Below are 56593 nucleotides of genomic sequence, written 5' to 3'. Positions count from 1 at the left end.
GCCTACCTCGTCGGCAACCACTTCGTCATCCTCAAGCTCGGCCAGGCCGTGCTCGACAAGAAGCGCGCCGACGTGGGTCTCGACGAGCTCACGCGCCAGATGGCCGGCGGCGACGAGCTCACCGAGCTCTCGCACGAGCTGCAGAAGTGAGCGGGGTGGCGTCATGAGCGTCGCCGTCGCCCACCACACCCGCAGCTCGAGCGCGCTCGCGCTCCAGGAGGGCGCCCGCCAGGCGGCATACCGCGGGACCCATCTCCTCGTCGTCCACGTCGTCGAGTCGCTCGACAACGACATCGCGGAGGCGAACAAGGCCGGCATCTCCGATGCCGTCGAGAACGCCCTCGAGGCGGCGTGCCTGCCCGACCTCCAGTGGGACGTGCGCCTCGTCCCCGGCGGCCGGGACATCGCGGACGTGTCGGAGGCGATCCTCGCCACCGTGCGCGAGCTCGGTCCGGACCTGCTCGTCATCGGGGCCCGCCGTCGTTCGCCGATGGGCAAGGCCTTCCTCGGCAGCGTGGCCCAGAACATCATCCTCGACGCCGACGTCCCCGTGCTCGTCGTCAAGAGCCCGAGGGGAGGACACGAGGGTGTGCTGACATGAACATGTGCGTGCATGGCCGGACCCTCTCGCTAGTCTGCGGCCATGCCCAAGCCCGTTGACGTCCGCATCGACCGCGAGACGCCGGTCCCGCTCTACCACCAGCTGGCCGAGCAGCTGAGCGCGGCGATCGCGAACGGCGACCTCCAGCCGGGCGACTCGTTCGAGAACGAGGTCGCGATGGCCGACCGGCTCGGCCTCTCGCGACCGACGGTGCGACGGGCCATCCAGGAGCTCGTCGGGCAGGGCCTGCTGCTCCGCCGACGGGGTCTCGGCACGACGGTGGCGGGCCGCCAGATCCACCGGCGGGCCGAGCTGACGAGCCTCTACGACGACCTGCGGCGCGAGGGCTCGGGGGACCCTCGCACCCAGGTGCTGACGCACGAGATGACGACCGACGAGGTCGCGGCCGCCGCCCTCGGCCTGCCGGTCGACACCCCGATGCTGCGCCTCGTCCGGCTGCGGCTCGACGGGGACCGACCGCTCGCGATCCTGCGCAACTGGCTGCCCCCCGCCTACTCCGACATCAGCCGGGAGGACCTCGAGCGCGACGGGCTCTACGCCCTCCTCCGCGCGCGAGGGGGCAAGCCCGTCGTCGCGCACCAGCGCATCGGTGCGCGACAGCCGTCGACATCCGAGCGCAAGCACCTGAACCTCACGCCGTCCCAGCCGGTCCTGACGATGTCGCGCACCGCGTTCGACGCCGTCGGCGGCCCGGTCGAGTACGGCGACCACTGCTACCGCGCCCAGGACTACTCCATCGAGGTCATGCTCGACGAGCGCTGACCGCGCCGGGGTCCGTCGCGGCGCCCGACGACCGAGAAGGTATGCCGTGTCGACCCTTTCGCTGCCCAGCGCCCTCCCTGCCCCACGCCGTCCGTCGCCCGATAGCGTGCCCGTCCTCCGCTGGGGCGTCCTCGGCACGGGCTGGATCGCGTCGCGCTTCGTCGCGTCCCTCCGCGCCTCGACGACGCAGCAGGTCGTGGCCGTGGGGTCACGGTCGCAGGCCTCGGCCGACGCCTTCGCCCGGAGAAAGGGCGGACTGCGGGCGCATCCGAGCCACGAGGCGCTGGTGAGCGACCCGGACGTCGACGTCGTGTACGTCGCGACGCCGCACCATGCGCATCTCGCGAGCGCGCTCCTGGCCGTCGGGGCCGGCAAACACGTCCTCGTCGAGAAGCCACTGGGTCTCGATGCGACTGAGGCACGGTCGATCTCGGCCGCTGCCAGGTCCGCCGGCGTCTTCTGCATGGAGGCGATGTGGACGCTCTTCCTGCCGCGGTTCGACGTCGTGCGGCAGGTCCTCGAGGCCGGGTTGCTCGGCGACGTGCGTACCGTCATCGCCGACCACGGGGAGCACTTCGACCCGCCGCACCGCATCCTCGACCCGGCCATGGCCGGCGGCTCGCTGCTCGACCTCGGCACCTACGTCACGACGCTCGCGACGTGGGCGCTCGGGCCGGCGCTGCGCGTCCTGGCGACCGGCGAGACGACGGCGTCCGGCGTCAACGGGCAGGCCGCGATGCTCCTGACCCATGCCAACGACGCGACGAGCGTGCTGCACTCGACGCTGCTCACGCGTACGCCCACGTCCGCGACCATCGCCGGCACGGAGGCCACGCTGACCCTGCCCGGGCCCTTCTTCATGCCCGGCGACGTCGTCGTCACCTCCGCCGACGGGTCCCGGGCGGTGACGTGGACCGACCCCGAGCCGTTCGGTCACGGCGCGCTCTTCCACTCCGCCCTCGAGGTGGCCCGCTGCATCGGCGACGGCCTGCTCGGGTCTCCCCTGCACACGGCAGAGTCGGTCCAGGCCAACATGAGAGCGCTGGACGAGGTCACGAGACAGCTCGGCATCGCCACCGCACCCGGGTGAGGTACGTGCGTGCTCGTTCCTGCGGCGTGCCCACCTCGACCGGGTGATCAGGAGAGCGGGGCCAGGACGTCCATGCCGATGAAGGGGCGCAGCGCCTCGGGCACGCGGACCGAGCCGTCGGCCTGCTGGTGGTTCTCGAGGATCGCGACGAGCCAGCGCGTCGTGCCGAGCGTGCCGTTGAGCGTCGCGACGGCGCGGGTGCCCGAGCCGTTCGGGTCGCGCTCGCGGGTGTTGAGCCGGCGCGCCTGGTAGGTCGTGCAGTTCGACGTCGACGACAGCTCGCGGAACTTGCCCTGTGTCGGCACCCACGCCTCGCAGTCGAACTTGCGGGCCGCGGGGCCACCGAGATCGCCGGCCGCCGTGTCGATGATCCGGTAGGGCACCTCGATCTTGGCGAGCATCTCGCGCTCCCACGCGAGCAGGCGCTGGTGCTCGGCCTCGGCGTCCTCGGGACGGCAGTAGCTGAACATCTCGACCTTGTGGAACTGGTGCACGCGGATGATGCCGCGGGTGTCCTTGCCGTGCGACCCGGCCTCGCGGCGGTAGCAGGCCGACCACCCGGCATACCTCCTGGGGCCCGACGACAGGTCGATGATCTCGTCGGAGTGGTAGCCCGCGAGGGCGACCTCCGACGTGCCGGTGAGATAGAGGTCGTCAGCCTCGAGGTGGTAGACCTCGTCGGCGTGCGCGTCCATGAAGCCGGCGCCGACCATGACCTCGGGGCGCGCGAGCGTCGGCGTGATCATCGGCGTGAAGCCGGCCGCGGTCGCCTGGGCCATCGCCATGTTGAGCAGCGCCAGCTCGAGCAGGGCGCCGACGCCCGTGAGGTAGTAGAAGCGAGCACCGCCGACCTTGGCCCCGCGTTCCATGTCGATGGCGCCGAGCCTCTCGCCGAGCGCGAGGTGGTCGAGCGGCTCGAAGCCCTCGGCCGCGAAATCCCTTGGCGTTCCGACGGTCTCGAGCACGACGTAGTCGTCCTCTCCTCCGACGGGCACACCGTCGATGATGACGTTGCCGACCCGGCGGAGCAGGCGCTCGAGCTCGGCCCCGGCCTCGTCGGCGTCGCTCTCGAGCGCCTTGACCTGCTCGCTCAGCGTGCCGGCGTGCGCCCGCGCCTCGTGCGCCACCTTCTCCAGGTGCGCGGCATCGTCGGCGCCCGACTTCTTCGCCTTCTGGAAGGCACCCATGGCCGCGCCGACCGACTTGCTGACGGTCTTCTGCTCGGCGCGCAGCTTCTCGAACTCGCCGAGGGACGATCGACGCCGCTCGTCGGCAGCGAGGATCGCGTCCACGATCCCCGGGTCCTCACCACGGGCCTGTTGCGAGGCGCGGACCCGGTCGGGTTCGTCGCGCACGAGCTTGATGTCGATCACGCGGGCCAGCCTATCCGCGCGCTGCGCAGACCCACGACCGAGATCCCGCCACCCCGGTCCGCCCTCCCACCTCGAGTGGCATCGGCGTGGACGGGGTGGGCTACGAGGTCAGTCGACTACTCGGGGCGGATGAGGGCGTATGCCGTCACGGCGTCGGACGGGAGGCCGCGGACGTCGATCTGGACGCGTCCCGACGGCAGCCCGAGGTGCACGGTCCGCTGGACGGCGCCGTCGCACGCGAAGGGGCGGGAGTAGAGCGGCTCGCCGTGGCCCCACGTGCCGGGCGCGGCGTCGTAGACGGCGTAGCTCGAGCCCCCCGTGGCCCGACCGGCGGCGCAGGCGACCTCGACCGTGTAGGTGCGACCCTCGGCGACCGGCACTCCGGGGACGTTGCGGAACGCCTTGCCCGGGCCCTGCCTGGTCACGACGACCCGCGCCACCTCACCGGCCACCGGCGGAGGCACCGTCACGACGGGAGGCGGTCCGGGGTCCACGGGGGTCAGGGAGACCTCGGGCGTCGCGGTCCCCGCGGACACGCCGACGGTGGGCGACACGCGAACGTCCCCGGTCGTGCACCCGGCCGCCAGCACCACCCAGGTCACCACGAGCAGCACCGGCGCTGCCTCGACGACACGGCGCAGCCTCATGACCCGACTCTAGGACCGACCGAGCCGACTGGGTATGGCACCCGTACAGACGTCGAAGGAGCAGACATGAGTGAGAGCACGAAGTCCCGCGAGTCGATCGAGACGGCACCGAGCGAGGAGGCGCGGCTCGGGTCGCACACCGAGACGGGGGCGCCGGCGCCGAGTGACCGCAACTCGCTCACCGTCGGCCCGGACGGCCCGATCCTGCTGCACGACCACCACTTCCTCAACCAGATGGCGCACTTCAACCGCGAGCGGATCCCGGAGCGCAACGTCCACGCGAAGGGCTCCGGCGCGTTCGGCACCTTCGAGACGACCGAGGACGTGTCGGCCTACACCAAGGCCGCGCTCTTCCAGAAGGGCGCCAGCACCGAGATGCTCGCGCGCTTCTCGACGGTCGCCGGCGAGCAGGGCAGCCCCGACACGTGGCGCGACCCTCGCGGCTTCGCGCTGAAGTTCTACACGACCGAGGGCAACTACGACCTCGTCGGCAACAACACCCCGGTCTTCTTCATCCGCGACACGATGAAGTTCCCGCACTTCATCCGCAGCCAGAAGCGCCGCGGCGGCTCGGGCCTGCGCGACAACCACATGCAGTGGGACTTCTGGAGCCTCAACCCCGAGTCGGCGCACCAGGTCACCTACCTCATGGGCGACCGCGGCATCCCGAAGACGTTCCGCCACATGAACGGCTACGGCAGCCACACCTTCCTCTGGATCAACGAGGCCGGTGAGAAGCACTGGGTCAAGTACCACTTCCACAGCAACCAGGGTGTCGAGGGCCTGACCGGGGCCGAGGCCGAGCGCATCGCCGGCCAGGACGCCGACCATCACCGGCGTGACCTCCACGACGCGATCGAGGCGGGCGACTTCCCGAGCTGGACGCTGTCGGTCCAGGCGATGCCCTACGAGGACGCGAAGACCTACCACCTCAACCCGTTCGACCTGACGAAGGTGTGGCCGCACAGCGACTACCCGCTCATCAAGGTCGGCACGATGACGCTGCACCGCAACCCGGACAACTTCTTCGCGCAGATCGAGCAGGCCGCCTTCGAGCCGTCGGCGGTCGTACCGGGGATCGGCTTCTCCCCCGACAAGATGCTGCTCGGCCGCGTCTTCGCCTACAGCGACACGCACCGCTACCGCATCGGCCCGAACTACCTCCAGCTGCCCGTCAACCGTCCCCGCGTCGAGGGCCTCAACACGTACACCCAGGACGGCCCGATGGCCTACGACCACCACGGCGACCTGCCCGTCTACGCCCCCAACAGCGAGGGCCGCGGCTACGCCGACGAGGTGGGTGAGGCCGAGGAGGGCTGGGAGACCGACGGCGCGATGGTGCGCCAGGCCTACACGCTGCGCGAGGACGACGACGACTTCGGCCAGGCGGGCCTGCTCGTTCGCGAGGTCTGGGACGACGCCCAGCGCCAGATGTTCACCGAGACGGTCGCCGGCCACCTGCTCGGCGGCGTGAAGTCGCCGGTGCTCGAGCGCGCCTTCGACTACTGGAAGAGCGTGGACGCCGAGACCGGCAAGCAGATCGAGGAGCTCGTCCGCGCCGGTCTCGGGGGCGCCAACCCGGGCGGCGATGCCGACGACGCCAAGGTCGTCAACGACCCGATCGTCGAGACGGACACGAACGCCGCCCACTGACCGTCCCGCCCTCTCCTGGGTTCGAGAGGCCACGACGGGCGATGCAGCACCGGTCGAGTGGCCGCGGTTCGCGAGGCGAACTGCGGCCACCCGACCATGCCGGCCGGCGACTCAGAGGTCGATCTTCACGACCGATCCCGCATTGGCCTCCGTGCTGTGGGTCGTGACGTAGGCGTGGTGCCCGCGGATGGCGAGCCCGTACGGGGCGAACAGACCACCCGTGACGACCTCGGGGGAGGTGGCGCCGGCACGGACCCGCACCAGCGCCCCGATGGGACCGGACAGCAACCCGTCGGCGGCGATCTCCACGGCGTACAGGTGGCCGCGGGGGTCGAAGGCCAGTGAGGTGACGTTGGTGAACCCGGTCGCGTATGCCGTCGGCGCGTGACCTGGAACGATCCGCCAGATCGTCGATGATCCCTTCTCGAACGGGAAACCGACGAGCTGTGAGACGTACCAAGCCCCGTCGGGGCCCTTGACGACGTCGGTGGGGACGGAGTCGGCCGGGAAGCCCGCCGGCGGACCGTGTGGCGTGTCCTGCATCGTGGGCACGGCGGGGAGCACGGCGATCGTCGAGCCTCCGTGCCGGGTCGAGTTGACGGCGTTCCCGCCTGCATCGGCGTAGACGAAGCCTCGCCCCGAACGGGCCAGGCCCGTGGGGTCACTGTCGATGTCGGTCGGCTCCGGGTTGACGCGGGCCTCGTAGCCCGCGAGGTCGGCGATCTCCGTCACGCGTGGCGAACGGTGGTGGCCCCGTAGGTTCACCTGCACGAGCGTGCCGAGACGAGCGCCCTCAGGACCGAATCCGGTCCGGTAGGCCACAGACCCACCGAGACCGATGGTCAGCGCGAAGGTGTGGTCACCGGTGAAGACGAGGTCGGCGGGGCCGAGCGGTTCATCCGGCGTCCCGGCGGAGGGGAGCCCGGTGACCACGCGCGTGACGTGACCTTCCTCCCCGATGCGGGACACGGAGCCGGTGAGGCCGACGCAGGCCTGCACCGTGGGGTCGAGCGGGCTGGGTTGGCAGCCGCTCGTTCCCGTCGTGCCCGCTTCGGCGACGTAGAGCGAGCCACCCGGGCTGAAGTTCAGCTGTCGGGGGCTGTTGAGACCGGAGGCAACGACCTTCGGTGCGTGCGGCGAATACGAACTCGTCTGTGCAGCAACGGCATTCACCCCAGACAAGCTGGCGGCAACCGTCACGGCACCGACTCCGGCAAGACAACGGATAAGGGATTTCGTGATCATGGACTTCCCTGTTCGGTCATCCCCTGACCCCGCCACGCTAGGACCACCGGGGCGCCCGGTCAGCAGAACCACTGAAGTGGTCGGAGTGTCCCGTTTTGCGCCCGGCCAACCGCAGGCGGACCCATCTGACGCCGTCGAGTGGCCACGTTGTGCGGCCCCAGGTCGAGTGGCCGCGGTTCGCACAGCGATCCGCGGCCACTCGACCGGCACCAGCGGTGAAGCTGGGACTCCCGACGTTACTTGACCTCGGCCCGGGTCAGGCGCCAGATGCCGACGGCAAGAGGTGCGACGACCCATACGGCGACCGAGGTGGCGAGGTGAGCCCACTGAGCACCCGTCAGGGAGCCTTCGAAGAGCGGCTGCATCGTCTGGTTCATGTCGAGCCACGTCGCGGCGTCGGACAGCCAGGAGACCATGGAGCCGAGGATCGACCACGCGGTCGGCAGGACGAAGAAGACGACCACTGCGGCCGGGGTGTTCTTGAAGAGCATGCCGAACCCGACACCCTGGGCGATGCCGAGCAGCACGTAGCCCCCGGCGCCGAGGAGCACGAGGGCGTCCGTGGACCAGTCGCCGGTGATGCCACGGAAGGTGATCGCGGCCTGGTGCGCGAGGGCAGCGAGGACGAGGGCCAACGCGAAGGCACAGACGCCGACGAAGAGGGCCGAGAGGAGCTTGGCCCACGCGACCCGGATGCGACGCGGCTCGAGACCGAAGGTGACGAGCCCGGTGCGCTGGCTCCACTCGGACGTCACGGCGAGGATGCCGACGACCGGGAGGATGAGCGCCATCGGCATCGTCGTGGCCTGGAGGTACTCGCCGAAGGCGTGCTGGCCGCCCTCGTTGAAGAACATGATCGTCAGCGCGATCGCGATGATGGCGCCGATGCCGATGAGGAGCCAGCGGCCGGCGCGGGTGTCGAGCATCTTGCGCAGCTCGACGTGGACAAGACGGCCGAAAGGCACCCCGGTCGTGGGACGCGGGCCGGCGATGCGGCTCGGCACCTTGGCGTGCGTCGGCAGCGCCGACTCGGCGTTCTTGGAGACGGGCGCCCCGCCGGGCACCTGGGTCGTGGTCGTGGCGGTCATGCCGCCACCTCCTCTCGGGCGGCACCGGCCGTGAGGTCGAGGAACATCTCCTCGAGCCCCCGGCTGTCGGCGCCGCGCAGCTCGGTCAGGACGATCTGGTGGGCAAGCGCGACGCGGCCGACGGCGATCGGCTCGGCCTCCACCTGCAGGCCTCCGGTCGGGGTGCGCTGGGCGACGATCGAGGCCTCGGCGAGCGCGGCCATGAGCGCCTCGTCGTCGGTGGAGCGCGTGTACGTGCCGGCCCCGGCGAGGAGCTCGTCCTTGGTGCCCTGGGCGACGATCTTGCCGTGGCCGATGACGATGATCTCGTCGGCGACGCGCTCGATCTCGTTGAGCAGGTGCGAGCTGAGCAGCACGGTGCCGCCCTCGTTGGCGTAGCCACGGAGCAGGTCACGCATCCAGCGGATCCCGGCGGGGTCGAGCCCGTTGGCGGGCTCGTCGAGGATGAGCACCTCGGGGTCACCGAGCAGCGCGTGGGCGATGCCGAGCCGCTGGCGCATGCCGAGGGAGTAGTTGCGCACCCGGCGGTTCGCCTCCTTCTCGGTGAGGCCGACGAGCTCGACCATCTCGTCGACGCGGTGCTTCCCGACACCCATGAGGATCGCGCCGAGCGTCAGAACCTCGCGGCCGGTGCGGCCGGCGTGCTGCGCGGAGGCGTCGAGCAGGAGGCCGACGTGGCGGCCCGGGTTCGGCAGGGCGGCATACGGCTTGCCGAGCACCGTGGCCCGCCCCGAGGTGGCGGGGGTGAGGCCGGCCATGACGCGCATCGCGGTCGTCTTGCCGGCACCGTTCGGCCCGAGGAAGCCGGTGACGAGGCCCGGCTTGACCTCGAACGAGACGTCGTCGACGGCCGTGAACGGGCCGTAGCGCTTGGTGAGTCGTTCCACTGTGATCATGGGCTCCACCCTGCCGGGTCACGAGGGGCCCGCACATCCGTCACAAGCCTGATTCCGACCCCTACCTAGGTCGCACCCGACCCTGACCGGAGTCAGGGTCCGTCCTCGGGGTCGGACCACGTCGGCGGTCGCGGACGAGACCTTGGTCGGATGCCGTCACGCCCGGTCCGCGCCTACGCTGGCCGGGTGCCGCTGCCCCGGATCGCCCGCACCCGACGGGGCCACGTGTGGGGCGAGACGTGGCGGCTCGGGGTCGCCTTCCTCTTCGGGCTCGCGATCTGGGGCGCCGTCCAGGCGCAGCTCGACCACCGCCACGTGGAACCGGCGTTCGGCAAGGACTGGCTCCTCGCCGACCTCGCGATCGGGCTCGGCTCGACGGTGCTGCTGCTGTGGAGGCGCCGGTGGCCGCTGGGCGTCGCCCTCGTGACGGCCGTACTCTCCGGCGTCTCCTCGGTCGCGATCGGGGCCTCGGTCGTGGCGCTCGTGTCCCTCTCGACCCGGCGGCGGTGGCGCGAGATCGCCGTCGTCCTCGTGCCGTGGATGGTGGCGGGTTGGTCGCACTCCATGCTCTACCCGACCGAGGACCAGGTCGTCACCCTGCCGAACGTCATCATCGGCCTGCTCAGCTATGCCGTCAGCGTCGCCATCGGGTGGGCCGTCGGCGAGCGTCGGGCGTTCGTCGCGTCCCTCCACGAACGGGCCCTGACGGCCGAGCGCGAGCAGGCAATGCGCGTCGTCCAGGCGCAGGTGGCCGAGCGGGCCAGGATCGCGCGCGAGATGCACGACGTCCTGGCGCACCGGATCTCCCTCGTGGCCATGCACTCCGGCGCCCTGGCCTACCGCACCGACCTGACACCCGAGCAGGTCTCCGAGACGGCCGAGGTGGTCCGCGCGAGTGCGAACGAGGCCCTGACCGAGCTGCGCGCCGTGCTCGGGGTGCTGCGCGACGTGCCCGGATCAGGGGCTCCGGCCGACGGCACGCCGCAGCCCCCTCAGCCGACGCTCGCCGACCTCGACGCGCTCGTCACCGAGGCACGCTCGGGCGGGACGACCGTCCGGCTCGACCGGTCGGGTGACCTCGAGCGCGTGCCCGAGCAGGTGTCGCGCGGCGCCTACCGGATCGTGCAGGAGGGGCTGACGAATGCCCGCAAGCACGCGTCGGGCGCGACCGTCCGGGTCATCGTCTCCACCACCCCGGAGGGCTCCCTCGACGACGAGGCGGTCCGCGTGACGGTGCGCAACACGGTCCCGCGCGCGGGCAGCGGCACGGCGGACGGCATACGCCCGGACGTCACGGTGGGAGCCGGCCTGGGACTGCTCGGGCTCACGGAACGGGCCGTCCTCGCCGGTGGCGAGCTGACCTACGGCCCCGACCGCGCGGGCGACTTCGTCCTCACGGCCCGGCTACCGTGGTCGCGATGACCGGGGACACAGGGCGTACGCGTGTCGTGATCGTCGACGACGACGCGCTCGTGCGTGCCGGGCTGAGGATGATCCTCGGTGGGGCACCCGACCTCGACGTCGTCGCGGAGGCGGGTGACGGCATCGAGGGTGAGCGGGTCGTCGACGAGCACCGGCCCGACGTCGTCCTCATGGACATCCGGATGCCGCGCCGGGACGGGCTCGAGACGACGACATCGCTGCTGTCCGAAGGCGCCCGGGCCGTCCGTGGTGCCCGCGGCGACGACCTCAAGGTCATCGTCCTGACGACCTTCGACGCCGACGACATGGTCGTGCAGGCGCTGCGGGCCGGCGCGCACGGCTTCCTGCTCAAGGACACCGAGCCGCGCCGGCTCGTCGAGGCGGTGCGGCTCGTCGCCGCCGGCGAGCCGATCCTCTCGCCGAGCGTCACCGCGACCCTCATGGCCCACGTCGCGACCGGCCGCGCAGGCTCCGACGCGGGCGACCGTCGCCGCTCCGACGCCGAGGACCGTCTGGCGAGGCTCACCGACCGTGAGCGCGAGGTGGCGCTCGCCATCGGCCGCGGACTGTCCAACGCCGACATCTCGCGCGAGCTCTACCTCTCCGTCCCGACCGTCAAGGCCCACGTGTCGCGCGTCCTCGACAAGCTCGGCGCCGACAACCGCGTCCAGATCGCCATCGTCGTCCACGACGCCGCCCTCACCTGAGTCTCATCCGGCGCGCACGTGCGCACAGAACGACCACAGCGCGTCGACCACCAGCTCGAACCGCAGCGAGTGGAGCAGGTCGAACGTGTGCTGCGCTCCGGGCAGCTCCGCATAGACGACCGGGCTCGCCGAGACGGCCCCCAGCGCTGCGGCGAGGTGTCGCGCGGGGCCGGCGGGCAGGAGCGTGTCCTGTCCGCCGTGCACGATCATGAGCGGCGGCGCGTCGGGACGCGCGTAGGCCACTGGTCGCGACGCTCGCCCGCCCCGGTCGACCGGGCCGTAGTAGCCGTAGAGACCGATGGCCGCCGTGACGCTCGTGTCGGCCCCTTCGAAGCCGGGCTGGAGAGCCGGGTCGTCCGCGGTGAGGGCCGCGGTGATCGCCAGGTGGGCGCCGGCGGAGCTGCCGGACAGCACGATGCACGAAGGGTCCGCGCCGTGGTCGGGCGCGTGCTCCCGCGCCCACGCGACGACGCGCTTCACGTCGGTGAGGATGTCGTCGTAGGTCGCCCCCGGACGCAGGCGGTAGCCCGCGCTGATGCAGACCCAGCCGTGCCGGGCGAAGGCGTGGAGCAGGGGCCGAGCGTAGAGGCTCTTGCGTCCGGTGCGGAAGGCGCCGCCGTGGAGGTGGATGAGGATGGGGCGTCCGCGGGCCCCACTCCTGACGTCGCCTCGCCCTTGGCCGCTCCCCCCGTAGAGGTCGAGGCGCTGGCGACGCGCAGAGCCGTATCTCAGTCCGCGCCTGGCTCGCACCCCGAGCGGCAGGACGGGGACCGGCAGCAGCACGATACGCAGCCACGGCAGGCGCGTCCGCCAAACCGGTCCTGGGTCGGGTGGCGCCTGCCGTGCACTGCCGAAGCCGTCCTCGAGCGCGCGGTCCAGCACGACACCGGCCCGGGCGCTGCGGCGCAGCAGCACCGGAGTGACCAGCAGACTGGCGCACCCGAGCGAGAACCAGGCGCCTACCTCGGGCCCCACCGGCTCGTCCGAGAGCAGCGCGGGCGCGGTGGCGAGGAAGAGGTAGCCGGCTGCGAGGAACGGGGACTCGTTGAACAGCTCGCTCAGCAGCCAGCTCGTGGTGCCCCAGATACCCGACCGGGCCAGCGGGACGAGCGACAGCAGCATCCCCGAGGTGACGATCAGGACGGAGATGACGTATCCGACCATGCCTTCCCTCCTGTAACCATACGGCGTACAGGTCCGATCACCATACGGCGTACAGTGACCGATGTGAACCCATCCGGACCAGTCGGCGGACCAGTCGGCGGACCAGCCGGCGGACCAGCCGGCCGACCAGCCGGCCGACCAGCCGGGAGGCTGTCACCGGAGCGCATTCTTCGCGTGGCCGTGACCCTCGCCGACGCGGGAGGCGAGGCCGCGGTGTCGATGCGCCGCATCGCCCGCGAGCTCGGCGTCACCCCCATGGCGCTCTACTGGCACTTCGCCGACAAGCGCGCCCTGCTCGGCGCCATGGCCGAGCAGGTCATCCTCGAGACCCACTTCGACGACGACCCCACCGCGGACTGGCGCGACCGCTACCGCAACGTGCTCGCCGCACTCGTCGACCTGCTGCATGCTCACTCGTGGATGGGCCGCCTCGTCATCGAGCGCGTCGTGCTGCTGCCCAGCTACCTCGCCGCGCTGGAGACGATGCTCGACAGCCTGAGGGTCGCCGGGCTGGCACCGGACCTCGCCGCCATGGTGGTTCAGCAGTCGGTGCAGACCGTCGTCGGCCTCGTCGACCACGAGCCGCCGAAGGTCGTCCCCGAAACGGAGGCCATCGAGCGTGCCGTGGTGGAGGCGTCATTGCGCGACCTCGACCCGACCGAGTTTCCCAACGTCCGCGCTGCCGCTGCCAGCCTCGTGAGGGAGCCACACGTGGACGACTACTACCGGACAGGCCTCGACACTCTCGTCGGCGGCATCGAGGTCGTCGCGGCGGCCCCGGCCACCGCGAGGGTCGTCGCAGCCGGGGACTGCCGGCCCCACGAGCGCGACAAAAGCGGTGGACGTCGCCCGGCCACACCGCATACGGTCTGACCCGTGTGGATCTCCTGATGCCTCGTGCCCGCCCGCCGCTGACCTGTCGACGACCGTCTGACGTCACCCGCGGGGCCCTGCCGACCATCAAGGACCCCCCATGTCATCCACCCTCACCATCTCGGGCCTCGACGTCGCCTTCGGGGCGCGCACCCTCTTCTCCGGTCTCGACCTGACCCTGGCCGACGGCGACGTGACCGCCGTCGTCGGCCCCAACGGGTCCGGCAAGTCGACCCTGATGCGCATCATCGTCGGCGAGCTGCCCGTCGAGGCCGGGACGATCCGTCTCGCCCCGCGCGACGCCACCATCGGCTGGCTCCCCCAGGTCGTGCCCGACCCGTCGGAGACCCTCCTGACGTATGCCCGTCGCCGGACCGGCGTCACGGCCGCCGAGCTCGAGCTGGAGACCGCGTCCGCCGCGCTCGCCGCGGGGGACGACGGCAGCGAGGACCGTTACGCCGAGGCGCTCGAGCGCTGGCTGGCCCTCGGTGCCGCCGACCTCGACGAGCGGCTGCCCGAGGTCGCAGCCCGCGTCGGGCTCGACATCGCGTCGGATCGTCCGCTCGGCACCCTGTCCGGGGGGCAGGCCGCGCGAGCCTGCCTCGTCGCCGTCCTGCTCAGCCAGTACGACGTGCTCCTCCTCGACGAGCCGACCAACGACCTCGACGCCCGCGGACTGACCCTGATGGCCGACTTCGTCGCTGCGCACGAGGGCCCGATCCTCGTGGCCAGCCACGACCGGGCCTTCCTCGACGCCGTCGCGACGAGCGTCGTCGAGCTCGACGTCAAGCAGCGGCGGATCGGCCACTACGCCGGCGGCTGGAGCAGCTTCGTCTCGCAGCGCGAGCTCGCCCGCGCGCACGCGTGGGAGGCGTACGAGGGGTATGCCGCCGAGCGGGACTCGCTGCTCGCGCAGTCCCGGCAGCGGCACGACTGGGCCGACCGGGGGCGGCGCAACGTCGCCCTCGGCAAGGAGCCCGACAAACACATCCGCGAGAAGCACAAGGCCCGGGCCGACCGCCAGGCGGCGAAGGGCGGCCGGCTCGAACGGGCCGCCGACCGCCTCGACGCGGTGGAGCAGCCCCGCAAGGAGTGGCAGCTGCGCTATGCGATCACCGAGGGCCGACCCTCCGCCGACGTCGTCGCCACCCTGTCCGACGCGGTCGTCGAGCGCCACGGCTTCCGGCTCGGCCCGGTCAGTCTCGTCGTCGGTCGGGGTGACCGGATCGCGCTCGTCGGCGACAACGGCTCGGGCAAGACGACGCTCCTCGGTGCCCTGCTCGGAGACCTGCCGCTCGCATCCGGTCGCCAGAGCCTCGGCACGCGGGTGGCCGTCGGCACCATCGACCAGCGTCGGCACCTGCTCGACGACGATGCCTCGGTGCTCGACGTCGTGCGGCGCGAGCTCGGGACCCACCCGAGGTCGGGGAGCGAGTGGCCGGTCGCCGAGGTGCGCACCCTCCTCGCGAAGTTCGGGCTCGGGTCCGAGCACGTGTCACGTCCGGCGCGGAGCCTGTCGATGGGCGAGCGGACGCGGGCGCTCATGGCCCTCTTCCAGGGCCGCGAGGTCAACGTCCTCGTGCTCGACGAGCCGACGAACCACCTCGATGTCGACGCGATCGAGCAGCTCCAGGCCGCCGTGGCGGCGTTCGGGGGGACGGTGCTCGTCGTCAGTCACGACGAGAGCCTGCTCGACGGCATACGCCTCACCCACCGGTGGGTCGTCGGGCAGGGTCGCGTCCGGGTGGAGGCGCTCTGAGCCCGCGTGGGGTCAGCGGGTGACGCTGCGGGTGCGGCTCCAACGCCACACGGCCGTCACGATGACCGCGCCGACGATCGAGCCGAGGATGCCGCTCGGGCGCAGTGTGAGGCCGTCGCCTGCGAGGAGGCTCGCGAGGAGACCACCGACGAAGGAACCGACGAGTCCCGCGACGATGGCCATCGTCCAGTCGACGCTCTTGCCCTCGCGTCCCAGGATGAGCTGGGCGGCGGCGCCGACGAGCATGCCGAAGAGGATCATGCCGATGATGAGCATGGGCCGAGCATAGGCCCACCGAGCCGGCTCAGGCGCGGTTGTCGCCCGAATCCTCCGCGGACGGAACCCCGGCCGGGTCGGCCGTCACACGCACGGACGGTGCCGCGGCCTGCTCGAACTGCTCGACCCGCTCGATGAACAGCATCAGCGACGCGTCGAAGTCCGGGTCGAAGGTCGGGTCCTGGTGGCGCAGCCACACCCGGTTGAGGACAGCGCAGCCCACGATGAGGTGGCCGGCGACGAGGAGCCAGACGAGGACGGCGCCGGCGACGCCGAGAGAGCCGTAGAGCGCCGAGGAGTGCTCGATCTTGGCCGGCAGGTAGACGCGGCTGACGACGTGCAGCGTGGCGAGACCCACTCCGAACAACAGTCCCCCGGGCAGCAGGTCCGTCCACGACCGACGCCGGTCGGGCAGGTGCAGGGTGATGAGCACCCAGCCTGCGCCGGAGATCGCCGCCTGGCTGACGAACGACAGCAGGACGCCGCCCGGCAGGAAGTTGTCCAGCCTCACGACGAGCGCCGCACCGAGGAAGATGCCCAGCCACGCCGCACCGAAGACCAACGTCGCGCCGAGCAGCTCGCGCTGCGTGCGACGGGGCACCTGGGCGTCCCAGACGTGCGCGTTGACGATGACGAGGTTGCGCATGAGGGTGCGTGTCGTCCACAGCGACAGGACGAGCCCGACCAAGACCGCCACCAGCCATGACCCACGAGACTGGTCGAGGGCCCCCGCGATCTCGTGGCGCACCGCGCCGGTCACGCCGGCGAGGTCGACGGTGTCGTCCGCAGCGCCGGGCATCAGGGTGCTGAGCCCGGACACGAGGCCGGCGGCGAGCAGTGCCAGGGGGAGCAGCCACAGGAAGGTGCGGAACGCGACGGCACTCGCGAGCAGCATCCCCTGACGGGCGACGTAGAGGGCCGCCATCTCGAGCGGGACCTTGACCGCGGGAAGGCGACGGGACAGCTCCATGTACTTCCGGGCATACCGGGTGGCGGTGTCCTCGCCGCGCGACCGCAGACGTGCCAGGCGCCCCGACGACAGCTCCGCCGTCCCCCTGTCGGCGGGCAGGTCTGCGTCGTGCCCGGCCCCATGTGCCATGGCTGAGGTTCCCACGGCTGATGCCTCCGTGGTAAGGCTTCGCACGTTCGGACCGGACCGCACCTCCCGCTGGCGGCGGATCTGCGCCACGCTGGACCCATGCCAGCCACCACGGTCGTCCTCTTCGGCGCCACGGGAGACCTGTCCAAGCGCAAGCTGCTCCCGGGGATGTTGCACCTGCACCAGTCCCAGCTCCTCGAGGGGTTGCGCGTCGTTGCGACCTCGCTCGACGAGCTGACCCGTGACGAGTTCCTCGACCTCGTGTTCGCCTCGATCCGCGAGCACTCGAGCCACGACGTCACCGACGAGGACCTGCGCGAGTTCGCCGACCGGATCCACTGGGTGCCGGGCAGCGCCGGGCCGCAAGGCATCCGGGATGCCGTCGACGAGTCCGAGGCGATCCTCGGGCCCGAGGCGTGGCGCCTGCACTACCTGTCGGTGCCGCCCAAGGCGGCGCTCGCCGTCGTGCATCAGCTCGAGCAGGCCAAGCTCGTCGAGCGCAGCCGGATCATCATGGAGAAACCCTTCGGCACCGACCTCGAGAGCGCCCGCGCCCTCAATGCCGAGCTGCACCAGGTGTTCCGGGAGGAGCAGATCTTCCGCATCGACCACTTCCTCGGCAAGGAGGCTGCCCAGAACATCCTCGCCTTCCGCTTCGCCAACGGGCTCTTCGAGCCGATCTGGCACCGCAACCACATCGACCACGTCCAGATCGACGTGCCCGAGACGCTGGGCCTCGCGCAGCGGGCCGACTTCTACGAGAGCACCGGCGCGTACCGCGACATGGTCGTCACGCACCTCTTCCAGGTGCTGGCCTTCACGGCGATGGAGCCGCCGACCGCTCTCGAGCCGCACGCCATCAGCGAGGAGAAGAACAAGGTCTTCCGGTCGATGTCGCCGATCGAGCCGCACGACGTCGTGCGCGGGCAGTACGTCGGCTACCGCGCCGAGCCGGGTGTCGCGCCCGAGAGCCAGACCGAGACGTTCATCGCCCTCAAGTGCTACGTCGACAACTGGCGATGGGCGGGCGTCCCCTTCTACCTGCGCACCGGCAAGCGCCTGGCCGACAGCGCACGGATCATCTCGATCGCGTTCAAGGAGCCGCCCCGCTCGATGTTCCCGCCGGGCTCGGGCGTCGGTGACAACGGGCCCGACCACCTGACCTTCGACCTCGCCGACAAGGCGCGCATGTCGCTGTCCTTCTACGGCAAGCGACCGGGTCCGGGGATGAAGCTCGACAAGCTGTCGATGCAGTTCTCCATGGGCGAGACGAGCTGGGCGGGTGCCGTGCTCGAGGCCTATGAGCGGCTCATCTACGACGCGGCGCGTGGCGACCGCACCCTCTTCACGTCGGCCGAGGGCATCGAGCGCCTCTGGGAGATCAGCCAGCCCCTCCTCGACAGCCCGCCGATCGTGCGCCCGTACGACCCCGGTACGTGGGGCCCGAACCAGATCCACCAGCTCGTCGCGCCCTTCACGTGGCGGCTCCCCTTCGAGCGACGCTGGCGCGACCCCAACACGACCGGAGCCTGAGCCACACCGCGAGGCGTATGCGTCGGGCTACGCTCGCGCACCACGTCTGGTCCCGCCGATGATCCTCGTTCGGTCGCCGCACACGCACGGCTTCACGGATACTGGGCTGTGGCTCCGCGAGGGCCGCCTGCCCGGCCAGGCATGGCGCCGTCCGGCGCGAGGGCCCCCTTCCAGAGGAGGCGGGAGATGTCGGGGTCGGAGACCGTCGGGCGGGACGGGGAGCGCGCGTCTGTCTCCGCGTTCGTCGCTGGGGTGCCCGACTCACCGTCCGCGTTGGTGCTGGAGGGCGAAGCGGGCATCGGCAAGTCGACGCTCTGGCTCGAGGGCGTGGCCCTGGCTCGCGCTCGTGGGCTCAGGGTGCTCTCGTCGCGGCCGGCCGAGGCGGAGCGGGCTCTCGTCCACGTCGGCCTCGGCGACCTGCTCGAAGAGGTCCTCGACGAGGCCCTTCCGACCTTGGCGTCCCCCCGACGGAGTGCGCTCGGTGTCGCGATGCTCCGCGACCCGGCCTCCGGCGCCCCGGTGGACCACCGTGCCGTCGCCCTCGCGGTGCGCGATGTGCTCCAGCAGCTCGGCGAGCACGCACCGATCCTGGTTGCCGTCGATGACGTCCAGTGGCTGGATGCGTCCTCAGGCGCCGCGCTCGCCTTTGCGTTCCGCAGGCTCCCGACCAGTCCCGTTCTGGTGCTGCTCGCTCGGCGACCGCTCGACGGACCGCAGCCCCACACTGTTGAGGGGGCACTCCCCCCAGATCACCTGCTGCGTGTGCCGGTCGGGCCGCTGAGTGCCGGAGCCCTGCACCGTCTGCTCCTCGACCGACTCGGAACGAGCTTCGGCCGGCAGACCTTGCTGCGGATCCGGGAGCAGTCGCGCGGGAACCCGTTCTTCGCGATGGAGCTGGCGCGCATCCTGGGTACGGACCGCACACCATCAGAACCGTTCCCGGTTCCGAAGACGCTCGAGGACCTGCTCGGTGCCAGGATCGCCGGGCTGCCCGGCCCCACCTTGCAGGCCTTGTCCTTCGTGGCGGCTTTCGGCTCGCTCACGGAGTCGATGCTGCGGGGGACGGGGATCGAGCCCGGCGTGGTCCAGCCAGCCGTCGCAGCGCACGTCATCGAGCTGATCGACGGGACGATCCGGTTCACCCATCCGCTTCTGGCATCGGTCGTGTACCGCGACCTCGGCGAAACCCGGTGGCGCGTTCACGCGACGGTCGCTCGGCTGTCCGAGGATCCTCTGGTCCGGGCCCGTCACCTCGCCCTGTCAAAGGACCACGCGAACGCCGAGGTGGCGGCCGTGCTCGACGAAGCGGTGGTGCTGGCGCGCGAGCGCGGGGCCGTGGCGGCCGCGGCAGAGCTCGCCGAGCATGCCCTGAGGCTGACCCCGTCGGACCAGTCCGAGGCGCGATGTCGCCGAACACTGACATCGGCTCGTACCCATCAGGTCGCCGGCGAGTGGACGCGGGCCAGGACCATGGCCACCGACCTCATGAAGCAGACGGAACTTGGCTCCTGGCGCGCGGAGGCCCTGGTTCTCCTGGCCGAGCTGAGCGTCGACAGGGTCGCCGAGTTCCTCCTCGCGGCGTTGAGGGAGACGAGCTCACCCGCGCTCCAGTCGATGATCCATTGCCGGCTGGCCTGGGCGATGCGCTTTCAGCCGGGATTCGACCATGCTGCTGCGGCCCTCGAGCTCGCCGAGGGGTTGGGCGACGCCGAGCTTCGAGCGCGCGCCCGTGCCGTCCAGGCAATCCTCGACTGGTTCGCCGGCACGGCTCCCACCCCGGGCGATCTGGAGGCCCTGGTCGAGCACCTGCCCAGCGCCCTGGGAGGGGAACGGCTGGTGCAGGAGGCGACGCTGGCGATCGTGCACACCCTGGCGCCGGTCTCCAGAAGGGGACTGGCCCGCAGCCTGCTCGAACGCGAACATGCCGAATGGTCCGAGCGGGACGAGCCGCGCAGCGCCCGCGCACTGTGGGGCCTCGCCTGGGTCGAGTTCTGGTCCGGGCACTGGGAGCTCGCTGGGCAGCATGCCGCCCACGCGCACGAGATCGCCAGCCAGTACGGCCACGAGGTGCCGCAGGACCACCTGCCGATCGCCGTCATCGCCGTGCATCGAGGTGAGCTGGAGCTGGCCCGCGAGCACACCGAGCGGGCGATGGTCCTGGCCGACGAGCAGTTCGGCTTCCACCCGCCCCAGCATGTGGCGGTGCTGGGCATCGCGGCCCGGTGGAGTGGGGATCCTTCCGCCGCTCTCGGCCATCTCGCCCAGGCCGATCGGACGGCAGCCATGCTGGGCTGGGGCGAGCCGAGCGTGCGGTGGTGGACGCCGGACCACGTCGAGCTCCTCCTGGAGCACGGCCGCGTCGACGACGCCGTCGACCTCCTCGACCTCTGGGCCACGGACGCAACCCGGACCGCCCGTGAGTGGACGCTCGCTCACGTGACCCGGTGTCGCGGATTCGTCGCGGCGGCCATGGGGGAGGTCGAGACTGCCTTGGCGCTGCTGGGGCAGGCCGTCACCGCTCATGGTGATGTCGGCGATCCCTTCGGCCGCGCCCGTGCGCAGCTGATGCTCGGCACGGTCAGGCGGCGCGCCCGGCAGAAGAGCCCGGCCCGAGCGGCGACCGCGGCCGCTCTCGAGACCTTCGAGGCGCTCGGCGCCGGGTGCTGGGCCGACACGGCGCGCGCCGAGCTCGGCCACATCGGTGGGCGCACGCGCGCGGACGGACTGTCACCGGCCGAGCAGCGCGTCGCCTCGCTCGTGGCTGAGGGTCGGACCAACCGCGAGATCGCAGCCGCCCTGTTCCTCGCGGAGCGCACCGTGGCGAGCCACCTGACCCACATCTACCTCAAGCTCGGCGTGCGGTCGCGCACGGAGCTCGCCGGCCGGTTCCACACCGCTGACCAGCCATAGAGCGCAATGTCGAGGGGTTCTGGCGATTCCTCCTGACCGGCCGCGGCCCTACCGTCAGGCATGCCGAACTACGTCGTCGAGACCTATCTCTCCCGGGAGCAGACGCGAGAGCGCTCTGCCCACGAGGACCGGGTCCGCGCGGCTGCGGCGAAGCTGACGCGGGAGGGCACGACCGTCCGATTCGAGTTCGTGATCCACGTACCCGAGGACGAGACCTCCTTCTACGTCTTCCACGCGCCGTCGGCACACCACTCTGCGCTCGCCGCGCAGGATGCCGGGCTCGTCGCGATCCGCGTGGTCGAGGCCCTCACGTCGAAAGGGACGGAACAATGAGACGGAAACTGATCGTGGCGGCTGTTCTGGGGCTCTCGGGCGCCGCCCTCTACGGCGGGGCCGCCAGCGCGACCCCACCCTCGGGCATCAGCAACCCACCGTGGTCGCCGGTCGTCGGCCGCTTCCAGGGCGGGATCGATGCCAAGGCCAAGACAGATGTCGACGCCGGCACCGCCACAGCCTTCTGGAAGGTGAGCATCTCTGCCAAGGGAGCCACCGACGTCCACATCCTCGAGAACATCATCGCGCCGGGGGGCACCTTCGGATGGCACAGCCATCCGGGTCCCAGCCTGGTCATCGTCAAGTCAGGCACCCTGAGCGTCTACCACGCACCCGACTGCACGCCCCAGGAGTACGGGCCTGGTTCACCCCTCGGCTCGACCTTCGTCGACGAAGGTGGCGATCTGCACGTGGTGCGCAACAACACCACGGTGGTCGACGACGTCTACGTGGTTTCGTTCGTGCCGGCTGGGTTCGCTCGACGTATCGACAAGCCGAATCCCAACCCGGCCATCTGCCCCAGCTGAGGCCGAGGTCTGGCCCGGCACCGCACGGATGCACCCCGGCGATCGACCGACTGAGGCCGGTTCGCCGGGGCCACCGTTCCGCGGACGCGCACGACCGGTCAGGGATGGCGCGCCGGCCTCGCCGGCCCGCCACTGCGAGACGCCCGTGATGGTCTCGGCCTAGCGAGCGTCCTTCTTGGCCTGTCGGCGGGCGCCCTGCGACTGCGACGAGGCGTCCCGCTTGAGGCCGCCCGTCGTCTTCGTCGCGCGCCGCTTGCCGGAGGGCAGCGACGCGGCGCCGGTCGACGACGCCGCTGATCCAGGGCCCGTCCCGGCCTTCACCTCGCGTGCGGCGGCGAGGCGCTCGGCCTTGAGGTCGGCTGCGGCAGCCCGCGCGACGACGCCGAGTCGCGCGCTGACTCGCGCTAGCGCCAGCTCGAACACCTCGGCCCGGTCGGCGTTGAGCCGGTTGGCCGGCCGGGCGGCGCCGCGGGCCCCCTTGGCCGCGACTCGCGCGCTGGCCTGACGCCGGTAGAGACCGACGTGCTTGGTGCGGGCCCGACGCACTCTCTGGTGCAGCTCGATGAGCTCGTCCTCGGAGAGCTGGGCGAGGCGGGCCGGCTCGGTCTCGCGGACGAGGTCGGCCTGGTCCGCCGTGAGCGATGTCGTCGTCGTCATGGCACTCGATCCTCGTCGCGCCGACGTCGGTGGGCATCACCTGTTGGGGGTGATGCCCACCCCCACCTCACTCGCCGGGGTAGACGACCCCGACCTGACGGCGTACGGCATCCATCGTCTCCATGACGCGCAGCGTCGTGGCGTGCGGCATGAGCGGCGACTCGGTCTCGCCGGCGACGAGGCAGCGGGCGAACTCGGCCGCCTCGTAGGAGAAGCCGCGCACGTCCTCGGTGAGGCCACCGGGCCGCTCGTCGATGACCTCGTTGTCGGGGCCGACGAGCCGGATCGTCGAGCCCGGACCGTAGAAGGCGCCGGACAGCTCGAGGCGGGCCAGCGTGCCGGCGACCACCGCGGCGACCGGTGTGACGGCGGCCATCGTGCACGAGAGCACGCCATGGGCTCCCCCGGCGCCCGTGACGGTGATCGTCGTCGTCGCGTCGACGCCGAGGTCGGTCAGCGTGCCTGTGGCCGCGACGGAGGACGGTGCGCCGAGCACGAGGTCGGCGAACGACACGGGGTAGACCCCGAGGTCGAGCAGGGAACCGCCCGCGAGCTCGGGCTGCGAGAGGCGCGCCGGGCCGCCGGGGTAGAGGCGCTGCCCGTGGTCCGCGAAGACGGCGACGAGCTCGCCCATGAGACCCGTCTCGACGACGCGCCGCACGACGTCGTAATGCGGCAGGAAGCGGCTCCACATCGCCTCGACGACGAGCAGGTTCCGTGCCTCGGCGGCCGCGAACACCTCGCGGCCTTCGGCGGCACTGCGGGTGAAGGCCTTCTCGACGAGGACCGGCTTGCCGGCCTCGAGAGCGAGCAGCGCGTGGTCGCGGTGCTCGGAGTGAGGCGACGCCACGTAGATCGCGTCCACCTCCGGGTCGGCGACGAGCTCCTCGTAGGAGCCGTGGGCCCGCGGGACCGAGAACTCGTCGGCGAAGTCCTGAGCCCGCTCGCGGCTGCGCGAGCCGACGGCGACGACCGACGACGACGTCCCGACCGCCACGGCGTCGGCGAAGGCGTGCGCGATACCGCCCGGCGCGAGGACGCCCCACCGGATGGCGGGGGCGTCGTGCGGGTCGGGCGTGCGCGGCTCGGGCAGCTGGAGGGGCACGTCGATGGGCAGGGTCATGCGTTCACATCCCAGAGGTGGTGGCGTATGTCGTGGGTGAAGTAGAGCGCGAGGGTGCGGGCCGTGAACTCCGAGCCGTTGCTGCGCAGGGCCGGCCACTCCCACTGCGTACCCGCAGGGAGGGCGTATGCCGTCGCCGCCGCCTCGAACGCCGCCGCGACCTCGCGTGCCACGACGTCGGGGTCGGACCGCCAGTACTGCCGCTCGACGGCGGTCTCGTCCTGGTCCCAGTCGGCGAAACGGACGACCGCGCCGCCACTGGCCACGATCTGCTCGAGCCGGCCCCGCATGACGTCGCAGACGTCGCGGACGTGGCAGGTGTACTCGAGCGGCGACCAGACGCCGTCGGCCGGGCGCTGGCGCACGTCGTCGCGACCCAGCGCGGCGGCATACCGCTGCCCCGCGTCGCGGAGCAGAGCCGGCACGTCGGCGGGCTCGACGGCCGCGGCGTCGAAGCCGCAGTCGGGGCACGGTCGGCTCAGGACCCACGTCCAGTCCGCGTCGTCCGGCGTCGACGGCCCGGGGTCGGTGAGGGGCTCGCTCATGGCGCCCAGCCTAGGGCCGTGACGCCCAGTGGCGAGCGGCAGTTCGGGGAGTCCACCGTGCGGGGGATACCGTATGTCTTCGTGCTCAAGGACTACCTGCCGTGGATCATCGCCGGCCTCGTCGTGCTGGCGCTGGTCATCGGAGGAGTCGTCCTGACCCGCGTCGCTCCTGAGGCGACCGCGACCCTGCGCCGTCGTCCCCGCCCGCCGCGCGACCACTTCCGTAGCGGCGACGAGAGCCCAGCGCCGCTCAAGCGGGCCGGGATCGTCATCAATCCGACGAAGTTCACCGACCTGCCCGCGGTGCGCGGGCGGATCACCGCCACGTGCCTCGCGAACGGCTGGGGCGAGCCGCACTTCTACGAGACGACCGTCGAGGACCCCGGTCAGGGGCAGGCCGCGCAGGCCGTCCGGGACGGCGTCGACCTCGTGTGCACGCTCGGCGGCGACGGCACCGTGCGCAACGTCGCGACCGCCCTCGTCGGCACCGAGACGGCCCTCGGCATCCTGCCGGCCGGCACCGGCAACCTGCTCGCGCGCAACCTCGACCTGCCCGTCTCCCTCGAGACGGCCGTGGCGGTCGCGCTGACGGGCCGCAACCGGCGCATCGACGTCGGCGAGCTCGTCCTGGGTGCGGCCGCGGGCGACGCCGCCGACGCCGACGCCGATGCCGACGAGGCGGTCGAGCCGGCCGAGCCGGTCGAGCCCGAGACGCACTACTTCCTCGTCATGAGCGGCGTCGGCATGGACGCGCAGATCATGGCCGGCACCAACGAGAACCTCAAGGCCAAGGTCGGCTGGCCCGCCTACATGGTCTCGGGCCTCAAGCACCTCGTCTCCCCCGAGTTCCGCATCTCCGTCAAGGTCGACGACGACCTCGAGTTCCGCCGTCGCGCAAGGATGGTCGTCATCGGCAACTGCGGGCGCCTCCTCGGCGGCCTCGTGCTCATGCCGAACGCCCGCGTCGACGACGGACAGCTCGACGCCGTCATCGCGTCCCCGCGCGGGGTCGTCGGCTGGGTGCCCGTGGCGACGCGGGTCGCGACCCGGCAGCGCAAGGGTCACCCGACCCTGGACCACAAGGCGTGCAAGGAGATCCGCGTGCGCACCGACCGGCCCGTGCCCGTCCAGATCGACGGTGACGTCATCGGCGAGGCCACCGAGGTCAGCGCTACCGTGCGCCCCGGCTGCCTCACGGTGCGGGTCAGCCAGTAGGGATCCGCGGCCGAGTCAGGCGAAGAGCGTCTGGCCCCAGTGCTGCCCGTCCTGCAGACCGGGTGGGCAGGCGAAGACGGCAGAGCCGTTGTGCTCGATGTACTCGTTGAGCACGTCGGCCTTGGCCAGCGCCCGCTGCATCGGCACGAACTGCCTCTCCGGGTCGCGCATGTAGGCGAGGAAGAAGAGGCCCGCGTCGAGGTGGCCGACGCCGTCGGAGCCGTCGGTGAAGTTGTAGCCGCGCCGCAGGATGCGTATGCCGCCGAGCTGGCTCTCGTGGGCGAGGCGCACGTGGGCGTGGACGGGGATCGCCGGCTGGCCGTCGGGGCCCTTCTTCGCGAAGTCGAGCGTGTCGAACTCCTTCGCCTGACCGAGCGGCGCCCCCTCCTTCTTGTCGCGACCGATGATGTCCTCCTGCTCCTGCAGGCTCGTCCGGTCCCAGACCTCGATGTGCATGCGGATGCGGCGCGCGACGAGGTAGGAGCCGCCGGCCATCCACGCGCCGCCGCCGGTCTCGTCGTCGGGCGAGACCCACACGTGCTGGGCGAGGCCCTCGGGCTCCTCGGCCTTGACGTTGTTGGTGCCGTCCTTGAAGCCGAACATGTTGCGCGGCGTGGCCTGCGCGGTCGACGTCGAGGACGTGCGGCCGAAGCCGAGCTGCGACCAGCGCACGGCGACGACACCGAAGCCGATGCGCACGAGGTTGCGCACGGCGTGGACCGCGACCTGCGGGTCGTTGGCGCACGCCTGGATGCAGAGGTCGCCGCCGGTTCGACGCGGGTCGAGCTGGTCGCCGGTGAAGGCGGGGAGGTCCTGGAGCGCGGCCGGGCGCTTCGGGGCGAGGCCGAACCGGTCATCGAAGAGGGACGGACCGTAGCCGATCGTGATCGTCAGCCCGGAGGCCGGCAGGCCGTATGCCTCGCCCGTGTCCTCGGGGGGCCGGTTGGGGCCGCCACCGACGAGTCCGCCGGGCGCCGCCTCGGCTCCGGCGGTCATGCGCTCGGCCGCACGGGTCCAGTCCTCCAGGAGCTGGCGCAGCTGCCCGCGGTCCTTCGTCACGACGTCGAGCGCGACGAAGTGGAGCCGGTCCTGGGCGGGCGTGACGATGCCGGCCTGGTGTTCGCCACGGAACGGGATGGCGGCGTCGAGCGCGAGGGCGGGTGCCGCGTTGGACGTCGGGGCACCTGCGGCACTGGCGTCGTCACCGCGCGAGACGGCATACACGGTCCCGGCGCCGGCCACGACGCCCGCGACGGCAGCCGTGCCCGAGGCACCGAGGAGCCGACGGCGGCTGAGTCCCTCGTGGCTCACTTGGCCTCCACGACCCCGGGGACCTTGGAGACCTGCTCGGAGAGCGCGTCGAGCGAGACGGTCAGCTCCTTGATGTCGGCCTGGGTGAGCGCGGTGTAGCTCGTGTAGTCGGCACCGGTCTTGTGCTTGGCGAGCAGGCTCGACAGCTCCTCGAAGTCGGCGTCGAGGGCCTTCTGCAGGGCGGGGTCACGCTCGACGATGACGGGACGCAGCACGGCGAGCGCCTGGCGCGAGCCCTCGAGGTTGCCGTCGAAGTCCCAGAGGTCGGTGTGCGAGTAGCGCTCCTCCTCGCCCGTGATCTTGCCCGTCGCGACCTCGTCGAGCAGTGCCTTGGCGCCGCCCGCGATCGACAGCGCGGTCGGCTCGACGGTCTTGCTCTTCGCGGCGATCTCGGTGACGTCGGCGAGCAGCTGGTCGGCGATCGCGCCGGAGTCCTTCTGGAGGCCGTCCTTCCACAGGTCCTTCTCGAGGCGGTGGTAGCCGGTGAACGCCATGCCGTCGGCGAGGACGTCCTCGCGGCCGTCGATCTTCGGGTCGAGGTCGCCGAAGCTCTCGGCGACCGGCTCGATGGCCTCCCACGGGTGGCGAGCCTGGGCGTAGAGCGACTTGGCCTTCGCGACGTCACCGGCCTTGACCGCCGCGACGAACTCCTTGGTGCCGGCGACGAACTCGTCGGCCTCGGAGGCGACGAAGGCCCTGTAGTCGGTGATCGCCTGGGCCACCTTGGAGTCGGCGCTACCCTTCGCCGCCGTGCCCGTCACGGTGAACGCGCCGCGGATGCCGTCGCCGACCATGCCGGGCTTGCACGAGGTCGTGAACGTGCCGGGCTCGGTGATCTCGACCTTGAGCTCGCGGCTCAGGCCGGGCGTGATGTTCTCGACCTCGGAGACGATGCGGTCGCCCTCGGCGTAGAGGTAGAACTCGTTGACCTTGCTGCCCGAGTTCGTGACCTGGAAGGTCAGGGTGCCGGCCTTGGCCGTCGTGGCACTGAGCGTGCACGCCGTGTCGGTGGCGCTGACGGTGATCGGCCCGCCGGCACCACCGGCCGCGGTGGATCCGGCCGTGGCGGCAGGCTTGTCGGCGCAGCCGGCCAGGGCGAGGGCCGCGGCGAGCGACACGGCGACGGGCACGGCGGCGCGCACGGCGCGGGCCGCAGGACGCAGGGCAGGGCGGAACATGGTGGTTCTCCTGGAGGGCTTCGGTGTGAGTGCGAAGGGGGGCCGGACGGACGAGTCGGGAGCCGACGGCTCAGGCGGCGACCGTGGGACGTGCGTCGCTCGTCGGGCTCGCGGCCGGAGCCTGCTGGCTCGGGTGGGCCGGGCGGGCCGGGCGGGCCGGGCGCAGGAAGAGGGTGAGGACGACGCCGACGTAGAGCACCCAGGCGATGGCCTGGAGCACGGTCGTCGCGGGCGTGAAGTTGAAGATGCCCTTGAGCAGCGTGGCGTACCAGCTGCCCGGGTCGACGGTGGCGCTGACGTCGAAGGCGAGCGCCGTCAGACCGGGCAGGAAGCCGGCCTCCTGGAGGTCGTGGATGCCGTAGGCGAGGATGCCGGCCGCGACGAGGACGAGCAGGATGCCGGTGTAACGGAAGAACCTCGCGAGGTTGATCTTGACCGCGCCCCGGTAGATGAGCCAGCCGAGGACGACAGCGCCACCGAGACCGATGACCCAGCCGATGAGCGGCTGGTTGTTGCCCTGGCCGGCAGCTTCGGTCGTGGCGTAGAAGAAGATCGCCGTCTCGAGGCCCTCGCGCCCGACGCCGAGGAAGGCGACGAGGGCGATCGCGAGCGGGCCCATGTCCAGCGCCCGGTCGAGCTTGCCCTTGAGCTCGCCCGAGATGGTCCGCGAGGCGGTCTTCATCCAGAAGACCATGAAGGTCACGAAGACGACCGCGAGGATCGAGGCACTGCCGCCGATGAGCTCCTGGGCCTCGAAGGTCAGCTGCTTCGTGCCGTAGGTCAGCAGGGCGCCGAGGGCGACCGACAGTGCGACGGCGACGCCGACCCCGGTCCAGACGTGACGCAGGGCCCAGCGGCGGTCGGTCTTGACGAGGAAGGCCACGAGGATGACGACCACGAGGGCCGCCTCGAGTCCTTCTCGGAGTCCGATGAGCGCGTTGCTCGCGAGCACGGGTGCCTTCTCTCAGGTTGTTCTCAGCATTTACGCCACGGCGACGTGACGGAATTCAGGAAAGCACAGGTAAGCCTTGCCTAACAACCCGGCCCCGGTGTCAGAGTCGCCACATGAGCACGCCTGAGCCCTCGCCGTCCTTCTCCGGCTTCCCTCCCGGCGCCCTGTCCTTCTACGCCGAGCTCGAGGACGTGAACTCACGGGACTGGTGGATCGCCCACAAGGAGGTCTACGAGCGCGACGTGCGCGAACCGATGCTCGCCCTGCTCGACGGCCTCGAGGACGAGTTCGGCCCGGCCAAGCTGTTCCGACCGAACCGCGATGTGCGCTTCAGCGCCGACAAGTCCCCCTACAAGACGCACCAGGGCGCGCTCGTGGGCTCCGGCACGGTGCTCGGCTACTACGTGCAGGTCAGCGCCGACGGCCTGCGCGCGGGCGGGGGCTTCCGGGCGGTGAGCCCGGCGCAGACCGCCCGCTTCCGGGCAGCCGTCGACGCCCCGTCCAGTGGTATCGGGCTCGAAGCCATCCTCGAGACGTTGCGCGGCAAGGACTTCGAGCTGATGGGCGAGCAGGTCAAGACCACTCCGAGGGGGTATGCCGCCGACCACCCCCGCATCGCCACGCTGCGTCACAAGGAGCTGATGGTCTCCCGCGACTTCGGCGCGCCGGCGTGGCTGTCGACGACGCGGACCCTGACCGAGGTCCGGGACACGTGGCGGGCCGTGCGACCGCTGACGGCCTGGCTCGCGGAGCACGTCGGCGACGAGGAGCCCGCGTCCCGGCGGTGACGGGCCGGGACCCACGGCCGACACCGGTCAGCCGGGCTTGCGACCGATGACCCCGAACATCGTCACGGAGATGAAGGCCGTGCCGCCCCGCGCCGCGGCCATGAGGTCGGCGAGGAGCCGGTCGGCCTCATCGCGGGTCAGCGCGCCCTCCTGCACCGCGGCGTCGGCGTTCCGGTGGACCACACCGCTGCCGAGCAGCGCGCGCGGCGGCATGACCAGCGCGGCCGAGCCGATGTCGTGATCGACGAGCAGCCCGGCGGCCCGGAGCTGGTTCGGAAGGTGTCGCGCCGCGAACGGGTTGGGCATCCGTCCCCAGTTGGCCTCGGCGTAGCGGCGCACGAGGGCCGGTTCGCCCGGGTGGCTGATGAGGGTGCCCCAGTCGCTGTCGAGGACGGCGGCGCGTCCACCGGGCGCGAGCACCCGTGCGAGCTCGTGGGCCGCAGCCTGCGGGTCGGCGAGGTGCTGGAAGACGCGCTCGCAGCGCAGCACGTGCACGGCACCGTCGGCGAAGGGCAGGTCGGCGGCGTCGCCGTCGATGAAGGTCGCGGCGGACCCGAGCAGGGCCGCTCGACGCGACGCCTCCTCGCGCAGGCCGGGGTTGGGCTCGACACCGACCGCGCGGCCGTTCGGTGCGACGGCCTCGGCGAGACGGCGCAGCTCCGTGCCGAGCCCGGCCCCGACGTCGACGACCGACTCCCCCGGCTCCGGCGCGAGCGCCTCGAAGGCCCAGGCCCGCAGGCGTCGGACCGCAGGCTGCTGCTCCTGCGCGTCGAGGAGCGCGACGAGGGTGGCGACGCGGGCAGCGCCGCCCTCGCCGATCCGCTCCCGCGTGAACATGTTCGGGGCGGCACCCGGCTCCTCTGGAGGAGTCGGACCCGACTGAGGGGTCACCGTTCCAGCATGCTGCCCACCGTTCGGATCGGGGCGGGGTTTGCCGAGAACTGTCGAGGGTGGGCGACTAGGTTGGGCCGGTGACCCAGCGCAGCGTCCCGGTCGACGCGTACATCATCGGTGCCGGCCCGGGCGGCCTGGCCGTCGCCGCCGCCCTCAAGGCCCGCGGGCTGCACGGCGTCGTCCTCGAGCGCAGCAACGGCGTCGGCACGTCGTGGCGCAGCCACTACGACCGGCTGCACCTGCACACACCGCGTGAGCTCTCCGGCCTTCCGGGCTTCCCGATCCCGAAGGAGATGGGCCGCTGGGTGGCGCGCGACGACGTCGTGCGCTACCTCGAGCTGTATGCCGCCCACCACCGGCTCGACGTGCGCCTCGGCACCGAGGTGAGCCGGGTCGACCCGTCCGCGGACGGTGACTCGTGGACGCTCACGCTCGCGGACGGGACGAGCCTCACGGCGCCGTACGCCGTCGTGGCCACGGGCTTCAACCACACGGCTCGCGAGCCGGACGTGCCGGGCCTTCAGGGTTACTCCGGTGAGGTCGTGCTGGCGCGGGACTACCGCAACGGAGCGGCCCACGCCGGCAAGGACGCCCTCGTCGTGGGCACGGGCAACACCGGCACCGAGCTCGCCGTCGACCTCGTCGAGCACGGCGCCGCGCGCGTGCGCCTGGCCGTGCGCACGGTGCCGCACATCCTGCGCCGCAACACGGGACCGTATGCCGCGCAGTACACCGGCATCGCCGTGCGGCGCCTGCCCACGGCCTTCGTCGACAAGGTGGCACCGATCGTCGGCCGGCTGCAGACCCCTGACCTGTCGGCACAGGGAATGCCCCGTCCCGACACCGGACTGCTGACCCGGGTCGAGCGCGACAACGCGATCCCCGTGCAGGACGTCGGCATCATCGACGCGATCCGGACCGGCGCCGTCGAGCCGGTGGCCGCGCTGCGCGAGTTCGACGGCGACAGCGTCGTGCTCGCCGACGGCACACGCCTGACGCCCGACCTCGTCGTGCTCGCGACCGGCTACAGCCAGGGGCTCGAGCCCCTCATCGGGCACCTCGGGGTGCTCGACGGGAAGGGCCGCCCGGTCGAGCGCGGCGGGCGGACGGCGCGCGGCGCCAAGGGCTTGTGGTTCACCGGCTACACGAACCCGATCTCCGGCATGCTCCGCGAGCTGTCGATCGACGCCCGCAAGATCGCCCTCGCCATGGCCCTGCGCAAGCGCCGCGAGATCAAGGCCCGCCGCAGGGCCGCCTGACCCGCCACCGACCGCCACCGACCGCCACAGAGCCGACCGAACGCCGCGTTCGGTCCCGAACTCACGGTTAGAGCAATGAGTTCGCCATCGAACGCTGCGTTCGGTTCGGGATGGGGGGCGCACTCAGGGGCGGTGCTGGCCACCGAGGTTGAGAAAGGCTGCGGCCACGTCGTCGGTCTCGGCCACCGCGCGGGCCAGGGCCTCGTCGCTCGGCAGGCCCGAGGCGAGCAGCTCGTGGTGACGCGTCATCGTCGTCGCGGCGACGTCGTCGGGCACGGGCGAGACCGCCGCGACGACCGAGCGGGCCCCGAGGGAGAGCAGCGACAGGGCGAGCCCGAGCGACTCGTGACCGGGTCGGGGTGAGGTGAGCCCGACCTCGCAGGCCGAGAGCACGACGTGGTCGGCGCGCACCCCCGTCGGCTGGAGCTCGTGCGCGAAGACGGGCCCGTCGTGGAGCACGAGCGAGGAGAAGAGCGGCGACTCCACCTGATGGGTCCCGTGCGCGGCGACGTGGACGACACCGGGCCGCGCGAGCGCGTCGACGAGCTCGATCCGACGGGACGGCTCGGCGAGGCGGGCAGCCTCGCCCCACGTGCCGACGATGCTGCGACCCTCGCCCGACGCGCGGGGCACCGACGGGCCGACGCTGACGTGGACCGGTGCCGGCCGGGGGGTCTCGTCATGGGACGAGGCCCGGCGGGTGAACGACGTCAATGACAGGGCAACCGTGAACGGTCGCCCCGTCATCGACGGCAGGAGCGCCCACGGGAGCGCCGACAGCTCGGGGCACGTCACGACGACGAGGCCGCGGTCGGTGCGCCACGGCCGGAGCAGTCCGTCGTCCAGCTCGGTCGCGCTGGCGCGCAGCGAGGACCAGACGGCACCGCCGAGCGGGCCGAGGTGGTGCGTGGCCGCGGCCCGCAGGTCGACGCGGATGCGTTGGGCGAGCTCGGCGGCACGGTCGGCCGGCATGAGGTCACGCAGCGTCGCCCGGCCTCCGACGACCCCGACCGCGCCGATGCGGCCGCGGTGCCGGAAGAACCACACGAGATCACGGTCGACGCGGCCCAGGTGCTCACGGGCCGCCCGGACACGCACGGGCACCGCACGGGAGGCACCGCCGCTGCGGCTCAGGGCCCAGTCGCGGTCGCGGATCTGCCGCTCGAGGCGGGAGGCGTGGTCGTGCAGCTCGCGTGCCTGCTCCGGGTCACTCTCCCCGCGCAGGTGCCCCCGGACGGCGCGCAGCTGCTCGGTGAGCCGCGCGAGCTGCTCGTCGTCGGGTCGCCCGAGCGACGGCAGACGGTCGGTCGCGCTGCGCCACCGCTCGAGGGCCTCGAGCACGGCGCCGCTGCCCCGCGGCACGGCGAGCTCGAGGTCGAGCTCGGAGAGCCGGGCTCCGTGGACCGCACGAGCAGTGCGCAGGTCGAGGCTGGCACTGCCCTCCTGACCGGCGGCGAGACGACGGGAGGCGCGAGCCAGGATGCGTCGGGCCGGCGTGAGGTCGCCCGTGGCGACGAGCGTCATCGCGGTGACGGCCGCAGCATCGAGCTCGTCGGAGAGCGACCCGGTGGAGACCCTCTCGAGGCTGAGTAGCCGCGTGTTGGCTCCTGCCGGGTCACCGGTGAGCAGCAGGGCCTGAGCGGCGACGACCCGAGCGCTGTCGGCGAGCTCCGAGTCCCCGAGCTCGGTCGCCGTCTCGGAGAGCTCGTCGGCCGTCGCAGCCGCAGCCGCGGCGAGCGCCACCGTGGCGTCCGCGCCACCCTCGAGCCCGTCCCGCTCACGACCACGACGGGCGCGCCGCTGGCGGTCCAGCTCGACGAGCAGGCCGACGAGCATGGCCTTGGCCGCCCAGGCGGTCGCTCCGATGCGGGCATACGTCTCGCGAGCCGACGCCGCGGCCGAGGCTGCCAGGTCGAGGTGGCCGAGGAGCCGGTGCGCGCGGGCCAGGGCGAGCTCGAACTCGGCCCGCATCTGGTCGTGGCCGTCGCCCTCGAGGGCCTCGAGGCCGCCGTGCAGGGCCTCGACGGCCTCCTGCACGAGCCCCGCCTCGAGCAGCACCTGGGCACGGTCGAGGCGCGCCGGTCCCGTGAAGACGTCGGACTCCAGCTCCTCGGCGAGCGCCATACCGGCGAGGGAGCGCGGGATGTCACCGAGGAGGTAGGCGGCATACCCCTCGTTGTGCCGGGCCATGAACTCCTGGGCGACCTCGCCGAGCTCGTGCGCGAGGCGCGCCGCCTCGGCGAAGGACTCGAGCGCCTCCTGCGGCCGCAGCAGCTCGAAGGCGAGCATGCCGCGGCTCAGGTGCACCGAGCACTGCTCGCGCTCGGTGAAGGCGTCGAGGCGGCGCACCGCCCCTTCGAGCCCGTCCCACGCCGAGGCGAGGTCACCGACGCGGCCGTGGATGTTGGCGCGCTGGTAGTCCAGCCGGGACCGGAGCGCGTCGTCGTCGAGCTCGTCGACGAGCGTCTCGGCCTCGGCGAGCCGGGCCAGGGCGGCCTCCACCCCGGACAGCATGAACTCGGTCAGGGCCAGCGTGATGAGGGTCTTGCACCGCAGCTCGAGACGGTCCCGTGAGGGCGCGGCGTCCGCCACGCGCTCGATCTCGTCGAGAGCCGCCGTCAGCGAGCGCGCCGCGTCGACCGGCCGGCCGGCCATGTTGTCCGCGGCACCCTGCTCGCGCAGCGTGCGTGCACTCTCGAGCAGATCGATGGTTCCCGCCGGCCTCTCCTCAGGGGCCGGTCACCACGTCAGGCCAGATCCTCAGATCTGGATGGTGGGGGTGATGACCGGTCGCATGTCCTCGTTGCCAGGATCGGTGACGACGAAGTGCACCGGCCCATGGGGTAGATCATCCAGAACAAAGCGCCCGTTCGCATCCGAAATGACCCTCGAGCTGCCTTCGGTGGTCACGGCCTCGATCTGGGCACCCGGTGTCGTCACCCATCCGTCGACGCGCACGCGGTCGTCGGCGTCGTCCGTGTCGTCGGAGTCAGCAGGGCCGGACGAGACCATGAGGCTCACCGAGGCGGCCGTGAAGGTCACCGAGTCGGTCGGTGTCGGCTCGACCTTGGCGTCAGCGCCCCGCGTCGTCAGCAGGGCCGAGTCCATGAGCTCGGCGACCTCGGCGTGCAGGGCGTGGACGGTGATCGCGAACTTGATTCGCTCGGCGAGGTCGCTCGGGACGGGGTCGGCGTGCCCGAAGAGGTCACGCACGTGGTGCAGGTTGGCGATGTCGCGGGCATCGATGGCGTCAGTGTGAGATGTCATGTCAGACCGCCCATCCGGGGTCGGTGCCGAGGGTTGTCCTCAGCTTCTGGAGGCAGCGGCCACGGGTCGGGCCGATGCTGCCGACCGGCATCCCCAGCGACTCCGCGATGGCGGCGTAGTCAGGGCGGTCGGCGAAGGCGATGACCCGGAGCAGCTCCTGGCACCGCGGTGAGAGGGTCGAGACGTGCGTCCAGAGCACGCGCTGGCGCTCGGAGAGGATCGACTGCGCCTCGGGGTCGAGCTGCTGCGCCGGCGCCTCCGGCACCTCCTCGACACCGAACTCCCGCCGGGCCCCCCGGGCCAGCCGCCAGACCTCGCGCTTGACGACGACGACGAGCCAGCCGAGCACCGCGGCCGGCTCGTTGATCGAGTCGGCCCGGTCCACGAGCTGGAGGAACGCCGTCTGGATGGCGTCCTCGCACGTCGCCGGCGCCCCGCCCTGGGAACGCGCGGCGTTCCAGAGGACCGGTGTCACGAGGTCGACGAGCTCGGACAGCCGCTCTCGCTCCCCCGCGCGGTAGGCGGCGAACGCCTTCCCCGCGCGGGTCCCGAGTCCGTCGGGAGCGGTGGGGGTCGGCGTCATGATCGCGCCCTTCCGATGCAGGAGCGCAGGGCGCGGATGGCGCGCTTGCGCATGACGGGCGACGAGACGTCGGTCAGGCCGCCCTCGTCGATGAGGGCCGCCGCAAGCTCTGCCGCGAAGACCGGGGTGGAGAAGGACGTGCCGCTCCAGACGCCGAAACCGCCCGTGTAGTCGTCGGGGTCGACCGTGCAGCGCACCGTGCCGTCGGCCGAGACCTGCGACGACGGCTGGCCCATGCCGTTGGTGAGCGGCAAGGTGCTGACGACCGAGACGCCTGCGCGCACCGCGCTGACGACCGGCAGGTTGTTGGAGAAGAGGGCTACCGTGACGCCGTCGGGATTGCTTGCCCCGACGCTCGCGAGCGGAGGCATCGACTTGGCCGTGATCCGCGTGGGCGGCTCGGCCGCGAGCGCCGCGGGCACGAAGGGTGCGTCGGTGCCGTCGTTGCCGACGCCCGCGACGACGAGGACGCCGTGCTCGGCGAACCGGTCGAGCAGGTCGGCGACCGGGCCGGAGGTGTACGTGCGGTCCTCGGCGTAGTAGCCCATCGACAGGTTGAGCACGTCGACGACCTCGGACGCGTCGTGCTGCTGACCGTGCGCGTGCCGGTCGAGCAGGGCCTGGAGCACGTCGAGCAGGTAGCTCTCGTCGACGACGCCGTCGTCGCCCATGACGGGGATCGAGACGATCGTCGCCTCGGGGCAGCCCTGCCGGAGCAGGCCCGCGATGAAGGTCGCATGCCCCTGCAGCAGCCCCACCGGCTCGGTGGGTGCAGGGACGGAGACCGGGGGATCGACCGGGGCTCCGGTGAGCAGCGGGACGAGCCGGCCCTCCTTGAGCTCGAGGCGCACGATGCCGGAGTCGTCCTTGAACCACGGGTGCCCGGCGATGGCCGTGTCGGGCACGACGACGACGGGGCTGCGTTCGAGCGTCCGCGCCCTCAGGCGCGGGTCGGGCAGGGCGAGCGCGACCGGCATCCGGCCCCCGCGTCCCGGGACGGCATACTCCTGGACGGCGTTCGACACACCGCCCCAGTAGCCACCCACGCCACCCCAGTAGCCACCCACGCCACCCCAGTAGCCACCGACGCCGCCCCAGTAGCCGTCGGCGGGGCGCAGCACGTGCTCGAGACTCAGGCGTTCGGCGATCGGTTCGTTCTCCTGGCGGAGCCGCTGGAGCACGCTCCAGGCGTCGACGGGCTCGATGGGCGACCGGGGCGGCCGGATCGTGATGCTCGTGCCCCAGCCGGGCTGGTCGAGGTCGCGGGTGCCGCCGTCCTGCCGCGGGGTCACCGTGTAGCCGAGGTCGAGCTTCGCGAGCGACTCACCGAGGTCGTCGAGGCCGCGGGTCCGACCGCCCTCGTTGCGCACGAGGAGGCGGTCGGAGAGGTAGAGGGCGGGAAGCGGCGGGCGACCGTCGGTCAGGCGCATCGCCGTGGCCGGGTCGAGGGCGCGGACGGGCGGACGTTCGGGGCGGCGGGCGCCACCGGTCGCGTTCTCGCCGGTCGCTCCCTGTGGGGCGTCGGGACCCGACTCTGACATCGACAACCTCCTGCTGGCTGGTCGAGGGACGGATGGTGTTGGAAAGACCCTTACACCCGACTGAGTGTCCGTACTCGTTTTCCTGATACATCGGGCCTTCCGAACTTTTTCGTCCGGAGACGTATCAACCCCGGACGGGACGACTCTGGGTGGTCAGGGGGAACGGTCACCGGGCTGCAACGGGGCACTGCGGAGGGGCAGCAGGCCGGGTGACCTGCACAGGGGTTCGGGACCTTCAGGGGGCGGTCCCGACCGTGGGGCGCCGGGCCTGGCAGCACCGGCGCCCCCTTCCCTGCCCACAACGCAGGCCGCCATCGGCCGGGCACGGCGCGCGTATGCCGTCGCCGCGCGTCGGGCTCGCGCGCTCCCTCCGGGCGGCGCATACTTCTCGAACGTGGGCGGACGTCAGGGACCGCGCGACGTGAGCTCAGGGGAGTCAGGGTGCAGGGCATGGCAGGCGTTCGGAACACTCACGATCGGTCGCGCGGGTTCGCCTCGGCCGCAACGATGGTCGTGCTCGGCCTGACGCTGGCTGCCTGCAGCGGCACGACGCCACAGACGACGTCCGCCGTCGAGTCGCCCACGGCGACGGCGGCGGCGACGGCGACGGGCACCGTCCAGCCCGGCTCCACCGAGCCGATCCCGACGGTGAGGGCCGCCCCGCTCACCCCGACGAAACCCACCCCGCGTCCGTCGGCCACGCCCAGCGCGACGCCGACGCCGACGACGCCGGCGCCGACGACACCGGCGCCGACGGCGACCGACCCGGGGAGCGTCGCGGGTGCTTGCGAGCGGACCCTGCCGGCATACCCCGTGCTCGAGCCGGGCGCGAAGGAAGCGGCGGTGCGGGCGCTCCAGTGCTTCCTCAACGACGCCGACTACGGCCCCATAGCGGTCGACGGCGTCTACGGCGCCCAGACCCGCGCGGCGGTGACCAAGGTCGAGGAGACCTTCGAGGGGCCGGCGCCCAAGCCGGGACGCATCGACGCCGGCATGTGGGTGTTGCTCATCTCGCGCTCACTCGGGGACGACACGCTCAAGGTCGGCTCGAAGGGAGCCGACGTCGTGACGCTCCAGCGGGCGCTGCGGGCCGCGGGCGCCAGGATCACCGTCGACGGCGACTTCGGTGCCGAGACGAAGAAGGCCGTCCAGCGATTCCAGCAGGCCAACCGCCTCGGGGACGACGGTGTCGTGGGCGACGAGACGCTCTTCCTGCTCAAGATGGGCGCGACGATCGGCTGACGCCGAGCCGGCCCGACCTCCCGAGGAGTGCCGGTCAGGCGCGCAGGTCGTCGAGCCAGGTCCTCGCCCGGTCGAAGTCGTCGTCGGACGTGCCGGGCCGGGCGTCGGGGCGACCGCCGTCGGCGCGCGGGTAGGACCCGAGGAACCGCACCTCGGCACACACCCGCCGCAGGCCCATGAGGGTCTCCCCGACGCGCGCGTCGAGGACGTGGCCCTCGAAGTCGATGGAGAAGCAGTACGAGCCCATGGCCTCGCCCGTGGGCCGCGACTCGAGGCGGGTCATGTTGACGCCGCGGACCGCGAACTGCTCGAGCAGCTCGAGCAGGCCGCCGGCGTGGTCGTCGCGCTGGAAGAGCACGACCGTCGTCTTGTCGGCGCCGGTCGGCTCGGGCAGCGTGCCCGGTCGCGCGACGAGGACGAAGCGCGTCACGGCCGACGCGTTGTCACCGATGTCGTCGGCGAGGATCTCGAGCCCCTCGTTGCGGGCCGCGACGGGCGCGCAGACACCGGCGTCGAACATGACGTCGCCCGGCTGCCCGAGCGCGGCGGCGCTCGCAGCCGTCGACAGGGTCGGGAGGTACTCCGCGTCGGGCAGGTGCGCCCCCATCCAGCGGCGCACCTGGGCCCAGGCGTGCGAGTGGGTGCCGACCGTGCGGACCGCGTCGAGCGGCAGACCCGGCCGGGCGCAGAGGACGAACGTGATCGGGACGAGCACCTCGCCGATGACGACGAGGGGCTCGCCCGTCGCCAGCGAGTCGAGGGTCGCGGAGACGCCGCCCTCGACGGAGTTCTCGATCGGGACCATCGCCGCGTCGATGTCGCCGGCCCGCAGCGCCGCGAGCGCCGCGTCGACCGAGCCGAACGGCAGGTGGTCGCGGCCCTCGGCCGCGTCCCAGGCGTCGAGGGCCATCTGCGTGAACGTGCCGCGCGGTCCGAGGTAGCCGAAGCGGTGCAGCTGGTCCGGGGTGAGGGGCGGCGGCGTCACGAGGCGTCCTTCGTCCGGTCGGGCAGGCGGGTCGCCGAGGCGAGCGCCTGCTGCTCCTCGGGGGTCAGGGTGATGCTCGACTTCCCGCCGACGATGCCCTTGGCATACGTACGGGACTCGCCACGGGCGTGGATCGAGCTGATGACGATGCCGTCCCCGAGGTCGTCGACGATGGCGGCCGAGAAGGACAGCCGCCCGCCCATGTCCCCGAAGGCGTCGTAGCGCACGACGGCCACGTTGCGCAGGCTCTGGCGCACGTCGTCCTCGGCGCTGGCCACGTGCTCGCGCAGGCGGGTCAGCTCAGCCGTGAGCCGGTCGATGCGGTGGTTCTGGGTGGCGGCCACGCGCGCGATGTCGGTCTGGCCGTCGTCGTCGAGAGCGGCGAAGTCGCGCCGGACCCGCGAGAGCCGCAGCTGGGCCCCGACGGCGAGCGCGAGGGCGAGCAGCGCGACGGCGACGGCGGCGATGGCCAGGGTCGTCAGCGTCGAGGCGTCCACGATCGGCAAGGGTAGCCGCGCCGGTCGTCCGGAGCCGTTCGATTCCAGCCCGTGACCTCGCTCTCCGCGGACAGGCTCGGTTTGTAGTCTGTCCCCCGTGATCCGCCGCCACCCCGTCAAGACGCTCGTCGTCCTGCTCCTGGTGATGGTGGCTGCACTCACGGTCGCGTACGTCAACCGCACCACGGTCCCGGTACCGCCCACCTCGCAGCCGAAACCGGGCGAGTCGCTCGTCGTCGTGGGGCTCGGCGGCCTCTCGTGGGACGACGTCACGGCCGAGGACACCCCCATCCTCTGGGGCCTGCTCCGTGACGGCTCGGCCGCGTCCGTGTCGGTCAAGAGCCTGCGGCTGACGACGTGCCCGACCGACGGCTGGGCCACCGTCTCGGCCGGCGAGGCGGCCGGCCCGGACACGACGGAGTCCCGCCCGCAGTGCACGCCGCTGCCGCCCGTCGCGGGTGACGCGACGACCGGCTACCGAGTCATCGGTTTCGACGCGCTCGCGACGGCGTCGCGCGAGGCGGAGTTCCGGGCGCAGCTGGGACTGCTCGGCGACAGCTTCGCCGCGGCCAAGACGTGCATCCAGGCTGTCGGCCCGGGCGCCGGCCTCGCCGCAGCGACGGGGGACGGCAAGGTCGCGAAGTACTCCCCCTTCCAGGCGACGACCCTCGTGTCCGACCTGGCGCAGTGCCCGGTCAGCATCGTCGACGTCGGTGGCATCAGCTCGACCGACCCCGACCCGACGCGGCACCTCGAGCAGATCAACGGCATCGAGCGCCGGATCGAGCTCGTCATGGACGCCATGCCCAACGGTGCCGACCTCGTCGTCGTCGGGCTGGCCGACCGGGACCAGCAGGAGCGTCTGCGGCTGCTCACGGCGAGCGGCCCGCACTACGCCCCGGGCCTGCTCGCGTCGGCCTCGACGCGCATGGTCGGGATCGCGCAGCTCTCCGACATCACGGCCACGATCCTCCAGCGCGGCGGCGTGGAGCCGCAGGCCGCCATCGGCGGCCGGGCGCTCAGCGTCGTGCCGTCGGCCAACAACAGCGAGTCGACGGCCGCCGTCAAGCTGACGGTGCTCACCGACATCGACACCAAGGCCGACGCGATGCACGACGTCGTCGCACCGTTCCTGCTCATCTGGCTCGTGGGCACGGCCCTGGCGATGCTCGTGCTGTGGCTCGTCATGCGCCGGGCCCGCCCGTGGAACCGCCGCTTCACCCGCGCGCGGGTGCTGCGCCTCGTGCGCCTCGTCGGGCTCGTCTCGGCCGCGATGCCCGCCGCGACCTTCCTGGCCAACCTCGTCCCGTGGTGGCGGTGGTCGACGAACACCGTCGTGCTCGTGGCGGTGCTCCTCGTGCTCGTCCTCGCGATCAGCTCCGTGCTGACCCTCGCGTGCCTGCAGGGCCCGTGGAGCAGCTCGGCCCTCGGCCCGCTGGCCGCGATGTCGGCGATCACGGCGGGCGTCATCGGCATCGACCTGCTCACCGGTTCACACCTTCAGATCTCGTCGATCTTCGGGCTCCAGCCGCTCGTCGGAGGCCGCTTCTACGGCATGGGCAACGTCGCCTTCGCGTTGTATGCCGCCGCCGTCCTGCTGCTGTGCGCCGCCATCGCGCACGCTCTCGTCAGGCGGGACTCCCCGCGGCTCGCCGTCTTCGCGGTCGTCGTCATCGGGGGCGTGGCGCTGGCCGTGGACGTGCTCCCGGCCTGGGGTGCCGACTTCGGTGGACCGATCGCACTCGTGCCGGCGCTCGGCTTCCTCCTCATGGGCGTCATGGGCTGGCGCACGTCGGTGCGCAACGTGTCGCTCGTCCTGCTCGTCGCGGGCCTCGTCGTCGGACTCGTCTGCTATCTCGACTGGCGCCGGCCGGAGTCGGAGCGCTCGCACCCGGGGCGCTTCCTCCAGACCGTCATCGACGGCGGTGCCTGGGACGTCATGTCGCGCAAGCTCTGGGCCAACGTCTCCCTCTCCGTGCACCTGCCGGTGCTGCTCCTCGTCGTCGTCGTCCTCCTGGTGGTCGTCGTCATGATCGTGCTGCGCCCCGGCATCCTCGGCACCGAGCCGCTCCGCCGGTTGCTCGAGGAGGCCCCGATCATGCGACGCGGCCTGCTGTCGGTCATCGTCATGGCCGTCATCGGCTTCCTCACCAACGACTCGGGCGCGGCGATCCCGCCGGTCGCGGCGATCTTCACGGTGCCGCTCGTCGTGTCGGCGGTCATGCACTTCCTGTCCATCGAGGCGCGCAACGCCCCCGTGCGCCGACGCCGCGACCGCCACCACATCTGAGGGCAGCCTTCGTTCGAGGTGTGCCGCCCGCGTCCGACCGCGACCTGTCACCTCGACCCGTGGGGCACCAGATGCGGGCGCCGGACGTCAGCCGGGGCCGAGGCGGCGACGCAGCCGGCGGACGCCGAGGGCGAGGGCGACGTCGCGGTACTGGCCGGCCCGGTGCACCTGCGCGCGCCAGTCGGTGCCGGTGACCCGATGCTGGAGGTCGCACGGCACCTCGAGGATGGTCAGGCCGGCGTCGAGCACGTCGACGGTCATGCCGACCTCGACGCCCCACCCGCGGGCGAAGGGCGTGGCCGCGGCGATCGCGGCCGGTGAGAGGCACCGCATGCCCGACAGGGGCTGCTTCGGCGACCAGCCGGTGAGCTCCTCGATCCCGCGCCGGGCCAGGCCGACGACGAGGCCGTGCCCGCCGGCGCTGCCCTGCTGCTCGGGCAGGGTGGCGATCGTCAGGTCGGCTTCGCCGCGCGCGACGGGCCCGACGAGGGCGCCCACGGCCGGGGCCGAGGCCTCGAGGTCGGCGTCGACGAACAGGACCGATGTGCCGGGGTCGAGTCTGCCGACACGACGCAGCCCCGACACGCGACCGAGGCCGCTCATCATCGCGTCGGCCTTGCCGTGGTTGCGCACGTGGCGCACGACCTCGGCGCCCTCGCGGGCGGCGATGACGGCGGTGCCGTCGGTCGACCCGTCGTCGACGACGACGACCGCCGAGACGCCGGGGATGGTGCGCACGCCGCGGATCGTCTCGGCGATCCGTGCCGACTCGTCCTTGGCCGGGATGACGACGGCGACGGAGGGCGGCGGGGTCGTCATCGTCGAGCGTCCTGTCAGCGGAGGGTGACCTGGCGGTTGGTGAGGCCGGCCTTGGCGCCGCGCTCGGCGGCGGTGAGCGGCTCGGTCGAGGCGGCCGCCGTGTCGATCTTCGTCTTCATGGCCGCGACGGCGTCCTCGAAGTCGGCGGCGGCCGAGCCGGGGTCGACCTCCCACACCGGGATGAGCAGCCCGCTCGAGCGGAAGCAGCCGAGCAGCCGGCCGTCCTCGCCGAGGTGGCTCTCGCCGGCGGCGTGGAGGCGGGCCAGAGCGCCGGTCGCGGTGTCCTCGTCGAACGGCAGCACCCAACGCACGTAGGTGCGCTCGCCGATGCGGCACCAGAAGGCGGACGGCGCGGCGTCGAGCCTGACGGTCGGGATGGCCGACTCGTTGGCGCGGTCGAGCGACTCCTTGCCGTCGGCGTCGAGGTCGGCGTCGGCGACCCAGAAGTCGAAGCCCTCGTGCAGCTCCATCTCGAAGGCCGCGTCGGTGTCGAGGATGTCCTGCAGGCGCGGGGTGTCGGCCATCGAGACCGGCAGCGTCGTCACGGGCGAGCCGGCCTCGGCGACGGCCGCGAGCGCGATCGCCTGGGCGATGTCGCGGCTCGTGTCGCCGCTCGCATTGCCGGACTGGATGCCGACGAGCACCTCGCCGTTCTCGCGGTGCAGGCCCGGCCAGGCCAGGGGGAGCACCGTCGCGATCGTCACCTCGTCGGGCGCAGCCTCGGGCGCCTTGCCCTTCGCGAAGCGCACCGTGGCGGTCGCGGCCGGGACGATCTCGCGCATCGCGACCCAGTCGGTCTCGTTGGGAAGCCCCTCGAAGGGGCGCGCCACGAAGGGGGCCGGAAGCGGACGTGCGGAACGGTCTGCGCGCTCGCTGCGCGGTCGACGTGATGCCTTACCCATGCGCGCCACCCTAGTGGCCGGGGCCGGGTCGGCCGAACGCGGTCGCGAGCGGGGCGAGAGCCAGCACGTCGTCGGGCCCGTCGAGCCCGACCGGTGCGACGAAGGCGGTCGTGACACCGAGGTCGGCCAGCCCTGAGAGACGGGTCGCGTGCTCCGCCGCGGTGCCGGCGTGGTGCCGCGCCGCGAAGGTCGCTGCGGCCGTCCGACCCCGGTGTCGCTCGACCCGGGCCCAGACGTCGTCGCGGTCCCGGCCGACGAGCGGCAGGTCGAGCACCGTCGGGTGCACCGATGCCGGATCCCGACCGGCCTGCCCCACGAGCGCGAGGTAGCGCACCACCTTGGCCAGGCCGACCTCGTCGGAGGGCACGTTGCACCCGTCGCCGAGCCGGGCCGCGATGCGGAGCGTCCGGTCGCCGCCACCGCCCACGATGACCGGGATCTCGCCGACCGGCCTGGGGTACGACGTCGTCTCGGGCAGCGACACCCGCTGTCCGGCATACGGCTTCGTGCCGGGAGCCCAGAGGGCTTTCATCGTCTCGATGCCCAGTTCCAGCGCGTCGAGTCGCTCTCGCGCAGAAGGGAACCCGACACCGTATGCCGCGTGCTCGCGCTCCCACCAGCCCGCCCCGACGCCGACGAACGTTCTCCCGCCCGTCAGCGCCGACAGCGTCGCCGCGGCCTTGGCGGTGATGCCCGGGGCCCTGAAGGTGACGGGCGTGACGAGGGTGCCGAGCTGGAGGCGGGTCGTGCACGCCGCGAGGGCGCCGAGGGTCACCCAGGGCTCGGGGATCGGGTCCCATGGGCGGCCGACCTGCGGGATCTGGATGAGGTGGTCCATGAGGGCGAGGCCGGCGAGCCCGGCCTCCTCGGCGGCGGCCGCCATGACGCGCAGCCAGGTGAGCAGGTCAGCATCGGCCGGGAAGCGCGAGAGCTGGAGCACGACACCGCGCAGACCCGATGGCGTGGCCCGCGGCGTCGATGCCCGAGCGGGCTCCACATCCGACTCGTTGGGGTCGTCGTCCGGTCCGACGCGGACGACCTGCCATCCCTCGGCCTCGAGCAGGTCGACCGTGGCCGAGACCGACGCGAGCTGGCTCGTAAGGACGCGGGCCGGGACCGGGCGGTCGCGAGCTGCGTTGCGCGAACGGCACACGCTCGCAGGGGTGTCGAGGACGACGGCGACGGCCGGGAGTCCCACGGCCCGAGCGGCGTCCCGCCAGGTGCGGCGCCGGCCGGCGTCGGTGCCGAGCGTGTCGACGACGGTGGTGAGGCGGCGACCGAGGCGGGCGGCGACGACCTGCTCGAGCAGCGCGAAGGCGTCGGCCGAGGCGTCGAGGTCGTGCTCGCCGCTGCCGACGACGGCGCGCAGAGCATCCGACGAGACGACCTCGGCGTCGCGGTAGCGCGAGGCCGCCCACGTCGACTTGCCCGAGCCGGAGGCCCCGACGAGGACGACGAGCGCCGGGTCGGGCAGGGACACGGCGCGGGCTGCCGCTCGGCTCAGTGCGAGCGGCGGCGCGAGGGACCGCCGAGCGAGGCCCAGACGGTGCGGCCGTGGGACTCCTCGATGACACCCCACTCGTGGGCGAGGGAGCGGACGATGCGCAGGCCTCGTCCACCCGGGGCCCACATGGTCGGCGGGGCGGGGCGCGGGGCGGTCGGACCGCCGCCGTCGGAGACCTCGACCTCGACGACGTTGTTCTTCACCTTCCAGTGGATGCGGATCGCACCGTCGGAGAGGGGTTTGGCGTGTCGGATGGCGTTGGCGACGAGCTCACTGACGACGATCTCGGCCTCGTCGATGACCTGTGGCGAGACCTCGCGGGCCAGGAGGTCCTCGACGAGCTCCTTGCGGATCCGAGGAGCCGCGGACGGCGCCCACTGGATGCGGACCGTGCGCTTCTCGCCCAGCGGAACGGCCGGGACGTTGGTCATGGATCTCCTCGCGATCGCGTTGGCTCGTCGGGCGTCCACGTCGGTGTGGGACGCCGAGCCGCTCCCCTGTGTGCTCGCCACGTCAAGTCCTCCTCACGGGCGATTCGCATGCCCCCGTCGTCGAACGCTAACGAAACCAGCGCCGTACCTCAATGAAGTGTGAGTTTTTCCCGTGGCGCTGACCTGCCGATTCGTCCGTATCCAGACATCTAGCGGATGCCGTAGAGGGCTGGATACGGCGGAAGCCTGCGGGCTCGCACGGCGCGAGCTTCGCACCCACGTCGCCCGTACCCACTCGCGCCGGTCTCGCACAGATGGTTGCATGGCGAACAGTCGCGATATATCGTCGACCTATCGCGACTGTTCGTGAGTCGCGTTCGTAGAAGGAGAACCACCATGCACGGACACCACCACCACCGACGAGAGTCCGGCTGGGACGGCACCTGGGGCGGCGGCTGGGGAGGCCAGGGCAACGGCCCCGGCTTCGGACCCGGTCGCGGCCCCTGGGGCGGTCCCGGAGGACCCGGCCCGGGCGGCCGTGGCCGCCCCGGTCCGCCCCCGTGGGTCGCCGACCTCGTCCGCCACTTCGGCGGACCCGGCTTCGGCTCCGAGTTCGGCGGACGCCGCGGACCGCGCGCCCGACGCGGCGACGTCCGCGCCGCCATCCTCGACGTCCTCGCGGGCGACGAGATGAACGGCTACCAGCTCATCCAGCAGATCTCCGAGCGCACGAACGGCGCGTGGAAGCCGAGCCCCGGCTCGGTCTACCCGACCGTCCAGCAGCTCGAGGACGAGGGCCTCGTCGAGGGCCGCGACGTCGAGGGCCGGCGTCTGCTGCGCCTCACCGACGCGGGCCGCGCCTACGTCGAGGAGAACGCCGAGGAGATGGCCGCCACCTGGCGGCCCTTCGAGGAGTCGACCGAGGAGGAGCCACCCCGGCCCTCCGGCGGTGCCCAGGACCTCATGCCGCTCGTCGGCCAGGTCATGGGCGGGATGTGGCAGGTCGTCACGACCGGCACCTCCCAGCAGCGGGCGGAGGCGGCGGAGATCCTCACGGAGACCCGACGCAAGCTGTACCGCCTGCTCGCCGACGGCGACCCGGAGTAGACCGGTCACCCACCGGCCCCACCTGCACCCCGAGCGCGCTCAGTCGCGCTCGGGGTGCAGCACGAAGAAGCCGAGGTCGCGCCCGCCGGCGCGTTCCTCGTAGGCCGTGTAGCCGCGGTAGTACTCGAGCGCCGCCTCACGCACGCGCTCCTTGTCCGGCCCCTGCACCTGCTCGGCCCGCACGCGGTGCACGACACCGTCGACCTCGAGCGAGGCCTGCGGGTGCGCGCGGAGGTTGAAGTACCACGCCGGCGGTGTCGCCGAGCCGTAGCGGGAGGCGATGACGCCCCACCCGTCGTCGAGCGGCGCGAGCATGAGCGGCACGGTGCGGGGCTGCCCTGACCGTGCCCCCGTCGTCGTCAGCATCCCGACGGGCACGGCGGCGAGCCACTGGCTCGGCAGCGTCCGTCCGGGCGCGAGCCGGTGGGCCAGCAGGTCGAGCCGGTGGAGCACGCGCTTCGAGACCCACGCACCCGGCCGGGAGGCGACGACGGACCGTAGGGCGCGTTGGACCGGGTTGGCGTCGTCGACCGGGCGCAGCTGCATGTGTGCAGCGTAGGACCGTCGGGTGGCATGACGGGGTCGTCCGGCAGGATGGTCAGGTGCCCACGCCCGCCGCCCCCTCCGGCCTCCTCGTCGCCGGCACGTCGTCCGACGCCGGCAAGTCCGTCATCGTCGCCGGACTGTGCCGCGCCCTCGCGCGCCGTGGGGTGCGGGTCGCCCCGTTCAAGGCGCAGAACATGTCGAACAACTCGATGGTCTGCCTCGACGGAGGCGAGATCGGCCGGGCGCAGTGGCTCCAGGCCGTCGCGGCCCGGGTCGAGCCGACCACGGCGATGAACCCAGTCCTGCTCAAGCCGGGCACCGACCGCCGGTCGTTCATCGTCGTGCGGGGCGAACCGGCCGGAACGCTCGAGGCGGGGCAGTATGCCGCCGGGCGGGCCCACCTGGCCGACGCCGCGTTCGCGGCCTACCGCGAGCTCGCCGACGCGTACGAGCTCGTCGTGTGCGAGGGCGCCGGCTCCCCCGCTGAGATCAACCTCCGCTCGGGCGACTACGTCAACATGGGCCTGGCCCGCGAGTTCGGCCTGCCGGTCGTCGTCGTCGGTGACATCGACCGCGGCGGCATCCTCGCCTCGCTGTACGGCACGTGGGCCCTGCTCGACGACGACGACCGCGCGCTGCTCAAGTCCTTCGTCATCAACAAGTTCCGCGGGGACGTGTCCGTGCTGGAGCCGGGGCTTGACGCCATCACGGACCGCACGGGCGTGCCCTTCCACGGCGTCATCCCGTGGTTGCTCGACGTGTGGCTCGACAGCGAGGACACCCTCGAGGTCGGTCACTGGAGGGCCTCGACCGCCCTGTCCGCCACGTCTCGCGACCGGCTCAAGGTGGCTGTCATCCGGCTGCCCCGCATCTCGAACGCCACCGACGTCGACGCCCTGGCTGCCGAACCCGGCGTCGACGTCCTCGTGACGATCGACCCGGCCGTCGCCGAGGCCGCCGACCTCCTGGTCCTGCCCGGATCCCGTTCGACGGCAAGCGATCTCGAGTGGCTGCGTGAGCGCGGTCTCGATGAGGTCGTCGGCCGCCGCGTCGCAGCCGGGCGTCCGGTGCTCGGCGTGTGCGGCGGGTACCAGATGCTCGGGCACGAGATCGAGGACGACGTCGAGGGCCGCGTGGGGGTCGTGCGCGGCCTCGGGCACCTGCCCGTGCGGGTCGAGTTCGGCGAGTCGAAGGTGCTGGCGCGGCCCGAGGGGTCGTGGGGCCACCACACCGTGGACACGGCCTACGAGATCCACCACGGCATCGCCCGACGGCTGCCCGACGGGCAGCCCGCGACCGCGGACTCGCCTGCAGCGCAGGGCTTCCTCGACGGCTGGAACGTCGACCAGGTGTGGGGCACCATGTGGCACGGCGCCTTCGAGAGCGACGACTTCCGTCGAGCCTGGCTCGCCCAGGTCGCCCTCGTGGCAGGGTCCCAGTGGCGGCCCCATGCCGGCGCCCCGGGCTTCGCGGGGCGGCGCGAGCGGATGCTCGACACCTTGGCCGACGCCCTCGAGGAGCACGTCGACATCGACGCCCTCCTGTCCTTCACCCGGATGGGAGCCACGGCATGATCGAGCGCATCCGTGTCATCGGGATCGGCATGGGCGACCCGGGGCACGTGACCGGCGAGGCGGCCCGCGCGCTGGCCACCGTCGACGTCTTCCTCGTGGCCGACAAGGGCGAGGCGAAGTCCGATCTCGTCGCCGCCCGGCAGGCCGTGTGCGACACGCTCATCCCCTCCGCGCACCCGTACCGCGTCGTGGAGGTCACCGACCCGCCACGGGGGCCGGACGCCGAACGCGACGCGACGGCATACGACCGCGGGGTGCGCGACTGGCACGCGGCGCGCGTGGACGCGTACGCCGACGTCATCGACGGGCTCCACGACGGCGAGACCACGGTCGGCTTCCTCGTGTGGGGCGACCCGGCCTTCTACGACTCGACGATCCGGGTCGTCGACGCGCTCGTCGAGCGGTACGCCGCAGCAGGGCTCACCGTCGAGCACGACGTCATCGCCGGGATCAGCGCGCCGCAGCTGCTCGCCGCGCGGCACCGCATCCCGCTCAACCGGATCGGCGCGCCGATCCACATCACGACCGGCCGGCGGCTCCTCGACGAGTACGACCCCTCGCTCGGTGACGTCGTCGTCATGCTCGACGGGCACCTCGCGTGCGCCGAGCTCGCGGGCGCGTTCCCCGACCTCGAGCTCTGGTGGGGCGCCTACCTCGGCACGCCCGACGAGCTGCTCGTGCACGGACGTCTCGCCGACGTCGTCGGCGAGGTGCGGCGCCTGCGCGCCGAGGCCCGCGAGCGCCACGGCTGGGTCATGGACACCTACCTGCTCCGGCCGCCGGCGGACGCGCCGACCGGCCCCCGCCCGAGCCCCTTCCCGCAGACGGAGCCGCTGACCGACGGAGTCGTCACGCTGCGGCGCATGACCGCTGCCGACTGGGAGACGGTGCGGGACGAGCACAACAACGAGGAGTCGCTGCGCTGGGACTTCGCGGGCCAGCCGCTGACCGACGACGAGGCGCGCCGCAGGGCGGCCTCGGCCACGCTCGAGTGGCGCCGCGGGCGGGCGGCGCGGTTCGTCGTCGTCGACGCCGCCTCCGGTGAGGGTGCGGGCGTCATCGGCGTCCTGCGGATGGGACCGCCCGGCACGGGGCTCATCGGCTACGGCGTGCTCCCGGCCTTCCGGGGGCGCGGCTTCACGACCCGGGCCCTGCGACTCGTGTCGCGGTGGGCGCTCGAGGAGACAGGAATCGCCCGGCTCGAGCTCGGCCACAAGGTGGGCAACGAGGCCTCGGGCCGGGTGGCCGCCAAGGCCGGCTTCCGGGCCGAGGGGCGGCTCAGCGGCCGTCTGCCCAACCCGGACGGCACCCGCTCCGACGAGATCTACTACTGCCTGACCCGCGAGGCCTTGAGTCCAGAGACCCCGGCCTGAACCCTCAGACCCGGGCGAGGAAGTCGAGGACGCGCTGCTGCACGAGTGCGGCGGCCTCGGGGTCGTAGGCCGTCGTGCTCGCATCGGCGAAGAGGTGGCCGCACCCGGCATACGTGAAGAGCTCCCCGTCCTCGGCGGCGGCGACCACGGCGCGAGCCGCGTCGACGTCCCCCTCGTCCACGAAGAACTCGTCGGCCTCGCCGCCGTGGATCTGCACGGGGACGCCCGCGGGCCAGTCGGGGGCGAACTCGCCGAGCGGGATGGCCGAGTCGAGCAGGACGGCGCCGCGCGCGCCCGGCCGGGTCTGGGCGAGCCGCTGCGCCGCCATGACACCGAGCGAGAAGCCGGCGTAGACGAGGCCGTCGGGGAGGCCCTCGGCGGCAGCGACCCCCTGCTCCTGGAGGGTGCCGAAGCCGATCGAGCGGGCCTTGGCCATCCCCTCGTCGAGGGTCGCGAAGCTCTCGCCGCCGTAGAGGTCGGGCGTGTGGACCGTGTGGCCTGCGGCGCGGAGGGCGTCGGCGAAGGCGAGGAAGCCCGGGGTCTGGCCCTGGGCGTGGTGGAGGAGGAGGACGTCGGCCATGCTTGCTCCTGTGCTCGATGGTTTCCCTGCTGTTGATCCAACAATCTAGACTGATCCAACAATGTCGATCAATAGCCCGCAGCTTCCCGACTACGAGCTCCCCGACGCGGTGGAGCTGACGACGCCTGCCCAGCTGCGCGCCATCGCCGACCCGCTGCGTTCCTCGATCCTCGACCTCGTGCTCGAGCGGGCGGCCACCGTGGCCGAGCTCGCCGCCGCCGTCGGTCGGCCGAGGAGCACCGTCGCCCACCACGTGGGCGTGCTCGTCGACGCCGGCATGCTGCGCGTCGTGCGGACCCGCCGGGTGCGCGCCATCGACGAGCGCTTCTACGGCCGGACCGGCCGCACCATCACCATCGGTGTGTCCCGCCACCCGGGCGACCCGACGGTCCCCGTCTGCGTCAACGGGCTCTCGGTCGCCGCAGCCGAGTCGGTCCCGGCCCACGAGGACGACACGCTCTACTCGACGCTGCGGCACGTCCGGATCCCGAGGGAGAGCGCGTCGGAGTTCTGGCGCCGCGTCGAGGGACTCGTGCGCGAGTTCACCGCCCTGCCGCGCTCGGGCGACACCGTCTACGGCCTCGCCGTCGGCCTCTACCCCACCGACCAGCCCGTCCTGCCCGAGGCCGAGGCCGCCGACGAGGAGGCACCATGACCGCCGACAAAACGGCCGGACGTGGCCACGTCCCGACATACGCTCTGGAGGTCAGGACACTGACGAGGCTGAGGAGGAACTCGCTCATGAACCAAGGACCTTCGGCTCCTCCCGGCTGGTACCCGGCCGGCGAGGGCGAGCGCTACTGGGACGGACGCGCGTGGACACCGCACACCCGGCCCCCGATGGCGCCTCCGGTCGCGGCGACCGATGTCCACGGGCTGCCGCACCAGGCATCGGGCGCGCCGTGGGGACCAGCCGACTGGCCGCCGCCGACACCCTCCCCAGGCCCTCCCGGAATGGTCGGCACCCCGGTCTACTACGCCCAGGTGGCACCGAAGAGCCCGGCGCTCTCCGTGCTCGCGTCGTTCTTCCTGCCAGGCCTCGGCAGCATGATCAACGGCGACGTGGCCAAGGGCGTCGGGATCCTCATCGGCTACCTCATCAGCTGCGTGCTCGTCATCGTCGTCGTCGGGATCGTCGGCGTCTTCGGCTTCTGGGTGTGGGGCATGGTCGACGCGGCAGCGGGTGCGAGGCGCTGGAACGCGCGCCACGGGATCCTCAGCTAGGGCCCGAGATCCCGAGCGTCAGAACGGGTCGATGTCGCCGTTGAGGCACGGGTTGTAGAGAAACGTCCCACCGAAGGTGGCGGAGCAGCGGGCCGTCCTGTCGTCGGACGCCGGCACTGTCGGCACCGCGACCGGGTACTGCACGACGCGCGGCGAGACGGGGAGCTCGAGGATCTCCCCGTTCGGCCGCAGCAGGTCGAAGGTCACCGCCCGCCCTTGCTGGATGTTGGCGATCGCGTTGCGGCACGGGACCGACGCCGGCATGGCGATGGCTTCGAGGAAGTCGCCCACCACGCGGGTCCGCGCATACTCCTGCAAACCGCTGGCCAGGCTCGACATCGCGAGCTCGCAGCCCTTCTCACGTCCCTGGTCGCCGGCACCGGAGGAATCGTCCCCTCCACCGGAGTCGTCGCCACAGCCGGCCAGCCCGGCCATCATCACGACGATTGCGACTGCCACGAGGCCACGCACCGCCCGACCTCCCGATCGACCAACCATGCCCCACGGTAGGACCCGGGGCGCCGCCGCGTCCCCGCAATGAGACGAGCGCGCGGCTCAGTCCTCGAGGTCGCCCTCGACGTCGAGGTAGACCTGCTGGAGGTCCGCCATCAGTTGGGGGTCCGGCTCCTCCCATAGGCCGCGGTCGACGGCCTCGTGGAGCCGCTCGATCATGCCGTGCAGCGCCCACGGGTTGGCGTGCTGGAGGAAGTCGCGGTTCTCCTTGTCGAGCACGTAGGTCCGGGCGAGCTGCTCGTACATCCAGTCGGTCACGACCCCGGCCGTCGCGTCGAAGCCGTAGAGGTAGTCGACGGTCGCCGCGAGCTCGAACGCGCCCTTGTAGCCGTGCCGCCGCATCGCCGCGATCCAGCGCGGGTTGACGACCCGCGCCCGGAAGACGCGCGCCGTCTCCTCGGTGAGGCTGCGGGTGCGCACCGCGTCCGGCGTCGTGGAGTCGCCGACGTACGCCTTGGGCTCGCGCCCGGTGAGCGCGCGGACCGTGGCGACCATGCCGCCGTGGTACTGGAAGTAGTCGTCACTGTCGGCGATGTCGTGCTCGCGCGTGTCGATGTTCTTGGCGGCGACGTCCATCCGCGCGTAGGTGCGCTCCATGTCGGCCCGAGCAGGTATGCCGTCCAGCTCGCGCCCGTAGGCGAAGCCGCCCCACGTCGCGTAGACCTCCGCGAGGTCGGCGTCCGAGCGCCAGTTGCCCGACTCGATGAGCGGGAGGATGCCGGCGCCGTAGGAGCCGGGCTTGCTGCCGAAGATCCGGGTCGTGGCGCGGCGGGCGTCACCGTGCTCGGCGAGATCGCCGGCGACGTGGGCCCGGAGGTAGTTGTCGTCGGGGGACTCGTCGAGGTCGGCCACGAGCTGCACGGCGTCGTCGAGCATGGCGATGACGTGCGGGAAGGCGTCGCGGAAGAAGCCGGAGATGCGGACCGTGACGTCGATGCGCGGCCGGCCGAGCTCGGGGAGCGGGATGGCGTCGAGCCCGACGACCCGGCGCGACATCTCGTCCCAGCGGGGGCGCACGCCGAGGAGCGCCAGCACCTCGGCGATGTCGTCGCCCGACGTGCGCATCGCCGACGTGCCCCACACCGAGAGACCGACCGACCGCGGCCACTCGCCCGTGTCGGCCCGGTGCCGGGCGAGCAGGTCATCCGCGAGGCGCTGTCCGGTCTCCCAGGCGAGTCGGCTCGGGATCGCCTTCGGGTCGACGGAGTAGAAGTTGCGCCCGGTCGGCAGCACGTTGACGAGGCCGCGCAGGGGCGACCCCGAGGGCCCGGCCGGGACGTAGCCGCCGTCGAGCGCATGGAGCACCGCGTCGATCTCGCCCGTCGTCGCCCGCAACCGCGGGACGACCTCGCGGCACGCGAACGCGAGGGAACGGCATACGCCATCGGTGTCTGCCTGCGGGTCGGCGCCCAGCCGGTCGCGCACGACGCCTGGCACCGCGGCTTCGTCCCAGTCGGCCTCGGCGAGAGCGGCGACGAGTGCGCTCGCCTGCTCCTCGGCGTCGTCGACGGACGAGCGCTCGGATTGCCCCTCACTCAACCCGAGCGCCGTCCGAAGTCCCGGCACGGCGCCCACGGCACCGGCGAAGACCTGGTTGGCCCGCAGGATCGCGAGTACGAGGTTGGCGAGGCCCTCCCCCGTGGGGGCCTCGCCAAGAACATGGAGTCCGTCCCTGATCTGGACGTCCTTGACCTCGCAGAGCCAGCCGTCGACGTGCATGACGAACTCGTCGAAGGCATCGTCGTCGGGCCGGTCCTCGAGCCCCAGGTCGTGGTGCATCTGAGCGGACTGGATGAGCGTCCAGATCTCGGCGCGCAGGGCCGGCGCCTTGGCCGGGTCCATGACGGAGACGTTGCCGTACTCGTCGAGCAGCTGCTCGAGTCGGGCGATGTCGCCGTAGGACTCGGCGCGCGCCATCGGGGGCACGAGGTGGTCGACGATCGTCGCGTGGGCGCGGCGCTTGGCCTGGCTGCCCTCGCCGGGGTCGTTGACGAGGAAGGGGTAGACGAGGGGAATCGAGCCGATCGTCGCGTCGGGCCCACACGCGGCGGACAGCGCGAGGTTCTTGCCGGGCAGCCACTCGAGGTTGCCGTGCTTGCCCATGTGGACGACGGCGTGGGCGCCGAACTGCCTTGCGAGCCAGTCGTAGACGGCGAGGTAGTGGTGGGTCGGCGGGAGGTCGGGGTCGTGGTAGATCGCGATGGGGTTCTCGCCGAAGCCGCGCGGGGGCTGGACGAGGACGACGACGTTGCCGGCGCGGATGCTCGCCGCGACGAGCTCGCCGTCGGGGTCGGTGTGGCGGTCGACGAAGACCTCGCCGGGCGCCGCGCCCCAGTGCCTCGTGACGGCGTCGCGCAGCCCGTCGGGCAGCGCGTCGAAGTGCTCGCGGTAGCGGGCGGCCGGGATGCGCACCGGATGGCCGCTCAGCTGCGCCTGCGTCAGCCAGTCCTCGTCCTGCCCACCGGCCTCGATGAGGGCATGGATGAGGGCGTTGCCCGCGGTCGTGTCGGGCGACTCGCCGTCGACCGGCTCGAGCGGCCCGGTGCCGGGGATCTCGCCCGGCTCGCCGAGGTCGTAGCCGGCGTCGCGCATCGCCCGCAGCAGCCGGATGATCGAGACCGGCGTGTCGAGACCGACGGCGTTGCCGATGCGCGAGTGCTTGGACGGGTAGGCCGACAGGACGACCGCGATCCGCCGCTCGGCCGGCGGGGTGTGGCGCAGGCGGGCGTGGTTGACGGCGAGCGTGGCGAGGCGCGCGCAACGCTCGGGGTCCGGCACGTAGTGCGGCAGGCCGTCGGCGTCGGTCTCCTTGAAGGAGAAGACCCCTCCGATGATGCGGCCGTCGAACTCGGGCACGGCGACCTGCGTCGCGACGTCGAGCGGGCTCATCCCGTCGTCGCTCGCGTCCCACTGGTCGCGGCTCCACGTCAGGCAGAGGCCCTGGATGATCGGGACGTCGAGGGCGGCCAGTGCCTGCACGTCCCACGCCTCGTCGTCCTCGCCGGCGCTCGCCGTGCCCGGCCTGGTGCCGCCCGCTGCGAGCACCGTCGTCACGAGGACGTCGTATGCCGTGAGGTGCTCGAGCAGGTCGGCGGGGGCGTCGCGCAGTGACGAGACGTGGACCGGCACGCCGACACCTCCGGCCGCGTCGACGGCGTCGGCGAGGGCGTGGACGTAGGCGGTGTTCTCGGCGGCGAACTGGGCCCGGTAGAAGAGGATCCCGACTCGAGGACGGAGGTCACCCCCGGCCGCAGGCTGGGGCTCCGGGCGGTCGAGGACGCCCCACGTCGGCAGGGTGACGGGTGGCTCGAAACCCTCGCCCGTCATGAGGAGCGTGTCGCCGAGGAAGGCGTGCAGCTCCCGGAGGTTGGCCGCGCCGCCCTCGGCGAGGTAGCGATGGGCCTCGGCGACGACGCCGGGCGCGACGGTCGAGAGCTCCATGAGGGCGGCGTGCGGGGTCTGCTCGCCACCGAGCACGACCATCGGCGTGTCCGTGGCCCGGATCCGGCGGAAGCCCTCGCAGAGGTCCTGGGGGCCGCCGAGGATGCGGGCCACGACGATGTCGGCAGCCTCGATGGCCTCGGCCAGGGACGTGTGTCCGGGACGCGAAGGGTTGGCGACCAGGTAGTCGGCACCGCTCCCGCGGGCACACAGCAGGTCGGTGTCAGACGTCGAGAGCAGCGCGATGCGCGTCACTGGAACTCCTCGGCGGGG

At 72.3% G+C, this 56593-nt stretch carries 53 protein-coding genes (1 of these 53 only partly in view); 23 read left to right on the top strand and 30 right to left on the bottom strand.

What is annotated here, in order from left to right; all coding sequences use genetic code 11:
• The 4 genes from NR112_RS10845 to NR112_RS10830 all read left to right on the top strand — a co-directional run.
• Positions 1-150, top strand: the final stretch of a protein-coding gene (locus NR112_RS10845; RefSeq protein ID WP_020143647.1) for an ATP-binding cassette domain-containing protein. Its footprint begins 666 nt before the window's first position; only the last 150 of its 816 coding nucleotides appear in the window; its start codon lies off the left edge, out of view; the stop codon is at positions 148-150.
• 13 nt (positions 151-163) lie between these two features.
• Positions 164-601: a universal stress protein gene (locus NR112_RS10840; protein ID WP_256794237.1), complete on the top strand. Its 438-nt coding sequence runs from the start codon at positions 164-166 to the stop codon at positions 599-601.
• 42 nt (positions 602-643) lie between these two features.
• The gene (locus tag NR112_RS10835) at positions 644-1384 is read left to right on the top strand and encodes a GntR family transcriptional regulator (protein ID WP_256794235.1); all 741 of its coding nucleotides are present in this window, start codon (positions 644-646) and stop codon (positions 1382-1384) included.
• Positions 1385-1490: 106 nt separating this feature from the next.
• A complete protein-coding gene (locus NR112_RS10830) occupies positions 1491-2474 on the top strand; it encodes a Gfo/Idh/MocA family protein (RefSeq protein WP_256794233.1) in 984 nt (327 codons plus the stop codon).
• 47 nt (positions 2475-2521) lie between these two features.
• Here the strand turns inward: NR112_RS10830 and serS are convergent, their stop codons facing one another.
• Both serS and NR112_RS10820 read right to left on the bottom strand, forming a co-directional pair.
• A complete protein-coding gene (gene serS / locus NR112_RS10825; protein ID WP_256794231.1) occupies positions 2522-3847 on the bottom strand; it encodes a serine--tRNA ligase in 1326 nt (441 codons plus the stop codon).
• 116 nt (positions 3848-3963) lie between these two features.
• Positions 3964-4494, bottom strand: a complete 531-nt coding sequence (locus tag NR112_RS10820; protein ID WP_256794230.1) for a hypothetical protein — start codon at positions 4492-4494, stop codon at positions 3964-3966.
• Between the two features lie 66 nt (positions 4495-4560).
• On the opposite strand from NR112_RS10820, the gene NR112_RS10815 reads away from it, so the two are divergent.
• Positions 4561-6147, top strand: coding sequence for a catalase (locus tag NR112_RS10815; RefSeq protein WP_256794229.1), 1587 nt, complete (start codon positions 4561-4563; stop codon positions 6145-6147).
• Between the two features lie 111 nt (positions 6148-6258).
• Here the strand turns inward: NR112_RS10815 and NR112_RS10810 are convergent, their stop codons facing one another.
• From NR112_RS10810 to NR112_RS10800, 3 genes are all read right to left on the bottom strand, one after another.
• Positions 6259-7320, bottom strand: a complete 1062-nt coding sequence (locus NR112_RS10810; RefSeq protein ID WP_256794228.1) for a ScyD/ScyE family protein — start codon at positions 7318-7320, stop codon at positions 6259-6261.
• A gap of 308 nt (positions 7321-7628) precedes the next feature.
• Entirely contained in the window at positions 7629-8480 is an 852-nt protein-coding gene (locus NR112_RS10805) for an ABC transporter permease (protein ID WP_256794226.1), read from the bottom strand.
• On the bottom strand, positions 8477-9376 hold the full coding sequence (locus NR112_RS10800; RefSeq protein WP_256794224.1) for an ABC transporter ATP-binding protein: 900 nt from the start codon (positions 9374-9376) through the stop codon (positions 8477-8479). Before NR112_RS10800 ends, NR112_RS10805 begins: the two co-directional genes overlap by 4 nt.
• 186 nt (positions 9377-9562) lie before the next feature.
• On the opposite strand from NR112_RS10800, the gene NR112_RS10795 reads away from it, so the two are divergent.
• The gene (locus NR112_RS10795; RefSeq protein ID WP_256794221.1) at positions 9563-10798 is read left to right on the top strand and encodes a histidine kinase; all 1236 of its coding nucleotides are present in this window, start codon (positions 9563-9565) and stop codon (positions 10796-10798) included.
• Positions 10795-11505, top strand: a complete 711-nt coding sequence (locus tag NR112_RS10790; protein ID WP_256794220.1) for a response regulator transcription factor — start codon at positions 10795-10797, stop codon at positions 11503-11505. The genes NR112_RS10795 and NR112_RS10790 overlap by 4 nt, the downstream gene beginning before the upstream one ends.
• Before the next feature lie 3 nt (positions 11506-11508).
• Here NR112_RS10790 and NR112_RS10785 read toward each other — a convergent pair whose 3' ends face one another.
• A complete protein-coding gene (locus NR112_RS10785; RefSeq protein WP_256794219.1) occupies positions 11509-12669 on the bottom strand; it encodes an alpha/beta hydrolase in 1161 nt (386 codons plus the stop codon).
• Positions 12670-12843: 174 nt separating this feature from the next.
• Between NR112_RS10785 and NR112_RS10775 the strand changes: the two genes are divergently transcribed.
• Positions 12844-13542 (top strand): TetR/AcrR family transcriptional regulator, encoded by a 699-nt coding sequence (locus NR112_RS10775; protein WP_308336856.1) that lies wholly within the window; start codon positions 12844-12846, stop codon positions 13540-13542.
• Between the two features lie 100 nt (positions 13543-13642).
• Positions 13643-15301: an ABC-F family ATP-binding cassette domain-containing protein gene (locus NR112_RS10770; protein ID WP_256794218.1), complete on the top strand. Its 1659-nt coding sequence runs from the start codon at positions 13643-13645 to the stop codon at positions 15299-15301.
• A gap of 12 nt (positions 15302-15313) precedes the next feature.
• On the opposite strand, the gene NR112_RS10765 is transcribed toward NR112_RS10770, so the two are convergent.
• Positions 15314-15577 carry a GlsB/YeaQ/YmgE family stress response membrane protein gene (locus NR112_RS10765; RefSeq protein WP_256794217.1) on the bottom strand — a complete coding sequence of 88 codons (264 nt, stop codon included), beginning with the start codon at positions 15575-15577 and terminating at the stop codon, positions 15314-15316.
• A 28-nt stretch (positions 15578-15605) separates the two neighbouring features.
• Positions 15606-16676, bottom strand: coding sequence for a YhjD/YihY/BrkB family envelope integrity protein (locus NR112_RS10760; RefSeq protein ID WP_256794216.1), 1071 nt, complete (start codon positions 16674-16676; stop codon positions 15606-15608).
• Between the two features lie 99 nt (positions 16677-16775).
• On the opposite strand from NR112_RS10760, the gene zwf reads away from it, so the two are divergent.
• The 4 genes from zwf to NR112_RS10740 all read left to right on the top strand — a co-directional run bounded on the left by zwf (position 16776) and on the right by NR112_RS10740 (position 21979).
• A complete protein-coding gene (zwf, locus tag NR112_RS10755) occupies positions 16776-18209 on the top strand; it encodes a glucose-6-phosphate dehydrogenase (protein ID WP_256794214.1) in 1434 nt (477 codons plus the stop codon).
• Positions 18210-18395: 186 nt separating this feature from the next.
• A complete protein-coding gene (locus NR112_RS10750; RefSeq protein ID WP_256794212.1) occupies positions 18396-21119 on the top strand; it encodes an AAA family ATPase in 2724 nt (907 codons plus the stop codon).
• Between the two features lie 60 nt (positions 21120-21179).
• Positions 21180-21452 carry a hypothetical protein gene (locus tag NR112_RS10745; RefSeq protein ID WP_256794210.1) on the top strand — a complete coding sequence of 91 codons (273 nt, stop codon included), beginning with the start codon at positions 21180-21182 and terminating at the stop codon, positions 21450-21452.
• Entirely contained in the window at positions 21449-21979 is a 531-nt protein-coding gene (locus tag NR112_RS10740; RefSeq protein WP_256794208.1) for a cupin domain-containing protein, read from the top strand. Before NR112_RS10745 ends, NR112_RS10740 begins: the two co-directional genes overlap by 4 nt.
• Positions 21980-22138: 159 nt before the next feature.
• Here the strand turns inward: NR112_RS10740 and NR112_RS10735 are convergent, their stop codons facing one another.
• From NR112_RS10735 to NR112_RS10725, 3 genes are all read right to left on the bottom strand, one after another.
• Entirely contained in the window at positions 22139-22636 is a 498-nt protein-coding gene (locus NR112_RS10735; protein ID WP_256794206.1) for a hypothetical protein, read from the bottom strand.
• 67 nt (positions 22637-22703) lie between these two features.
• Positions 22704-23759, bottom strand: coding sequence for a Gfo/Idh/MocA family protein (locus NR112_RS10730; protein WP_256794204.1), 1056 nt, complete (start codon positions 23757-23759; stop codon positions 22704-22706).
• On the bottom strand, positions 23756-24304 hold the full coding sequence (locus tag NR112_RS10725) for a DinB family protein (RefSeq protein WP_256794201.1): 549 nt from the start codon (positions 24302-24304) through the stop codon (positions 23756-23758). The genes NR112_RS10730 and NR112_RS10725 overlap by 4 nt, the downstream gene beginning before the upstream one ends.
• A gap of 18 nt (positions 24305-24322) precedes the next feature.
• Here NR112_RS10725 and NR112_RS10720 point away from each other — a divergent pair, with 18 nt between their 5' ends.
• Positions 24323-25519, top strand: coding sequence for a diacylglycerol kinase family protein (locus NR112_RS10720; RefSeq protein ID WP_256794199.1), 1197 nt, complete (start codon positions 24323-24325; stop codon positions 25517-25519).
• Positions 25520-25534: 15 nt separating this feature from the next.
• Here the strand turns inward: NR112_RS10720 and efeB are convergent, their stop codons facing one another.
• From efeB to efeU, 3 genes are all read right to left on the bottom strand, one after another.
• Positions 25535-26830, bottom strand: a complete 1296-nt coding sequence (efeB, locus tag NR112_RS10715) for an iron uptake transporter deferrochelatase/peroxidase subunit (RefSeq protein WP_256794195.1) — start codon at positions 26828-26830, stop codon at positions 25535-25537.
• Entirely contained in the window at positions 26827-28008 is a 1182-nt protein-coding gene (gene efeO, locus NR112_RS10710; protein ID WP_256794192.1) for an iron uptake system protein EfeO, read from the bottom strand. Before efeO ends, efeB begins: the two co-directional genes overlap by 4 nt.
• A gap of 70 nt (positions 28009-28078) precedes the next feature.
• Positions 28079-28960: an iron uptake transporter permease EfeU gene (efeU, locus tag NR112_RS10705; RefSeq protein WP_256794190.1), complete on the bottom strand. Its 882-nt coding sequence runs from the start codon at positions 28958-28960 to the stop codon at positions 28079-28081.
• A 113-nt stretch (positions 28961-29073) separates the two neighbouring features.
• On the opposite strand from efeU, the gene NR112_RS10700 reads away from it, so the two are divergent.
• Complete coding sequence (locus NR112_RS10700; protein WP_256794188.1) at positions 29074-29748, top strand: DUF2461 domain-containing protein; 675 nt, start codon at positions 29074-29076, stop codon at positions 29746-29748.
• Positions 29749-29775: 27 nt separating this feature from the next.
• On the opposite strand, the gene NR112_RS10695 is transcribed toward NR112_RS10700, so the two are convergent.
• A complete protein-coding gene (locus tag NR112_RS10695) occupies positions 29776-30639 on the bottom strand; it encodes a methyltransferase domain-containing protein (RefSeq protein WP_256794186.1) in 864 nt (287 codons plus the stop codon).
• A gap of 80 nt (positions 30640-30719) precedes the next feature.
• On the opposite strand from NR112_RS10695, the gene NR112_RS10690 reads away from it, so the two are divergent.
• Complete coding sequence (locus NR112_RS10690) at positions 30720-31901, top strand: NAD(P)/FAD-dependent oxidoreductase (protein WP_256794184.1); 1182 nt, start codon at positions 30720-30722, stop codon at positions 31899-31901.
• A gap of 123 nt (positions 31902-32024) precedes the next feature.
• On the opposite strand, the gene NR112_RS10685 is transcribed toward NR112_RS10690, so the two are convergent.
• The 5 genes from NR112_RS10685 to NR112_RS10665 form a co-directional block, all read right to left on the bottom strand.
• On the bottom strand, positions 32025-34556 hold the full coding sequence (locus NR112_RS10685) for a CHAT domain-containing protein (protein ID WP_256794181.1): 2532 nt from the start codon (positions 34554-34556) through the stop codon (positions 32025-32027).
• A gap of 105 nt (positions 34557-34661) precedes the next feature.
• Complete coding sequence (locus NR112_RS10680; RefSeq protein ID WP_256794179.1) at positions 34662-35168, bottom strand: carboxypeptidase-like regulatory domain-containing protein; 507 nt, start codon at positions 35166-35168, stop codon at positions 34662-34664.
• A 1-nt stretch (position 35169) separates the two neighbouring features.
• Positions 35170-35751 (bottom strand): RNA polymerase sigma factor, encoded by a 582-nt coding sequence (locus NR112_RS10675; RefSeq protein ID WP_256794177.1) that lies wholly within the window; start codon positions 35749-35751, stop codon positions 35170-35172.
• The gene (locus tag NR112_RS10670) at positions 35748-37292 is read right to left on the bottom strand and encodes a S8/S53 family peptidase (RefSeq protein ID WP_256794175.1); all 1545 of its coding nucleotides are present in this window, start codon (positions 37290-37292) and stop codon (positions 35748-35750) included. The genes NR112_RS10675 and NR112_RS10670 overlap by 4 nt, the downstream gene beginning before the upstream one ends.
• 470 nt (positions 37293-37762) lie before the next feature.
• Positions 37763-38161, bottom strand: coding sequence for a hypothetical protein (locus tag NR112_RS10665; RefSeq protein WP_256794173.1), 399 nt, complete (start codon positions 38159-38161; stop codon positions 37763-37765).
• On the opposite strand from NR112_RS10665, the gene NR112_RS22900 reads away from it, so the two are divergent.
• Positions 38136-38534 carry a peptidoglycan-binding protein gene (locus NR112_RS22900; protein WP_256794170.1) on the top strand — a complete coding sequence of 133 codons (399 nt, stop codon included), beginning with the start codon at positions 38136-38138 and terminating at the stop codon, positions 38532-38534. The two genes, NR112_RS10665 and NR112_RS22900, sit on opposite strands and share 26 nt — an antisense overlap.
• Before the next feature lie 34 nt (positions 38535-38568).
• Here NR112_RS22900 and pheA read toward each other — a convergent pair whose 3' ends face one another.
• Together pheA and NR112_RS10650 are read right to left on the bottom strand one after the other, a co-directional pair.
• Positions 38569-39519 carry a prephenate dehydratase gene (gene pheA, locus NR112_RS10655; RefSeq protein ID WP_256794168.1) on the bottom strand — a complete coding sequence of 317 codons (951 nt, stop codon included), beginning with the start codon at positions 39517-39519 and terminating at the stop codon, positions 38569-38571.
• Positions 39516-40016, bottom strand: coding sequence for a DUF4446 family protein (locus tag NR112_RS10650; protein ID WP_256794166.1), 501 nt, complete (start codon positions 40014-40016; stop codon positions 39516-39518). Before NR112_RS10650 ends, pheA begins: the two co-directional genes overlap by 4 nt.
• 97 nt (positions 40017-40113) lie before the next feature.
• Here NR112_RS10650 and NR112_RS10645 point away from each other — a divergent pair, with 97 nt between their 5' ends.
• The gene (locus tag NR112_RS10645) at positions 40114-42306 is read left to right on the top strand and encodes a hypothetical protein (protein ID WP_256794164.1); all 2193 of its coding nucleotides are present in this window, start codon (positions 40114-40116) and stop codon (positions 42304-42306) included.
• Between the two features lie 87 nt (positions 42307-42393).
• Here NR112_RS10645 and NR112_RS10640 read toward each other — a convergent pair whose 3' ends face one another.
• Genes NR112_RS10640 through NR112_RS10625 form a run of 4 tightly spaced genes read right to left on the bottom strand, consistent with a single transcriptional unit; the run spans position 42394 to position 45962 of the window.
• A complete protein-coding gene (locus NR112_RS10640) occupies positions 42394-43125 on the bottom strand; it encodes a glycosyltransferase (RefSeq protein ID WP_256794162.1) in 732 nt (243 codons plus the stop codon).
• 14 nt (positions 43126-43139) lie between these two features.
• Positions 43140-44027: a DUF5926 family protein gene (locus tag NR112_RS10635; protein ID WP_256794160.1), complete on the bottom strand. Its 888-nt coding sequence runs from the start codon at positions 44025-44027 to the stop codon at positions 43140-43142.
• Positions 44028-44037: 10 nt separating this feature from the next.
• Positions 44038-45507: an LLM class flavin-dependent oxidoreductase gene (locus NR112_RS10630; RefSeq protein WP_256794158.1), complete on the bottom strand. Its 1470-nt coding sequence runs from the start codon at positions 45505-45507 to the stop codon at positions 44038-44040.
• Between the two features lie 20 nt (positions 45508-45527).
• On the bottom strand, positions 45528-45962 hold the full coding sequence (locus tag NR112_RS10625; RefSeq protein WP_256794156.1) for an ATP-binding protein: 435 nt from the start codon (positions 45960-45962) through the stop codon (positions 45528-45530).
• Positions 45963-46358: 396 nt separating this feature from the next.
• On the opposite strand from NR112_RS10625, the gene NR112_RS10620 reads away from it, so the two are divergent.
• Complete coding sequence (locus NR112_RS10620; RefSeq protein WP_256794155.1) at positions 46359-47069, top strand: PadR family transcriptional regulator; 711 nt, start codon at positions 46359-46361, stop codon at positions 47067-47069.
• 39 nt (positions 47070-47108) lie between these two features.
• On the opposite strand, the gene NR112_RS10615 is transcribed toward NR112_RS10620, so the two are convergent.
• A complete protein-coding gene (locus tag NR112_RS10615) occupies positions 47109-47615 on the bottom strand; it encodes a nitroreductase family deazaflavin-dependent oxidoreductase (RefSeq protein WP_256794154.1) in 507 nt (168 codons plus the stop codon).
• 56 nt (positions 47616-47671) lie between these two features.
• Between NR112_RS10615 and NR112_RS10610 the strand changes: the two genes are divergently transcribed.
• Positions 47672-49189 (top strand): cobyric acid synthase, encoded by a 1518-nt coding sequence (locus NR112_RS10610; RefSeq protein WP_256794153.1) that lies wholly within the window; start codon positions 47672-47674, stop codon positions 49187-49189.
• Positions 49186-50562 carry a precorrin-6A synthase (deacetylating) gene (gene cobF / locus NR112_RS10605; RefSeq protein ID WP_256794152.1) on the top strand — a complete coding sequence of 459 codons (1377 nt, stop codon included), beginning with the start codon at positions 49186-49188 and terminating at the stop codon, positions 50560-50562. The genes NR112_RS10610 and cobF overlap by 4 nt, the downstream gene beginning before the upstream one ends.
• A 4-nt stretch (positions 50563-50566) precedes the next feature.
• Here cobF and NR112_RS10600 read toward each other — a convergent pair whose 3' ends face one another.
• Positions 50567-51142, bottom strand: coding sequence for a dienelactone hydrolase family protein (locus NR112_RS10600; RefSeq protein WP_256794151.1), 576 nt, complete (start codon positions 51140-51142; stop codon positions 50567-50569).
• 61 nt (positions 51143-51203) lie between these two features.
• Between NR112_RS10600 and NR112_RS10595 the strand changes: the two genes are divergently transcribed.
• Positions 51204-51797 (top strand): winged helix-turn-helix domain-containing protein, encoded by a 594-nt coding sequence (locus NR112_RS10595; protein WP_256794150.1) that lies wholly within the window; start codon positions 51204-51206, stop codon positions 51795-51797.
• Between the two features lie 86 nt (positions 51798-51883).
• Positions 51884-52366 carry a DUF2510 domain-containing protein gene (locus tag NR112_RS10590; RefSeq protein ID WP_256794149.1) on the top strand — a complete coding sequence of 161 codons (483 nt, stop codon included), beginning with the start codon at positions 51884-51886 and terminating at the stop codon, positions 52364-52366.
• A gap of 18 nt (positions 52367-52384) precedes the next feature.
• Here the strand turns inward: NR112_RS10590 and NR112_RS10585 are convergent, their stop codons facing one another.
• Together NR112_RS10585 and cobN are read right to left on the bottom strand one after the other, a co-directional pair.
• Positions 52385-52837, bottom strand: a complete 453-nt coding sequence (locus tag NR112_RS10585) for a hypothetical protein (protein WP_256794148.1) — start codon at positions 52835-52837, stop codon at positions 52385-52387.
• 84 nt (positions 52838-52921) lie between these two features.
• Positions 52922-56575, bottom strand: a complete 3654-nt coding sequence (cobN, locus tag NR112_RS10580) for a cobaltochelatase subunit CobN (RefSeq protein WP_256794146.1) — start codon at positions 56573-56575, stop codon at positions 52922-52924.
• Positions 56576-56593 lie beyond the last annotated feature (18 nt).

The organism is Terrabacter sp. Ter38, assembly GCF_024519435.1.
Classification (GTDB): Bacteria; Actinomycetota; Actinomycetes; order Actinomycetales; family Dermatophilaceae; genus Terrabacter.
Note: the sequence above shows the minus strand (reverse complement) of the source record. Positions and strands in the feature narration are given on the sequence as shown.

Bases quoted from the DNA above. Each gene is read 5' to 3' on its own strand.
- NR112_RS10675 (WP_256794177.1), bottom strand. From the start codon at position 35,751: ATGACGCCGACCCCCACCGCTCCCGACGGACTCGGGACCCGCGCGGGG.
- NR112_RS10760 (WP_256794216.1), bottom strand. From the start codon at position 16,676: ATGGCACATGGGGCCGGGCACGACGCAGACCTGCCCGCCGACAGGGGG.
- NR112_RS10820 (WP_256794230.1), bottom strand. From the start codon at position 4,494: ATGAGGCTGCGCCGTGTCGTCGAGGCAGCGCCGGTGCTGCTCGTGGTG.
- NR112_RS10595 (WP_256794150.1), top strand. From the start codon at position 51,204: ATGTCGATCAATAGCCCGCAGCTTCCCGACTACGAGCTCCCCGACGCG.
- NR112_RS10835 (WP_256794235.1), top strand. From the start codon at position 644: ATGCCCAAGCCCGTTGACGTCCGCATCGACCGCGAGACGCCGGTCCCG.
- NR112_RS10625 (WP_256794156.1), bottom strand. From the start codon at position 45,962: ATGACCAACGTCCCGGCCGTTCCGCTGGGCGAGAAGCGCACGGTCCGC.
- NR112_RS10685 (WP_256794181.1), bottom strand. From the start codon at position 34,556: ATGGCCGGCCGGCCGGTCGACGCGGCGCGCTCGCTGACGGCGGCTCTC.
- NR112_RS10840 (WP_256794237.1), top strand. From the start codon at position 164: ATGAGCGTCGCCGTCGCCCACCACACCCGCAGCTCGAGCGCGCTCGCG.
- NR112_RS10785 (WP_256794219.1), bottom strand. From the start codon at position 12,669: ATGGTCGGATACGTCATCTCCGTCCTGATCGTCACCTCGGGGATGCTG.
- NR112_RS10670 (WP_256794175.1), bottom strand. From the start codon at position 37,292: ATGTCAGAGTCGGGTCCCGACGCCCCACAGGGAGCGACCGGCGAGAAC.
- NR112_RS10740 (WP_256794208.1), top strand. From the start codon at position 21,449: ATGAGACGGAAACTGATCGTGGCGGCTGTTCTGGGGCTCTCGGGCGCC.
- NR112_RS10680 (WP_256794179.1), bottom strand. From the start codon at position 35,168: ATGACATCTCACACTGACGCCATCGATGCCCGCGACATCGCCAACCTG.
- NR112_RS10790 (WP_256794220.1), top strand. From the start codon at position 10,795: ATGACCGGGGACACAGGGCGTACGCGTGTCGTGATCGTCGACGACGAC.
- NR112_RS10805 (WP_256794226.1), bottom strand. From the start codon at position 8,480: ATGACCGCCACGACCACGACCCAGGTGCCCGGCGGGGCGCCCGTCTCC.
- cobF (WP_256794152.1), top strand. From the start codon at position 49,186: ATGATCGAGCGCATCCGTGTCATCGGGATCGGCATGGGCGACCCGGGG.
- NR112_RS10600 (WP_256794151.1), bottom strand. From the start codon at position 51,142: ATGGCCGACGTCCTCCTCCTCCACCACGCCCAGGGCCAGACCCCGGGC.
- NR112_RS10750 (WP_256794212.1), top strand. From the start codon at position 18,396: ATGTCGGGGTCGGAGACCGTCGGGCGGGACGGGGAGCGCGCGTCTGTC.
- NR112_RS10745 (WP_256794210.1), top strand. From the start codon at position 21,180: ATGCCGAACTACGTCGTCGAGACCTATCTCTCCCGGGAGCAGACGCGA.
- NR112_RS10620 (WP_256794155.1), top strand. From the start codon at position 46,359: ATGCACGGACACCACCACCACCGACGAGAGTCCGGCTGGGACGGCACC.
- zwf (WP_256794214.1), top strand. From the start codon at position 16,776: ATGCCAGCCACCACGGTCGTCCTCTTCGGCGCCACGGGAGACCTGTCC.
- NR112_RS10730 (WP_256794204.1), bottom strand. From the start codon at position 23,759: ATGACCCTGCCCATCGACGTGCCCCTCCAGCTGCCCGAGCCGCGCACG.
- NR112_RS10735 (WP_256794206.1), bottom strand. From the start codon at position 22,636: ATGACGACGACGACATCGCTCACGGCGGACCAGGCCGACCTCGTCCGC.
- NR112_RS10700 (WP_256794188.1), top strand. From the start codon at position 29,074: ATGAGCACGCCTGAGCCCTCGCCGTCCTTCTCCGGCTTCCCTCCCGGC.
- NR112_RS10725 (WP_256794201.1), bottom strand. From the start codon at position 24,304: ATGAGCGAGCCCCTCACCGACCCCGGGCCGTCGACGCCGGACGACGCG.
- NR112_RS10590 (WP_256794149.1), top strand. From the start codon at position 51,884: ATGAACCAAGGACCTTCGGCTCCTCCCGGCTGGTACCCGGCCGGCGAG.
- NR112_RS10770 (WP_256794218.1), top strand. From the start codon at position 13,643: ATGTCATCCACCCTCACCATCTCGGGCCTCGACGTCGCCTTCGGGGCG.
- NR112_RS10765 (WP_256794217.1), bottom strand. From the start codon at position 15,577: ATGCTCATCATCGGCATGATCCTCTTCGGCATGCTCGTCGGCGCCGCC.
- NR112_RS10815 (WP_256794229.1), top strand. From the start codon at position 4,561: ATGAGTGAGAGCACGAAGTCCCGCGAGTCGATCGAGACGGCACCGAGC.
- NR112_RS10635 (WP_256794160.1), bottom strand. From the start codon at position 44,027: ATGGGTAAGGCATCACGTCGACCGCGCAGCGAGCGCGCAGACCGTTCC.
- NR112_RS10640 (WP_256794162.1), bottom strand. From the start codon at position 43,125: ATGACGACCCCGCCGCCCTCCGTCGCCGTCGTCATCCCGGCCAAGGAC.
- efeO (WP_256794192.1), bottom strand. From the start codon at position 28,008: ATGTTCCGCCCTGCCCTGCGTCCTGCGGCCCGCGCCGTGCGCGCCGCC.
- NR112_RS10615 (WP_256794154.1), bottom strand. From the start codon at position 47,615: ATGCAGCTGCGCCCGGTCGACGACGCCAACCCGGTCCAACGCGCCCTA.
- NR112_RS10800 (WP_256794224.1), bottom strand. From the start codon at position 9,376: ATGATCACAGTGGAACGACTCACCAAGCGCTACGGCCCGTTCACGGCC.